52 protein-coding genes (2 of these 52 cut by a window edge) are annotated in these 57,277 nt (G+C 63.2%); 36 read left to right on the top strand and 16 right to left on the bottom strand.

Going from position 1 to position 57,277, the window contains the following annotated elements:
- From ABEA23_RS04035 to ABEA23_RS04025, 3 genes are all read left to right on the top strand, one after another.
- Positions 1-98, top strand: partial view of a DUF2264 domain-containing protein gene (locus tag ABEA23_RS04035; protein WP_345476783.1) — the final stretch only. The gene continues 1,876 nt to the left of window position 1, outside the view; only the last 98 of its 1,974 coding nucleotides appear in the window; the start codon falls outside the window, past its left edge; its stop codon occupies positions 96-98.
- On the top strand, positions 95-919 hold the full coding sequence (locus ABEA23_RS04030; protein ID WP_345476782.1) for a sugar phosphate isomerase/epimerase family protein: 825 nt from the start codon (positions 95-97) through the stop codon (positions 917-919). The genes ABEA23_RS04035 and ABEA23_RS04030 overlap by 4 nt, the downstream gene beginning before the upstream one ends.
- A 208-nt stretch (positions 920-1,127) precedes the next feature.
- Positions 1,128-2,918 carry a GmrSD restriction endonuclease domain-containing protein gene (locus ABEA23_RS04025; protein ID WP_345476781.1) on the top strand — a complete coding sequence of 597 codons (1,791 nt, stop codon included), beginning with the start codon at positions 1,128-1,130 and terminating at the stop codon, positions 2,916-2,918.
- Positions 2,919-2,928: 10 nt separating this feature from the next.
- On the opposite strand, the gene tagD is transcribed toward ABEA23_RS04025, so the two are convergent.
- Together tagD and ABEA23_RS04015 are read right to left on the bottom strand one after the other, a co-directional pair.
- Complete coding sequence (gene tagD, locus ABEA23_RS04020) at positions 2,929-3,453, bottom strand: glycerol-3-phosphate cytidylyltransferase (RefSeq protein ID WP_425577109.1); 525 nt, start codon at positions 3,451-3,453, stop codon at positions 2,929-2,931.
- A complete protein-coding gene (locus ABEA23_RS04015) occupies positions 3,450-3,869 on the bottom strand; it encodes an FAD synthase family protein (protein ID WP_345476780.1) in 420 nt (139 codons plus the stop codon). The genes tagD and ABEA23_RS04015 overlap by 4 nt, the downstream gene beginning before the upstream one ends.
- A 248-nt stretch (positions 3,870-4,117) precedes the next feature.
- On the opposite strand from ABEA23_RS04015, the gene ABEA23_RS04010 reads away from it, so the two are divergent.
- Both ABEA23_RS04010 and ABEA23_RS04005 read left to right on the top strand, forming a co-directional pair.
- Positions 4,118-5,176: an LCP family protein gene (locus tag ABEA23_RS04010; protein ID WP_345476779.1), complete on the top strand. Its 1,059-nt coding sequence runs from the start codon at positions 4,118-4,120 to the stop codon at positions 5,174-5,176.
- A 181-nt stretch (positions 5,177-5,357) separates the two neighbouring features.
- The gene (locus ABEA23_RS04005; protein WP_345476778.1) at positions 5,358-7,127 is read left to right on the top strand and encodes a variant leucine-rich repeat-containing protein; all 1,770 of its coding nucleotides are present in this window, start codon (positions 5,358-5,360) and stop codon (positions 7,125-7,127) included.
- A 299-nt stretch (positions 7,128-7,426) separates the two neighbouring features.
- Here ABEA23_RS04005 and ABEA23_RS04000 read toward each other — a convergent pair whose 3' ends face one another.
- From ABEA23_RS04000 to ABEA23_RS03985, 4 genes are all read right to left on the bottom strand, one after another.
- On the bottom strand, positions 7,427-8,563 hold the full coding sequence (locus ABEA23_RS04000) for a CDP-glycerol glycerophosphotransferase family protein (RefSeq protein ID WP_345476777.1): 1,137 nt from the start codon (positions 8,561-8,563) through the stop codon (positions 7,427-7,429).
- 303 nt (positions 8,564-8,866) lie between these two features.
- Positions 8,867-9,466, bottom strand: a complete 600-nt coding sequence (locus ABEA23_RS03995) for a TetR/AcrR family transcriptional regulator (protein WP_345476776.1) — start codon at positions 9,464-9,466, stop codon at positions 8,867-8,869.
- Complete coding sequence (locus ABEA23_RS03990) at positions 9,463-11,682, bottom strand: YhgE/Pip family protein (RefSeq protein WP_345476775.1); 2,220 nt, start codon at positions 11,680-11,682, stop codon at positions 9,463-9,465. Before ABEA23_RS03990 ends, ABEA23_RS03995 begins: the two co-directional genes overlap by 4 nt.
- Positions 11,679-12,449, bottom strand: a complete 771-nt coding sequence (locus tag ABEA23_RS03985) for a P-loop NTPase family protein (RefSeq protein WP_345476774.1) — start codon at positions 12,447-12,449, stop codon at positions 11,679-11,681. Before ABEA23_RS03985 ends, ABEA23_RS03990 begins: the two co-directional genes overlap by 4 nt.
- A 105-nt stretch (positions 12,450-12,554) precedes the next feature.
- On the opposite strand from ABEA23_RS03985, the gene ABEA23_RS03980 reads away from it, so the two are divergent.
- The 8 genes from ABEA23_RS03980 to ABEA23_RS03945 all read left to right on the top strand — a co-directional run bounded on the left by ABEA23_RS03980 (position 12,555) and on the right by ABEA23_RS03945 (position 21,470).
- Entirely contained in the window at positions 12,555-13,334 is a 780-nt protein-coding gene (locus tag ABEA23_RS03980; protein ID WP_345476773.1) for an isocitrate lyase/PEP mutase family protein, read from the top strand.
- Positions 13,335-13,395: 61 nt separating this feature from the next.
- Positions 13,396-14,694, top strand: a complete 1,299-nt coding sequence (locus ABEA23_RS03975; protein WP_345476772.1) for a M16 family metallopeptidase — start codon at positions 13,396-13,398, stop codon at positions 14,692-14,694.
- A gap of 248 nt (positions 14,695-14,942) precedes the next feature.
- Positions 14,943-15,911, top strand: coding sequence for a TIGR03885 family FMN-dependent LLM class oxidoreductase (locus tag ABEA23_RS03970; RefSeq protein WP_345476771.1), 969 nt, complete (start codon positions 14,943-14,945; stop codon positions 15,909-15,911).
- Positions 15,912-15,990: 79 nt separating this feature from the next.
- A complete protein-coding gene (locus ABEA23_RS03965) occupies positions 15,991-17,682 on the top strand; it encodes an alpha-amylase family protein (protein ID WP_345476797.1) in 1,692 nt (563 codons plus the stop codon).
- A 117-nt stretch (positions 17,683-17,799) separates the two neighbouring features.
- The gene (locus ABEA23_RS03960) at positions 17,800-18,696 is read left to right on the top strand and encodes a hypothetical protein (protein ID WP_345476770.1); all 897 of its coding nucleotides are present in this window, start codon (positions 17,800-17,802) and stop codon (positions 18,694-18,696) included.
- A 33-nt stretch (positions 18,697-18,729) separates the two neighbouring features.
- On the top strand, positions 18,730-19,704 hold the full coding sequence (locus tag ABEA23_RS03955; RefSeq protein ID WP_345476769.1) for a hypothetical protein: 975 nt from the start codon (positions 18,730-18,732) through the stop codon (positions 19,702-19,704).
- Positions 19,705-19,983: 279 nt separating this feature from the next.
- Positions 19,984-20,892 carry a hypothetical protein gene (locus tag ABEA23_RS03950; protein WP_345476768.1) on the top strand — a complete coding sequence of 303 codons (909 nt, stop codon included), beginning with the start codon at positions 19,984-19,986 and terminating at the stop codon, positions 20,890-20,892.
- Between the two features lie 266 nt (positions 20,893-21,158).
- Positions 21,159-21,470: a hypothetical protein gene (locus tag ABEA23_RS03945; RefSeq protein WP_345476767.1), complete on the top strand. Its 312-nt coding sequence runs from the start codon at positions 21,159-21,161 to the stop codon at positions 21,468-21,470.
- Between the two features lie 169 nt (positions 21,471-21,639).
- On the opposite strand, the gene ABEA23_RS03940 is transcribed toward ABEA23_RS03945, so the two are convergent.
- Complete coding sequence (locus tag ABEA23_RS03940; RefSeq protein WP_345476766.1) at positions 21,640-22,128, bottom strand: Fur family transcriptional regulator; 489 nt, start codon at positions 22,126-22,128, stop codon at positions 21,640-21,642.
- Positions 22,129-22,239: 111 nt separating this feature from the next.
- On the opposite strand from ABEA23_RS03940, the gene glyA reads away from it, so the two are divergent.
- Positions 22,240-23,535 carry a serine hydroxymethyltransferase gene (gene glyA / locus ABEA23_RS03935; protein ID WP_044495938.1) on the top strand — a complete coding sequence of 432 codons (1,296 nt, stop codon included), beginning with the start codon at positions 22,240-22,242 and terminating at the stop codon, positions 23,533-23,535.
- Between the two features lie 7 nt (positions 23,536-23,542).
- Positions 23,543-24,430, top strand: a complete 888-nt coding sequence (locus ABEA23_RS03930) for a bifunctional methylenetetrahydrofolate dehydrogenase/methenyltetrahydrofolate cyclohydrolase (protein ID WP_345476765.1) — start codon at positions 23,543-23,545, stop codon at positions 24,428-24,430.
- 63 nt (positions 24,431-24,493) lie between these two features.
- Here the strand turns inward: ABEA23_RS03930 and wecB are convergent, their stop codons facing one another.
- Positions 24,494-25,633, bottom strand: coding sequence for a non-hydrolyzing UDP-N-acetylglucosamine 2-epimerase (wecB, locus tag ABEA23_RS03925; RefSeq protein ID WP_345476764.1), 1,140 nt, complete (start codon positions 25,631-25,633; stop codon positions 24,494-24,496).
- Positions 25,634-25,804: 171 nt separating this feature from the next.
- Between wecB and ABEA23_RS03920 the strand changes: the two genes are divergently transcribed.
- Positions 25,805-26,827 carry an LLM class flavin-dependent oxidoreductase gene (locus tag ABEA23_RS03920; RefSeq protein ID WP_260073194.1) on the top strand — a complete coding sequence of 341 codons (1,023 nt, stop codon included), beginning with the start codon at positions 25,805-25,807 and terminating at the stop codon, positions 26,825-26,827.
- A gap of 111 nt (positions 26,828-26,938) precedes the next feature.
- On the opposite strand, the gene ABEA23_RS03915 is transcribed toward ABEA23_RS03920, so the two are convergent.
- A complete protein-coding gene (locus ABEA23_RS03915; protein ID WP_345476763.1) occupies positions 26,939-28,702 on the bottom strand; it encodes an ABC transporter permease in 1,764 nt (587 codons plus the stop codon).
- A 114-nt stretch (positions 28,703-28,816) separates the two neighbouring features.
- Entirely contained in the window at positions 28,817-29,812 is a 996-nt protein-coding gene (locus tag ABEA23_RS03910; protein ID WP_345476762.1) for an ABC transporter ATP-binding protein, read from the bottom strand.
- 139 nt (positions 29,813-29,951) lie between these two features.
- Between ABEA23_RS03910 and ABEA23_RS03905 the strand changes: the two genes are divergently transcribed.
- The 4 genes from ABEA23_RS03905 (at position 29,952) to ABEA23_RS03890 (ending at position 34,457) form a co-directional block, all read left to right on the top strand.
- On the top strand, positions 29,952-30,683 hold the full coding sequence (locus tag ABEA23_RS03905) for an ABC transporter ATP-binding protein (protein WP_260073196.1): 732 nt from the start codon (positions 29,952-29,954) through the stop codon (positions 30,681-30,683).
- Positions 30,680-31,987, top strand: a complete 1,308-nt coding sequence (locus tag ABEA23_RS03900; RefSeq protein WP_345476761.1) for an ABC transporter permease — start codon at positions 30,680-30,682, stop codon at positions 31,985-31,987. The genes ABEA23_RS03905 and ABEA23_RS03900 overlap by 4 nt, the downstream gene beginning before the upstream one ends.
- A 103-nt stretch (positions 31,988-32,090) precedes the next feature.
- A complete protein-coding gene (locus ABEA23_RS03895) occupies positions 32,091-32,750 on the top strand; it encodes a hypothetical protein (RefSeq protein WP_049897780.1) in 660 nt (219 codons plus the stop codon).
- A 258-nt stretch (positions 32,751-33,008) separates the two neighbouring features.
- The gene (locus ABEA23_RS03890) at positions 33,009-34,457 is read left to right on the top strand and encodes an MFS transporter (RefSeq protein WP_345476760.1); all 1,449 of its coding nucleotides are present in this window, start codon (positions 33,009-33,011) and stop codon (positions 34,455-34,457) included.
- 133 nt (positions 34,458-34,590) lie between these two features.
- On the opposite strand, the gene ABEA23_RS03885 is transcribed toward ABEA23_RS03890, so the two are convergent.
- Positions 34,591-34,929: a hypothetical protein gene (locus ABEA23_RS03885; RefSeq protein WP_345476759.1), complete on the bottom strand. Its 339-nt coding sequence runs from the start codon at positions 34,927-34,929 to the stop codon at positions 34,591-34,593.
- Between the two features lie 271 nt (positions 34,930-35,200).
- Here ABEA23_RS03885 and ABEA23_RS03880 point away from each other — a divergent pair, with 271 nt between their 5' ends.
- The 6 genes from ABEA23_RS03880 (at position 35,201) to ABEA23_RS03855 (ending at position 41,413) form a co-directional block, all read left to right on the top strand.
- The gene (locus ABEA23_RS03880; protein WP_345476758.1) at positions 35,201-35,755 is read left to right on the top strand and encodes a hypothetical protein; all 555 of its coding nucleotides are present in this window, start codon (positions 35,201-35,203) and stop codon (positions 35,753-35,755) included.
- Positions 35,756-35,859: 104 nt separating this feature from the next.
- Complete coding sequence (locus tag ABEA23_RS03875) at positions 35,860-36,741, top strand: exodeoxyribonuclease III (protein WP_425577108.1); 882 nt, start codon at positions 35,860-35,862, stop codon at positions 36,739-36,741.
- Positions 36,742-36,810: 69 nt separating this feature from the next.
- Entirely contained in the window at positions 36,811-37,920 is a 1,110-nt protein-coding gene (gene menC, locus ABEA23_RS03870) for an o-succinylbenzoate synthase (protein ID WP_345476756.1), read from the top strand.
- Positions 37,921-38,046: 126 nt separating this feature from the next.
- The gene (gene trpS / locus ABEA23_RS03865) at positions 38,047-39,054 is read left to right on the top strand and encodes a tryptophan--tRNA ligase (RefSeq protein WP_345476755.1); all 1,008 of its coding nucleotides are present in this window, start codon (positions 38,047-38,049) and stop codon (positions 39,052-39,054) included.
- Between the two features lie 4 nt (positions 39,055-39,058).
- Positions 39,059-40,171 carry a YihY/virulence factor BrkB family protein gene (locus tag ABEA23_RS03860; protein ID WP_345476754.1) on the top strand — a complete coding sequence of 371 codons (1,113 nt, stop codon included), beginning with the start codon at positions 39,059-39,061 and terminating at the stop codon, positions 40,169-40,171.
- Between the two features lie 273 nt (positions 40,172-40,444).
- Positions 40,445-41,413, top strand: a complete 969-nt coding sequence (locus ABEA23_RS03855; RefSeq protein WP_345476753.1) for a hypothetical protein — start codon at positions 40,445-40,447, stop codon at positions 41,411-41,413.
- An 87-nt stretch (positions 41,414-41,500) separates the two neighbouring features.
- Here ABEA23_RS03855 and ABEA23_RS03850 read toward each other — a convergent pair whose 3' ends face one another.
- From ABEA23_RS03850 to sdhC, 4 genes are all read right to left on the bottom strand, one after another.
- Entirely contained in the window at positions 41,501-42,292 is a 792-nt protein-coding gene (locus tag ABEA23_RS03850; protein ID WP_345476752.1) for a succinate dehydrogenase iron-sulfur subunit, read from the bottom strand.
- Positions 42,292-44,079 (bottom strand): succinate dehydrogenase flavoprotein subunit, encoded by a 1,788-nt coding sequence (gene sdhA / locus ABEA23_RS03845; RefSeq protein WP_044495957.1) that lies wholly within the window; start codon positions 44,077-44,079, stop codon positions 42,292-42,294. The genes ABEA23_RS03850 and sdhA overlap by 1 nt, the downstream gene beginning before the upstream one ends.
- A gap of 62 nt (positions 44,080-44,141) precedes the next feature.
- Positions 44,142-44,654: a succinate dehydrogenase hydrophobic membrane anchor subunit gene (locus ABEA23_RS03840; RefSeq protein WP_345476751.1), complete on the bottom strand. Its 513-nt coding sequence runs from the start codon at positions 44,652-44,654 to the stop codon at positions 44,142-44,144.
- 4 nt (positions 44,655-44,658) lie between these two features.
- The gene (sdhC, locus tag ABEA23_RS03835; protein ID WP_260073693.1) at positions 44,659-45,045 is read right to left on the bottom strand and encodes a succinate dehydrogenase, cytochrome b556 subunit; all 387 of its coding nucleotides are present in this window, start codon (positions 45,043-45,045) and stop codon (positions 44,659-44,661) included.
- A 312-nt stretch (positions 45,046-45,357) separates the two neighbouring features.
- Here sdhC and ABEA23_RS03830 point away from each other — a divergent pair, with 312 nt between their 5' ends.
- Genes ABEA23_RS03830 through ABEA23_RS03800 form a run of 7 tightly spaced genes read left to right on the top strand, consistent with a single transcriptional unit; the run spans position 45,358 to position 51,952 of the window.
- Positions 45,358-46,524, top strand: a complete 1,167-nt coding sequence (locus ABEA23_RS03830; RefSeq protein ID WP_345476750.1) for a mannose-1-phosphate guanylyltransferase — start codon at positions 45,358-45,360, stop codon at positions 46,522-46,524.
- On the top strand, positions 46,514-47,785 hold the full coding sequence (locus tag ABEA23_RS03825) for an amidohydrolase (RefSeq protein ID WP_345476749.1): 1,272 nt from the start codon (positions 46,514-46,516) through the stop codon (positions 47,783-47,785). The genes ABEA23_RS03830 and ABEA23_RS03825 overlap by 11 nt, the downstream gene beginning before the upstream one ends.
- 10 nt (positions 47,786-47,795) lie before the next feature.
- Positions 47,796-48,215, top strand: coding sequence for a cytidine deaminase (locus ABEA23_RS03820; RefSeq protein ID WP_345476748.1), 420 nt, complete (start codon positions 47,796-47,798; stop codon positions 48,213-48,215).
- Positions 48,212-49,531: a thymidine phosphorylase gene (locus tag ABEA23_RS03815; RefSeq protein WP_345476747.1), complete on the top strand. Its 1,320-nt coding sequence runs from the start codon at positions 48,212-48,214 to the stop codon at positions 49,529-49,531. The genes ABEA23_RS03820 and ABEA23_RS03815 overlap by 4 nt, the downstream gene beginning before the upstream one ends.
- Before the next feature lie 7 nt (positions 49,532-49,538).
- A complete protein-coding gene (locus ABEA23_RS03810) occupies positions 49,539-50,279 on the top strand; it encodes a DedA family protein (protein WP_345476746.1) in 741 nt (246 codons plus the stop codon).
- Positions 50,280-50,300: 21 nt separating this feature from the next.
- Positions 50,301-51,446, top strand: coding sequence for an adenosine deaminase (locus ABEA23_RS03805; protein WP_345476745.1), 1,146 nt, complete (start codon positions 50,301-50,303; stop codon positions 51,444-51,446).
- A gap of 41 nt (positions 51,447-51,487) precedes the next feature.
- Positions 51,488-51,952 (top strand): MazG nucleotide pyrophosphohydrolase domain-containing protein, encoded by a 465-nt coding sequence (locus ABEA23_RS03800; protein ID WP_345476744.1) that lies wholly within the window; start codon positions 51,488-51,490, stop codon positions 51,950-51,952.
- Here ABEA23_RS03800 and ABEA23_RS03795 read toward each other — a convergent pair.
- A complete protein-coding gene (locus tag ABEA23_RS03795) occupies positions 51,949-53,079 on the bottom strand; it encodes a substrate-binding domain-containing protein (protein WP_345476743.1) in 1,131 nt (376 codons plus the stop codon). The genes ABEA23_RS03800 and ABEA23_RS03795 overlap by 4 nt on opposite strands.
- Before the next feature lie 238 nt (positions 53,080-53,317).
- Between ABEA23_RS03795 and ABEA23_RS03790 the strand changes: the two genes are divergently transcribed.
- The 3 genes from ABEA23_RS03790 to eno all read left to right on the top strand — a co-directional run.
- Entirely contained in the window at positions 53,318-55,249 is a 1,932-nt protein-coding gene (locus tag ABEA23_RS03790) for a DUF2264 domain-containing protein (RefSeq protein WP_345476742.1), read from the top strand.
- 40 nt (positions 55,250-55,289) lie between these two features.
- Positions 55,290-56,561 carry an ABC transporter substrate-binding protein gene (locus tag ABEA23_RS03785; protein ID WP_345476741.1) on the top strand — a complete coding sequence of 424 codons (1,272 nt, stop codon included), beginning with the start codon at positions 55,290-55,292 and terminating at the stop codon, positions 56,559-56,561.
- A 147-nt stretch (positions 56,562-56,708) separates the two neighbouring features.
- A protein-coding gene (gene eno, locus ABEA23_RS03780; protein WP_345476740.1) for a phosphopyruvate hydratase crosses the window boundary here: on the top strand, positions 56,709-57,277 show its 5' portion. It continues 712 nt past the right edge of the window; 569 of the gene's 1,281 nt are visible here — the first part of the coding sequence; the start codon lies at positions 56,709-56,711; its stop codon lies beyond the right edge, outside the window.

The following is a 57,277-nucleotide window of genomic DNA, read 5'->3' as shown; positions in this document are numbered from 1 at the left end:
AATCAGAAGTCAGCTTCACCTGGGCTGGACAGGCGCAACATGTCAGGGTGGATATCGAGACGAAAACTGTAGCGATCAGCGGGCAGGAGAATCTATGAGTTGGCAGTTCGCCTTCAGTACTCTGGGCATTCCGCAGGCACCAGCTGCAGAAGTCATTGAACTCGCGCAGCGGCACTCCTGTGATGGCGTGGAAGTGCGGGTGCACCCGGATGAGTTCCTGCACCTGAATCTGACGCCGCAGCAAACTGCGACGGTGTCGCGGATGTTCGGCGAGGCGAACCTGCACATTTCCGCCCTCGCTGGTTATGCGCGCATCTGCAGTCCTTCACCGGACACCGAAGTCATTGATGAGCTGATGCGGCTGATCGATCTGGCCCACGCGGTGGGCCAGCCCGGGCTGAGCACACCGGGAGTGCGAGTGTTTCCTGGTGGTGACGATGAGTCCTCATCAGAAGGGCACCTGGACAGGGCAGTCCGCCGAATGGAAGCAGTGCTGCCTCATGCCCGCGAAGCCGGTGTGCAGGTGCTGGTAGAAACTCACGATTCTCATCCCACTGCCGCTGCCGCGCAGTCTCTGGTGGCACCATTGCAGGACACCACACACGCGGCAGTTCTGTGGGATGGTTTGCATCCTTGGCGCAGCGGTGAATCCACCGAAGAGTCCATGACACAGCTACGGGGGCAATGCTCCTATTTTCAGGTCAAGGATGCGGTATACGAGGCTGACCGGTGGGTTCCAGCGGCACTCGGCCAGGGGGAAGTTCCGCTGACCGAACAAGGTCAGAGCCTCCAGCAGTTCTCCGGCTGGATATCTCTGGAGTGGGAACGAGCCTGGCACCCCCAGATTCCCCCGCTGGAGCGTGTCCTGCCAGCCGCCGTTGAATGGTTCCGCACTTGGCAGCCGAACCCTGCCATCTAAATACCGCCAGCTGAACAGTGCGGGCACATCAGATGAATCTCGTCGCTATATTCAGTATTTCCCGTGTTCAGTCACGCTGAATAACTGAAACTGCTGAATGGAGTGACGTCGATGATCGCACCATGTTGCGTGCGTCATAAGCAGTTGCTCTGCACGCTCCTAGACTGGGGGGCGGAGTTGATCGGTCACACCGGAACAGGAGGGCGCTGTGCGGCATCTACTGCGTGGATTTTCGTCAGCACTGCTCGCCGGTGTCCTGGCAGCGGGACTGCTGCTGGGCGGGGCCGAGCCGGCGTCGGCGTACTCACGCCCATCAGAAGTGCCGAACCCCTTCCAGGACTACTCGGCCCAGGACTATGCCGATGCACTGTGGAATCTGGAGACCGAAGTCGGGGTGCGGACTCGTGACCAGCGCACCAGCGGTGACTGCGAGGTCATCACCTTCGAAGTCTCCGACCCCTTAGGAGACCAGCCCACACGCACCTACACCCACATAGCCGACGACGACGGCTGGTGGTGTTCAGGAGACGACGCTGACACCCTGCGCGCTGAACTCGACGAGAAGGACGACTCCAGCAAGAACTTCTTCCACGGCAGACCGTATGAGAACACCGCGCAGCGGGTTCCCTACTACGGGAGCTGGGCAGATGTGAACGGCAACGGAGTCACCTCTCGCACGGAGATTCACGCCCGCGACCTCGGCAACAGCAGCTTCACCCTCGGCGGCAGCTACTGGGACCACTACACCGGGAAGCGGGTGAACATCGGCACTACCGAGACTCACGGTGAACACATGATCCCGGTGGGACACACCTGGCCCGAGATGCAGCACCGCAGCCGCGAAGACCGAGTGGCCTACTACAACGACCCGATGAATCTCACCAGCACCATCGGGTCCGTCAACCGGGAGAAGTCCGGCCACACGCCCGCGGAGTGGATGCCCAGCAACGAGGACGCGTGGTGTGGCTACGCCATGACGTGGGTGCATATCGCTGCCAAGCACGGGATATCCCACTATGGATCCGACATCGATCAGCTTCGCGGTGTCCTGTGGGAATGCTTGGAGGAAGAACTTGCCGTCCAGGATGGTGTCTGGGGAGAGGCCAGTCCCGACCTCAGCTGGCGAAGCCGTTCACCCCTGCCAGGTTCGCCGGATGCTCAGGAGTCATCCGGCAGCGGATGGCCCGGCACCTCCAGCACTCGAGACGTCAGCGACGCTCTGTGGAATCTGGAAAACCACGTGCGGATCAGAAGTGTGGAGCGCGAACACCACGACACCTGTGATGTGCAGACCTTCACCAGCGAACATCCACGCAGCGACCACGTCATGACGTATCTCAGGGTCATTGCCGAGGATAACTCCTACTGCTCCAGCGAAGAAGGGATCTCACTGCGGCGGGAGCTCGACGAACAAGCCGAGGGCAACCCGGACGTGTTTCATATCCAACCCATGGATGGCAACCGCCGCGAGTACTTCGGCTACTGGACGGTCCTCGGCGATGGACTAAATACCAGGCAGCACGTCCTGTCTCGTGACCTTGCAGACATCACATGGAACTCGACGGAAACCGGTGTGCGTACCGGGAGATTCACTGACCCCTACAGCGGCGAGGACGCTCTCTACTCGCCGTCGACTTCAGCTGTGGACCATATTCTGCCGCCCACTCATGCGTGGATCGAGATGCAGACCCGAGACAGGGAAAGACGGACCAGCTATTACAACGATCCGCTCAACCTGCTGACGACTACTAGACACATGCAGGGAGAGAAGAATGGGGACGCCCCGCGCAATTGGATGCCCCCGAATGAGAACTTCCAATGTGACTACGCCTTGTTTTGGGTCCACAGCGCCGTAAGACACCAGATTTCGCTGTACAACTCGGACATCCGTCAGCTACGTGCAGCACTCTACGGATGCCTGGCAGAGCAGTCAGACGGCGGCCCTCTGAGCGAACATCGCCGCGATGACCTTCAATGGCAGAGTCTGCCGCCATTCTGATGTGCTCGCCTCAGCGCCGCGGCGGCGGGGGCAACTTAGGGCGCCGGCTGGGAGTCGGCAGCACCGGAATCTTCGCTGTTCCAGGTGCTGCATCAGAATCGGCTTTCCGCTCCGCTTCCTTCTTATACTCGATCGCTTCAAACAGCAGATCCCGGCGGATCTGGGAGGTAGAGGTGCCCTCGGTGCGGGGGAGGTAGACGACGTCGCAGTAGTCCCGCAGATACTCGAACCGTGGCGAGCCCTCCCAATCGGAGCCCATCACCACCACATCGATCTCATGCCGGCGAATGTCATCCACCTTCTGATCCCAGGTGACCTCAGGAATCACCAGATCCACGTAGCGGATGGACTCCAGCATCAGCTGGCGCACCTCAAAAGGATGGTAGCTCGGCTGCTTGCCCGGCTTGGCCTCGTTGAACTCATCGGTGCTCAACCCCACCACAAGGTAATCGCCCATGGCTTTGGCGCGGCGCAGCAGCCGGATATGCCCCCAATGGAGCAGATCAAAGGTGCCGTACGTCAGGACCCGCTTCATGCCGCCCTGAATGTCACGGCTTCAGTCAACAGATCCTTGCGAATCTGGCTGGTGGAGACGCCTTCAGTACGCGGCAGATACTCCACATCACAGACACTGCGCAGGCTCTCAAACCGCGGGGAACCCTCCCAGTCCGAGCCCATGACCACGACGTCGGCACGATACCGTCGCACGTCCTCGGCTTTCTGCTCCCAGGAGGCTTCAGGGATCACCAGGTCCACATAGCGCACTGCCTCGAGCATGGCCTTGCGCACCTCAAAGGAGTGGTAGCTGGCGCGGGCGCCTTTATGCTGGACGAACTCGTCGGTGCTGGCAGCCACAATCAGGTAGTCGCCCATCGCTTTGGCGCGCTTGAGCAGCCGGATATGCCCCCAATGGAGCAGATCGAACGTGCCGTAGGTGAGAATCCTCTTCATCGTGCGTGCCCTCAGCCAATGCCTTACGTCAACGAGTTGCAGGGCAGGCGTCGTCGTACCGGGTGTACTGTCTGCCCCAGGTCAGGTGCGGAATTTCTTTCAGTGCAAGTGTGCGCATAATAACAACTTCCTGAAAACAGCGGGTTTCAAGAAACTCTTGAGAGTTTCCGTCAGCGCCCTCGTAGAGCGTATTGCGCTCCAGGAGCCGTTCAGGAAGCTGTTCAGGGCCCGTGTGTACTCTGACCCTGATGTCTGAAGAGCTCCTCACCGAAGAAGCCCCTCGTAAATCCAGCCGACGCCGGCGCATCACGTTGATCGTGCTTAGTTCAGCCCTGGTGCTTCTGATCGCTGGTGTCACCGCTGCTGCCCTCTATCTGAACTCTCTGCGCGGCGCCTACGAGACCTCCGTCAATGTGCTCCCGGAAGAAGAGACCTTCCCCGAGGAGAGCGAACGTCCGGAGCGTCCTGCCCGGGTGGAGGATGACGGCAAGCTGGTCGATGATGAACAGATCAACATTCTCCTGCTGGGCTCTGACGCTGGCGGCGGCTCCGGGGAGACGGAGAACGTTCCCTGGCTGCCCAACGCCGGACGCGCCGACACCATCATGTGGGTCCACATCCCGCATGAGCGTGACTCCATCCAGGTCATGTCCATCATGCGCGATACCTGGGTGCCGATCCCGGGCCACGGTGAGGCCAAGATCAACTCCTCCTTCTCCTTTGGCGGTCCCGGCACCGCCATCGCGACCGTGGAGAACCTCTTCGATGTCCGGATCGACCACGTGGCTGCGGTGGACATGCAGGGCTTCCAGGGGCTGGTCAGTGCCATGGGAGGAGTCACCGTGGACTCTCCGGTGGCCTTCACCTCCCGGGACGGCTACCAGTTCAACCAGGGTCCGCAATCGATGGACTCCACCGCGGCGATGAGCTTTGTCCGCGAGCGCCGTGCCTTCGACGGCGGGGACTACCAGCGTGTAGCCAATCAACAGGCCTTTGTGCGCGGAGTCCTCAACGAGGTGCTCACCCCCTCCACCCTGACCAACCCAGTGACCCTGCACAATATGGTCTCCAACTTCGCGCCCTATATGACGGTAGATGCCGGCATGCAGGACGCTGATCTCATCGCTGATCTGGGATGGTCGCTGCGGAACGTGCGTGGCGGCGATATCCAGATGTTCACCCTGCCCAACCACGGCGTGGGTCAGGCCGGCAGCGAATCCATCATTGTTCCTGACTATGACGCCATGGCCGCTGCTGGACAGGCCATGCGCGAGGGCCGTTTCAGCGACTACGCCGCCAGTCACTGAGTCGGCGCACGCCCAGGGACCCCGCGAAGAACTACGCGCAGGGACCGGACTGCGGCCAGGGGGCGGGACGGAGTTGCGCGAGGCGGGGCGTTCACTCGGGGTTCGGTAGACATTCGGGCGTCGCCAGGGAGACTGGTGTATTTTGCGCGACCCCTTAACCCTGCACGTATGCTGGACAATCATGAGTGACAATCTGGACGCAGCCGAACTGGAGGCCCTGGCCTCAGACCCGCACACCGACTGGGACGTTCTCCACTGGATCGCGGAGAACTATCCCCAGCTGCGTCCCGCCGTCGCCGCCAACCCCGGTACCTACCAGGAACTCGTAGATGCCCTAGCTGCCCTCGGTGATCCTGATATTGACGCTGCCATTGCTCTGCGTCCCTTCGGCAAGGAGGTCTCCTCCGCCCAGGCTGCCACCAACCCGATGGCCGGCATGTGGGACACCATGACCCACCATATTCCTGCCTACCGTGAGGATGAGGATGCCGCGGCGGCGCCCTACACCGATCCTTACGAGGTTCGCACCTACGAGGCTGAGGATGTTCAGCCGCAGGAACCGCAGGCACACGAACCCCATGCGAACGAACCCTATGCTGACGAACCGTGGGCGCAGGCACCCGTTGACGAGGACGGTCACGCCCACCCGCTGGGCGCTGATGACCATGGCCAGCAGCACGACGACGCTCACTTGATTCCCGCTGCGGATATCGCCTCTGATGACGTCACCACAGGAGAGATTGCAGCCGAGCCCCACGCCTACGAGCACCTGCGTGCAGCGGACGAGATTCCCGATTCGGCGCTAGCTCAGGCTGAAGCAGAGTCTGAACCAGAAGCGCTTGAGTCAGCAGGGCCTGTGTCAGCAGGGCCTGAATCAGCAGGGCCTGAATCAGCAGAATCTGAGCCAGGTGAGCGAGATGCTGGTGAGTCTGATGAGGACGGCACCTACCCCGAGGACCGGGACGCGCTCTCATACCTGCCCGCCGCGCAGGAGACTGCGGCAGTGGTTCCCCCGCCGGCAGCTCTGTCCACCGCATACCGTGAGCCCAGCGCTGTCGAGGAGCAGCCGCGCCGTCGTTCTCCCCTTGTGCTGATCGCCGCAGCTGTTGTGGGCGTGGTGGCCATAGGCGCGATCATCGCCCTGGTGGCCAACCTGCTCGGCGGCTCCGACGAGGCCCCCATGGCTGAACCCACCCCCAGCCCTACGCAGCAGCAGACTCAGCCGCCTGAGGGCGAAGAAACAGAGGACGAAGAGACTGAGGAGCCCACGGAGGAAGAAAGCCCGGGCGTCGACCAGGAGGCCCTGGTCCAAGCGCGTGCTGCCGTGGCATCACTTCCTGACGAGACCAGCTGCCAGAGCGGTGATGATGCAGGCGTGGTCACCGCTTTCCTCACTGCCGCCGGTACCCAGGAGGCGGCGGCTGCGGAAGATGCTGATGCGTTGGAGCAGACTTTCACCGGACTGCAGAGCGCATGCTCCTCCACCCATGCTGCCGGAGTCTTCGAAGCTGCCCGCAGCGGCTCCGAAGCCCCGGAGAACGGCGCTACAGAGAACGGCGCTGCAGAGCTGCTCACTGAGGTGGGCACCGACTGGGTCAACCGCAGCATCGGCCTGGGCGGCGCTCAGGAGATGGACGGCTTCGTCACTCCCAACGGCAATATCCAGTGCGAATTCAGCGACGGCGTACGCTGCACCGCCTACCAGCACAGCTACGCGGCCCCTGCAGGATGCAGCGGTGGCACCACCTACCGGATGCAGGTGGACGGCGGCACTGCTGGGCCGCACTGTGAGGATCCCGTGGAGCGCACCGACCGGCAGACGCTCTCCGTCAACAGCTCCGCCACTGATGGTTTCCTGGTCTGCATCTCAATGAGCGACCGGGTCTCCTGCTACAACTCAGTCACCGGTGGCGGCTTCGAGATCTCCGAGCGCGGCCACTACCCCTACTGATCTCCAGATCGGCTGATCCCCAGGTCGGGCCCTGGGTCCCCAGATCAGAATTCCGCCTAGGTTTATGAAATCTGCCTAAGGCTATAAGCCTCTGCGGGGTTCACAAGCTTATGCCGGATCAGGGGTACGCGGAATGACAGTGGCCCCCGGTGCCGAGGATTCCCCACGCTGGGTCCGCTGCGGGACACCGCAGGGGCGCTTCATGCACAGAGTTTGTTTCACCTAGGATGCGGATCGGGTTCGACATGACACAAAGCGCGGGTCCGGCGTGAGGGGAGGCCGACGACGGCGCGGAGGCGTCAGCTCTGCAGCTGCAGGGCGTCCACAATCTGATCCGCACAGCGCGGCGGAGTTGCCGGCAGGGCGCCGCCGTCGTCGGTGACGAAGTCCAGGTGACGGGAACGGAAGCGCAAGATATTGGCCTCCATCTCCTCACGGGCTGCAGAACTCAGCTCCTCAGCGTTGAGACCGCCCAGGCGCATCGCCTGTTCCACCGCCTCGGTGGCTGAGCTGACAATCGGCCCGGGCACTTCGGCCTGGTAGTCCACGGCCAGTCCGCGGGCATCCTGGTAATCATCCATGTCATAGGGCCAGAAGACCATGGGGATGTTGCGCAGGCTGGCCTCGTAGGTCACCGCTGAATAGTCGGTGATGACCACGTCTGCCACCGCCAGCCAGTCCAGCACGCCCACACCGGTTCCGGTGCCGATGAGCGTATTGCCGCCCTCAGGCAGGGGGGACTTGTCCTGCGGGTGTGGCAGCAGCACCAGGGTGCCGGGCTCATCGGCGAAGGCCGCGGCCAGCTGGGTATAGGGAATCTGTTTACCGCGCCGGAAGGTGGGCACGTAGAGGATGATCTGGCCGCCGCGCTCCTGAGCCTTCTGAAGCTGAGGGAAGCGGTGGAGGATCTTCTTTCGGCGGTCCTGCTGGCCGGCGTCATCGAGCAGATAGTCGATCCGCGGCATGCCATAGGGTTTGATGCGCTCGGCCGGGATGCCGAAGGCTGCGGTGTAGATACTGGCCGGCACTGAGCCGGAGGCGCACACGAAGGTGTAGTTCTGGTGCATCCGCATGGCCTCAGCCACCCGCGGATGAGGCCCCTCACGGGTGCCGGAAGCCAGATGGCCGAACTTCTTAATGGCGCCCAGGGCGTGCCAGATCTGGCCGATTCGCAGCTCTTCGCGGTGGTTGAGGATGCTGACTGGGATGATGTAGCCATCCACCAGGCAGCCAGCACAGGTGGCCAGGTGATACATCTCCCGGAAGGCCTTGCCCAAGTAGGAGACCGAGAGCTTCTTATGCTTGATCACCACAATCCGGTGATCAGGGTGCTTTCGGCGGATCGCTTCCTGAAGGAGAGAGAAATCCACGGAGATCTGCCGCGGCTCCCGGGTGATCAGTACAACTTTGCGCTGAACCGGCAGCAGCTTGAACACGGCATAGATGACACGTGCCCCGGCGGTCAGAAATCCCAGAGCGTGCGGGAGGATGCGTCGCTTCAGGTCCGTATCCTTCCGCTTCTCGAAAGCGCCGGAGCAGGAGCTGATCGAGTCCGGGCGCGGGTGTGCAGTACCACAGACACCCTAACGCACTCTTAGGGCTCCGCCCCGGCGCGGCACAGAGATCCCATGGTGTGGCGGTTCATGCTCTGGTGGTCCATGGTGTGCCAGTTCATGGCGTGCCGGTTCATGGAGTGGCGATCTCTGCCCGAACATTGCCCGATACGCCGGCAGCCGTGGTCACACCATGCCCATAAGGACCCGGGCGCATTCGGCCGTGGTCCATTCGGGGTGGGCGGTGTGCCGCTCAATGCTCAGTGTCACTGCTGCTGCCAGCAGCGCAGTGGCAGTGATCTCAGCGTTGTCACCGTGGCCCAGGCGCTGCAGTCCACGGGCAAGGAGTGCGACGATCGACTGTTTCTCCTCGCGCAGCTGACCGGACTCATCGGCTCCGCGGCGGGCCAGCGCGTAGGCCACCAGGCCGGTAAATGATGAATACTCATCCAGGAACTCCAGTGCCTTGGTCAGCTGCGCAGCGAATGCGGCCCTGGCCGATGAGACCGACGCCCCAGCATCTGCTGCGCCGTCCTCCATGATCTCCTGCAGCCGTTCGGCACCGTAGACCAGCATCTCCCGCACCAGTTCCTCTTTGGACCCGAACTGGTAGTACACCGAGCCCTTGGCCACTCCTGCCACCGCAGCCAGCTCCTCCACCGTGTACTCCTGGATGCTGCGGTGTTCATCCAGAGACATCATGGCCTCAAGCAGGCGAATACGTGCGGGACGTCGTCTGCCAGTGGCAGAGTCAGAATCGGATACGGGTGCGGGAACGGGGGTCATGCTGCCTCCTGAATGGGCGGTTGGAGCCTCCGCAGACTCCACATTTTCTTCTTATGCACCGCCAGGACTTGAACGGAGAGTCCAATAATGGCGGTGACCAGCAGTGCGAGCAAAGCCGTCTGCAGTGCATCGAGCCGGCCGCCGTAGATGACATGCCGTAACCCGTCCACCACATAGCTCATCGGCAGCAGCGGATGCAGCCCCTGCAGCACCGGCGGCAGTGCCTGATACGGGAACGTGCCTCCTGAGGCGACTAGCTGCAGTACCAGCAGTACCAGCATCAGCATCTTGCCGGGATTGCCCAACAGCGCCACCGCCCCTTGGATGAGCGCCGTGAACGCCACCGAGGAAGCAATCAGCAGTGCTAACGCCAACCATGGATGCGCCGGAGTGAGTCCCAGACCCAGAACGACGGCGGCGTACAGCAGCAGTGCCTGGACCAGGGCGAGCCCGGCGAATGACAGCCACGATCCTGCCGCGATGGACACAGAGGGCGCATTCGATGCTAGTGCTCGCGCTGAGAACGGGCGCAGCACCTGAAGCAGCACCAATGCGCCAATCCACAGCGACAGGGCGAGGAAGAAGGGCGCCATGCCAGCACCGTAGCTGCCAGCTTCGGTCTGCGCGCTCTGGTGGACAGCCACCGGGTTTCCCATGACCCTGGCGATCTGCTCCTGGGCCTTGCCGTCAGGGTTGGGGACCTCCTGGGCACCGGCGCCCAGGCCCTCAGCCAACTCCCGGGCACCGTCCTTCAGTTCTCCGGCGCCGGACCGGGCTTCACCGAGTCCATCCCGTAAGGTGGCCGCGCCGCTGGACAGCTCAGCGCTGCCCGCGGTGAGCTCCTCGGCACCGGAGGCCAGTGCCCCAGTGCCGGTATGCAGTTGGTCTGCGCCGTCCTTCAGCTGGTCTGCGCCGTCGTTGAGTTGGGCCGCTGCGGACTCAGCGTCCTGAAGCCCCTGCACCAGATCCGGTGCTGAGGCGGTCAGCTGAGCAGTGCCATCGGCCAGAGTGCTGCTGCCAGCAGAGAGTTCAGCGGCGCCGTCGGCCACCTGCTGTGCACCGGAGGCCAGCTCGTTGATGGACTCATGCGCTGCCGCCAGCTCCTGGCGCGCCGCGGCAGCGCGCTGCAGATGCGTTGAGTCATCTGCGATAGCCCCAAGTGCCGCTGACGCGTCCTGAACCTGGGACTGGTCGATGAGCCCGGCATCGATCAGCGCGTCAACGGCTGCGGGAACCCGATCCGCCGCGTTGCTTTCGAAGCGAGAAATCACCTCAGCGGCTTCATCGGTGGCCGCTGCCAACTGGTGGCTGCCTTCTGCTACCGCGTCAGCTCCCGCCGAGAGGGATTCCATGCCGGTGCTGAGTTCTTGGGCGCCGCTGTTCAGGGCGTCAGCGGCCTCTTGAGTGGACTCACTACCCCGGACCAGCTCGCCAAGCCCCGAATGCAGCGCACCGGTTCCGTCGCTGAGCTCAGCTGCACCTTCAGTGAGTTCACCGGAACCTGCATCGAGCTCCGCAATGCCTGAGCGCAGCTGGTGGGCACCTTCATCGAGTGCGACGACGCCGTCGGTCAGCTCAGCGGAGCCCTGATGCAGTTCAGTCATGCCGTCCTGCAGGGCAACAGCACCATCGCGCAGCTGCCCTGCGCCGTCGGCCGCCTCGGTCAGCTGCTGATGGATCTGCCCATAGCCGGTGAGCATGGCATCAGCGGTTTCCTGCCCCACCTGGACTGCGACGGTGTCGTGGACGCGTGTGGTCAGCGAGTTCACGATGTTGGTGAGCAGGTAGTTATTGGCCTCGTTCACCGTGACCTCAAGGATGGCCTGCTCAGCGAAGGAGAACGAGCTGGGGGAGGCCAGCGCCGCGGAGAAATCAGTCGGGATGATCAGCGCGAACTGGTATTCCCCGGATTCCACGCCCGCTTCTGCTTCGGTCCTGCTGGAGACCGAATGCCAGCCGAAGGTGCCGTCCTCCAGCAGCTCGTCGGTGACATCCTCGCCGATGGTGCGCTGGGCGCCGTCGAAATCCGCGCCCTCATCCAGGTTCACCAGGGCGGCGTCGACGGAGACGAGATTGTCATAGGGGTCCCAGTTGGCGTAGAGGTACACCCCGGCGTAGAGCAGGGGAATCAGGGCCAGCCCGATGATAGTGATTAACGGCGTCAGGCTGGAGGTCAGGCGGGTGAACTCAGCGCGGAGAAGCCGGATAAACGTCACTGCTGCACCTGCTGCTCTCCGGGGTGTACGCCGGTTTCTGCCTCGGTGGTGGTTCTCGGCGCGGCTCCGGCCCAGCCGGTGTGCAGGCCCCCGGTGTGCAGGTCCCCCGGGTGCGTGTAGGGAGGAAGATCCTCAGCAGCCGGCAGCTGCGCCACCACCGCCAGTACGCTGCGGCTGCGACGCCGGCTCTGGTTGCTAGTTTTCCTTCCGGCACTGGTGTGGCGGGTGAGCACTCGCAGCATGTCCTGGTAGCTGATGTCATGGCGGTCGGGGGAGTCCACCGCCGCCACGCGCACCTGCGGATCCGCGAAGGCAAGGCTCAGCAGTAGATGCAGGCGCAATGCTGGATCCAGCGCCGCGACGTGTTCCTCGGCGATGTCGGTGAAGCCGTTGTCACGAATCCAGGTTGCCGGGCTGGCGGTGCGCGTCATATGGCGAATGAACGAGGTGCCAGGCGGGCGGCTGTGCAGGGCCAGCGCCTCTGCAACCACATGCTTGACCTTCATATGGTGCTCAGGCTCAGTGATGGTGGGGGAATCCACCGGAGCCGCGGCGGAGCGGAGCCGTTTCAGGTTGGCTTCACCGTCAAGGAGAACCTCGCCGGTGTGCGGTGCTAGGCGGCCGGAGGCGATGAGTGTGCAGGCGGTACGTCCCATGCGGGTGGGCACCTGCAGAAGTGAGAGATGACCTTCTGGTACGGCGAAGGTGGTGGCTGGGATGAGCTGGTGATGGTGCTCATCGAAGCCCACGGAGTGGAGTTCCAGCATGCTTTCCAGTCTATTGAACTGACCGGTCAGTTCAAAAACGTGAGAAGTGGTACCTTTCCAGATACGTCACTTCGGTGATCCCACTGTTGAGAGGTAGCTGTCCTCATGAGCATCGACACCGCTGTACTGAGCGCCAAGGCCAAAACGCTGCTGGAACTGCACCACAGTCACACACCGGTCGTGCTGCCCACCGCCTGGGATGCATGGTCTGCCAAGTTGATCGAATCCGCCGGGTACTCTGCCCTGACCGTGGGCAGCCACCCCCTCGCCGATTCTCTGGGGGCCGCCGACGGCGAGGTCATGACACTGAGTCAGGCGCTGAAGGCCATTGCCCGGATCACCGCCGCGGTGGATATCCCGGTGAGCGCGGACCTGGAATCCGGATATGACACCGAGGCCGCCGAACTGGTGGAACGCACCCTGGAAGCCGGGGTGGTGGGCATCAACATCGAAGACACCGTGCATTCCCGCGGCAGCATGCGCAGCCCGCAGGAACATGCCGACTACATCGCCGCCATCCGTGCTGCAGCAGAGGATGCCGGGGTCCACCTAGTCATCAATGCGCGCACCGATGTGTATAAGCACGTCGAGGATTTCGCGGACCCGCTGGCCGAAACCATCCACCGTCTCAACCTCCTAGAGGCAGCCGGTGCCGACTCGCTCTACCCGGTGGGACTGCCCAGCACCGAGGTGCTCACCAGCATCCTGGAGGCGGTCTCCACACCGGTGAACGTCACCGCCCATCCGCAGCACGGGGCCATCCCGGATCAGCTGTCCCTAGATGAGCTCACCGGGCTCGGGGTCTCACGGGTCAGCTTCGGGCCTCTGCTGCAGGCCGCCCTGAGCGAGCAGGCCAACACTCTGCTCAACGCCTGGAAACGCTGAGGTCCAGCCGGCGTCCCCCACTGCGCCGGTGGCGCTGCAGGCCTGGTAGTTTTAGGGCTCTATGCGCGTCACAATTGCTCCTGAAACTGAAGGTGTCCTCAACGCCGACGCCGGCTCTACCGTCCGCCGAACTGTGCTGCCCTGCGGGGTGCGGGTGCTGACTGAACAAATGCCGGGGATCCGCTCAGTGAGCATCGGCTTCTGGATTGCCGTGGGTTCCCGGGACGAGGCTGACCATCAGTACGGCTCTACCCACTTCCTCGAGCATCTGCTGTTCAAGGGCACGGCCAAGCGCTCGGCTCTGGACATCGCCGCAGCCTTTGACGCCGTCGGCGGAGAGTCCAATGCGATGACCGGCAAAGAGTCCACGTGCTACTACGCCCGGGTGCTGGATACCGATCTGCCCATGGCGGTGGAGGTCCTCACCGATATGGTGACCTCCGCAGTGATCGATCCGGCAGAGATGGAGACTGAGCGCGGGGTGATCCTGGAAGAGCTGGCCATGGCCGAGGATGACCCGGGCGACGTCGTCCACGAACGTTTTACCGAACAGGTGCTCGACGGGCACCCGCTGGGCCGGCCCATCGGCGGCACCCCGGAGGCCATCGAACAAGCCAGCCGCGACGATGTCTGGGACCATTTCGCCCGCTGGTACCGCCCGGAGGAACTGGTCATCACCGCTGCCGGCGGGCTGGACCATGAGCAGCTGTGCCAGTTGGTCACCGCAGCGCTGGAAGGATCCCGCTGGGACATCAGCCAGAACTCCCAACCGGCACCGCGCCGGGTAGGAGCAGAGATCCACATCCCGGTCCGCACCGGCACCGAACATCACCGCAAACCGGTGGAGCAGACCCAGGTGATCCTGGGTGGCCGCGGAATGGCTGCCCACGATGAAGACCGCTTCGCACTGTCCCTGATGCACGCCGTCCTCGGCGGAGGGATGTCCTCCCGGCTCTTCCAGGAGATTCGCGAACGCAGAGGGCTGGCCTACAGCACCTATTCCTTCTCCGCCGCATTCACCGACGCAGGCCTCTACGGTCTCTACGCTGGCTGCCTGCCGGAGAAGGTGGACGCAGTCATCGATGTCATGAGCACCGAACTGGAGCGCATCGCCACCGAAGAAGTCACCGCCGAGGAGCTTGAGCGGGCCAAGGGGCAGCTGCGTGGCTCCACCGTGCTGGGCATGGAAGAGACCAGCTCACGGATGTCCCGCCTGGGCAAAGCCGAGCTGGTCCGCGGTGAGTTCGTGGACATCTCCGACACACTGGCCCAGGTCGAAGCGGTCACCAGCGCCGATATCCAGCGAGTAGCGGCGCGGCTGGCCGACTCTCCGCGGGCTACCACCATCGTCGGCCCTTAGCGGACTGGCACTAGCGGACTGGACCCTAGAGCGCCGGCTGGCAGGGGCTAGGCAGGTAGGCCTGCGCTAGTACGGCCGCGCTGGCCCGGCCATCTGACCCGGTACGGCCGCGCGTGGTTGATGGCCCGCGCCGCGCCCTCCTGACCGCATCCAGGGGGTGTCCAGCTGGCACACACGGCGCGCACGGCGAGCTCTCATAAAGTCGCTCCCTAACAAACACATGGCCGCCAACGTTGGGTGAGTAGAACATGACGACCATCGGATTCCACGCCTCCCAGGAGCAGATCGCCCCTTCCCAACTGCTGCGCGATGTGCAGCGCGCCGAGGAAGCCGGATTTGATGCCGCAATGAGCTCGGATCATTTCTTTCCCTGGTCAGAGCGGCAAGGCCACTCCGGCTTCACCTTCTCCTGGCTCGGGGCGGCCCTGGCCACCACCTCCTTCCCGATCGGCTCGGTGTGCGCCCCCGGCCAGCGCTACCACCCCGCCGTCGTCGCTCAGGCCACCGCCACTCTGGGGGAGATGTTCCCCGGTCGCTACTGGGTGGCGCTAGGGGCCGGACAAGCGATGAACGAACACATCACCGGTGAGAAGTGGCTCGGTCAGAACGACCGGCGGCGGCGCCTGGAAGAGTCCGCCAAGATCATCAGCCAGCTTCATGCAGGGCAGTGGATCTCCGGGCATAAGGGCTTCGTCGAGGTCGACGATGCTTACCTCTATGACCGGCCGGAGAATCCCATTCCGCTCTACGCCGCCTGCGTCACCGAAGAATCGGCCCGGCGTGCAGCTCGATGGGCCGGAGGGCTGATCACCCTAAACCAGGCCGGTGACGTGCAGAACGACGTACTCAGCGCCTATCGGGACGCCGGCGGAGAAGGGCCGGCCATGCTGCAGATCCACCTCAGCTGGGCGCCCTCGCAGGCCGCGGCTGAGGAGATCGCCTACGACCAGTGGCGCAGTAACGTCTTTGGCCCCCCGCTGGATCAGGACCTGCCCACACCGGCACATTTTGATGCCGCCGCTGATACTGTGCCCCGCGAAAACGTCCTAGAAGCGGTCTGGACCTCACATTCCGCCGCCCAGCACACCGAGTGGATTCAGCACGCTGTTCAGAGCGGTTTCGACGCCGTCTATCTGCACCATGTGGGCCAACACCAGCAGCCTTTCATCGAGACCTTCGGTGAGCATGTGCTGCCGGAACTTCGTCAAAGCAGCTGAACAGCACCAGCAGCTGAACGACACCGCCGCGCAGCATCACGAGGAAGACCAGGACAGCCGAAGGAAGGCCGAAGACCCGATGCGCATCACTGAGACCGCAGACCTCTGGTACAAGAACGCGATTGTCTACTGCATCGACCCGGAGACTTTCCTGGACTCCGACGGCGACGGTATCGGCGATCTCAACGGCCTGGCCCAACGGGTGGACTACCTGGCAGAAATCGGGGTCACCTGCCTGTGGCTGATGCCCTTCTATCCCTCGCCGCGGCGAGACAACGGATATGACATCGCCGACATGTACGGAGTGGACCCCCGGTACGGCAACCACGGCGACTTCGTTGAACTGGTGCGCATTGCCCACGATCGTGGTCTGCGCGTGATCATCGACCTGGTCATCAACCACACCTCTGACCAGCATCCGTGGTTCCGCAAAGCCCGGGCGTCCAAGGACAACCCCTACCGGGACTTCTACGTCTGGCGCTCCGACACCCCGCCGGATACCTCCGAGGAGAGCATGTTCCCCGACTCGGAGAACGGTATCTGGACCCATGATGAGAAAACTGGGGAGTGGTACCTGCACCACTTCCTGCACACCCAGCCGGACCTGAACACCGCCAATCCGCAGGTCCGTGACGCGATCGCCAAAACCATGGGCTTCTGGCTGCAACTGGGCGTGGACGGCTTCCGCGTGGACGCGGTGCCTTTCGCCATCAACCAGACCACCTTCGAAGGTCATGACAAGAACGAACTCGAAGAGCCCCACGACTATCTGCGCAGCCTGCGCGCCTTCCTCGCCCGCCGCTCCTCCGGAAACGGAGCTGCGATCATGCTGGGGGAGGTCAACCTGCCACATGAGGAACAGCTGACATTCTTCGGCGGTTCCGATGGCGATCAGCTGACCATGCAGTTCGACTTCTACACCAACCAGAAAACCTTCCTGGCGCTGGCACGCCAAGACGCTGCCCCGCTGATCGAGGCGCTGAACTCCCGTCCCAAGGACATCGGTGTGGAGCCGCAGTATGCGAACTTCCTGCGCAACCATGACGAGCTGACCCTTGACCTGCTGCCTGAAGACGAGCAGAAGGAGGTGCTGGATACCTTCGGACCAGAAGAGGAACACCGGTTCGCCGGACGCGGGCTGCGGCGTCGTCTTCCTCCCATGTTCGACGGCGACCCGCGCCGACTGAAGATGGCCTACTCGCTGCTCTTCGCCCTACCCGGCACCCCGGTGCTCTTCTACGGCGAAGAGATCGGCATGGGCGAGAACCTGGAGGTTGATGGGCGCGAAGCCGTGCGCACCCCGATGCAGTGGACCGATGAGAAGAACGGCGGATTCTCCAGCGCTGCCCCCTCCAAGCTGGCCCGCCAAGTCACCGAGGGCCCCTACGGGCCTGCCCATGTCAACGCGGCGGACTGCAGGCGCAATAAGGACTCGCTGCTGCATCACATCACCCGGTTGGCGAAGCGATACCGTGAATCCCCGGAACTGGGCTGGGGTGACTACGCCGTGCTGGATCAGCCGAATACCTCGGTGCTGGCTCACCATGTCACCTGGAAGGACCGCTCTATGGTGTTGCTGCATAATCTGGGACCGGAGCCCGTCGTCGTCCCGCTTACCCTCGAAGAGGAAGAGCCCGGCACACAGCTGGTGGACCTGATGTCCGAGGAGTCCTGCGAGCTGGATCAGGACAGTTCCACAGAATCTCAGCTGGAGGGTTACGGCTACCGGTGGCTGCGGATCAAGCGCGCGGATGACCCGCGTCTGGTCTGAGTCGGCGCTATCCTGAAGGGTCATACTCATTACCGACCGTCCGGCTGCTGCTAAGGCGCCATTCAGTCTCCGTGACTAGCATCACGGGGATCCACTGATTCAGGAGGCATCACTTCAGTGACCACACGCCCATCCCGAACCTCCGCCGCACACCGCGCCCCGTTGGCAGGTGTGGCCCTGGTGGCCGTCACCGCGCTCAGTGCCTGCGGAAACCCCTTCGACGCCTCCGAGCTGGACGGGGCATCACCGGCGGGGACACCGCAGTTCGGGGAGATTCGCGAAGAGGTCTTCTCAGCAATGCTGGCCGCTGACTCGGTGACCATCAGCGGCGAAGTCCAGGCAGGCGACGCTGATCTGGATGCACTCTTCGACGGGGTGGACGACGACGCCGTAGGCGACCTGCAGATCACCGGTGCCGTTGATGGCACCAACTCGGAGATGAGCTTCACCGCAGGCGGCAATAGCTTCACCCAGCGCGCCGTCGAAGGCGAGGAGTACTTCCGCGGGGAAGACTTCGCAGCCCTGCTGATCAGTGAACTCGATGAAGACATCGCTGAAGCAGTGGATGAGTCCTTCATCGAAGAAACTGTGGCCGATGCCTGGGTGCAGTTCACCGACGGCGGGGATGGCAGCGTGTTCTCCGCCGCGGACGTCATCACCACCTGGCAGCAGGAACTCGACGGCGAGGAGCTGGGTTCTATGAGCGCCGTCACCGAGGACCGCGAGGGCAGCCCAGTCTGGGTCTACCGCGCCGATGAGGGCGATACCGAATTTGTGGTGGCTGCCGAGGGCGAGCCGTACCTGCTGGAAGTTCGCGAAGGGGAGTCCTTCTACCAGTTCAGTGACTGGAACGAATCATCCACCCCGGAGGCGCCGGAGAGCATCATCACCCTGGATGAGATTTTTGCGGCCATCGCCGAAGACCAGGGCTGGCCCACCGAGGAGATCACCGAGAATAACGATGACTCCGAGGACGCCGAATCCGCCGGGGACGACTCGACCACCACTACCTAATCAGAGCAGACCCCCTACGTGAGGAGCACCGTAATGGACAGGTTCTATAGAGCCACAGGCGTCTTCGGCGTCGCGCTTCTCGCCCTGACAGCCTGCGGTGATTCAGGCGAGGGCGGAGATGACTACCCCGAGGACAACGCACAGGAAGGCGTAGACCCCTCAGGTGCGGAGCAGCAGGGCAACTACTCCGATGAGATTGCCGGGGAAGAGGGCGAGAACGAAGCCAGCCCGGTGCCCGATGACGAGACCATGGACCCCCCTCCGCTGAATGAGATCATCGACCAGATCTGGGAGACCAGCGCGGAGCAGGACTCGGTGACCATCAACGTGGCCGTGACTGCCGAAGCTCTGGAGCAGGCCCAGGAGAACCTCGGCGGCACCCAGGAGGAGGGCGATCTGCCCCACGTTGAGGACGCTGAAGACGAAGCCGAGGACGTGCAGATGACCATCGCCGGGGACCTCAACGGCGGTGGTTCCACCTACACCCAGGAGGGCGGCGGCGAGTACCTGGTCTTCGACGAGGGAGAGCAGTACCTGCAGACCGTGGACACATTCGTGAGTGACTACCAGGCCGATGCTGAAGCCCAGGGCGTCACCGCCGAGATTGCCCCGGAGGACTTACGCGACGCGCTCACCGCTGAGGGCGACTGGATCGAGGTGACGCCCACCCACGCCGAGCGTGTGGAGACCCCGGCGCAGTTCTTGGAGAACTTCCGCAATGGATACGGCTTTATCTCAGGCGGCTCTGAAATTGGTGACCTCAGCGCTGAGGGTGAGGTGGAGACCCGCGACGGCGAGAACGTGTGGGTCTACGCCGAGGGCGGCTATGAGCTGGTGGTGCTTGCCGATGAGAGCGAGCCGTTGCTGATGGCCATCGCAGTGGAGGACGGTGGGGTCCAGGTGGACTTCTCCGACTGGAACGAAACCGATGCGCCCGAACGCCCCGAGGATGACACCATCATCTTCGCCGATGAGCTGGAGGCCATCATCCAGCCGCTGGTGCAGTGACCGGTTACAGTTCCATATCAGTTGGCCCAAGAGCCGCTCCCGCAGCCGCGGGGGCGGCTCTTTTGGCATAGCCTCACCCTTTGGAGAGAACACTGGACTCTTGCCCTGACCTACCCCGCTAGCTGATCCTGGCAAGAACTACGAGCGACACTACGGAACGGACTGTGACCACTGATGACCCCCAGCCCTTCAGCTTCCAGACCTTTAGCCCCCAGACCCCCAGCCCCCAGAACCCCAGTACCCAGACCGTCCGCGTCCAGGCGCTTTGCTCGCGCCGGCATGATGAGTACTGCTGTGCTGGTCTTGACTTCCTGCGGTGGCGACCTCGCCGGTGATGCGGATCAGGCCGCCGGGTCTGCCCCGTCGTCGGCACCTGCCTCCAGCAGTGCCTCGGAAGAACCCGCTGCCGAAGAAACAGCGGAGCCAACAGGGCAGTCAACGGAGACTGCCGCCGAGCCCAGCGGTGAACTGCAGACTGAGGGCGACCTCGCCGATGTCCCCGAGCTCGCCGAACTGGAAGAAGCGATCTGGGAGACCTCGGCGGCGCAGCAGAGCGTGACAGTCACCATGGAAATGCCCGCCGGAGCCGCCGGGCTTACCCCGCTGCATCGTGACCTAGAGGATGACTCCACGGTGGAGATCCTGGTCAGCGGAGAGCTCGACGGGGCGGATATGCGGTACAGCACCTTCGGCTATGAGGTGCTGATCTACGGGGATCTTGTGTACCAGAGCGTCGATGACTTGGTGGACAGTACCTTCGTGACCGGACCCAATGCTGAGGACTTCGACGTGGACGCAGAGGAGGTCCGGCGTGCCCTGTCGGATCAGGGCAGCTGGATCAGCCTTCCAGCAGCACAATATGCCGACGCGGTAGAGACCCCGGAAACGGTGATTGACCGGCTTCGCCAGGAATACGAATCGCGAGGTGGGGCCGCGGACTTCGATGCCGGACAGGCCCAGACCCGTGATGACGTGGAGGTATGGGTCTACACCTCAGAGCAGAGCGAGATAGTGATCACTGCCGATCATGACGAACCGCTGCTGCGCGAGGTCAACACGGTTGAGGACGACCATGAAATTCACGGAACCTTCACCGAGTGGAACAGCGTGGAGTTGCCCGCGGAGCCCGAAGGCGACCAGATCATCAGCTCAGACCAGCTGCAGTCCATCGTCGCTGAATTCCTCTAGGCGCAGCCGCTGAAACCGGGGAGTACCCCCGGCGTCAGCTGGTCCCGGGCTGAATGAATCACCCATGACAGCCTTGGTGGCTGAACAGCGGCTCATAGTCCTCTCAGAGTTGCCGCAGAATGCCCATTCTGGCTTTTCTCACCCCCATCCGGTTGTCCATGATGGATGCAGAACACCTCGCTCGCGTGATGCGCGTCACTGAGGTGGAGGCGGAAAGGCCGCCCGGCATCAGACCCTGGTGCAGTCAAACGGAGGTAAGAATCTTCATGGCTATTACCGAAGACAACAAGCTTCGCTCCCTCGCAGGTATCGTCGGCATCGGCTCGCTGGCCCTTCTGGGTGTGACCGCATGCGATAACGACGGCGGTGGCACTGAAGACACCGGCACTGAAGACACCGGCACAGTCGACGACGGCGGTGAGGGCACCGTAGATGACGGCACCGTTGATGATGGCACCACCGACGACGGAAGTGTTGACGACGGCGGCATGGAGGATCCGGCAGATCCGGGCACCACTGAGGACACGGCCGATCCTGCCCAGCCCGGAGTCGGCGAGGACGAAGACGACGATCTGTAACACCTAGCGTCCGCCGTCGAGCGGATGAGTGCTGAAGAACCCCCTGAGCGGCCAGAGCCATTCAGGGGGTTCTTCGTGTCAGTAGTCATTCCTTCAGGTCAGTGGACAACCCGGGTGCTCGCGTGGATCCATAAGAGTTCCACGTGTCTGTGTCGGCAGGGGAGAGGTCCTAGGCGGCGTTGCGAGCGGCTTCGCAGTCCTTGCAGACGCCGCGGAACACCACATCGGCTACTTCCACCGTCATCCCCAGCGAGGGCGGAGCCTCCAGGCAGGGAGCCTCACCGTGGACACAGTCGACATCCTCGATGCGTCCGCACACCGTGCAGATGGCGTGATGGTGGTTGTCATGGGTGCGAGTCTCATAGCAGGCCGCCGAACCCGGAGGATCGAAGCGGCGCAGCAGGTCATGAGCGGTGAGATCATGCAGCACGGTGTAGACCGACTGCACGGTGATCTCCGGCAGCTTCTGAGCCACCGCCGCATGGACTGCTTCTGCAGGCTGGTGCGGATTCTCGGCGACGGCGTCCAGTACGGCCAAGCGCTGCTTGGTCACGCGTAACCCTCGTTCGCGCAGCAGCGCAGGCCAGCGCTCAAAATCACCGGAGCCTTCGTAAGAAGCCTCCGGATCCCCTGGGACGCTGTGGATCGCGGTTGTCATAACAGATATCTTAGCGAGCAAATATGAGTAACTCACAATAACTCGTCTGCGCGGTGAGCCGGATAGACTGGCGACGGCTTCCGACCCGTCCTCCTGAGGAGAACTCATCACATGAGCACACCGGCGAATATCAACAGCGCGCACCTGAACAACGCCCCCCTGGCCGACGTCGACCCGGAGATCGCCCAGGCGATTGCCGATGAACTGGGCCGCCAGCGCGGCACCCTGGAGATGATCGCCTCCGAGAACTTCGTGCCCCGGGCAGTGCTGGAAGCACAGGGTTCGGTGCTGACCAATAAGTACGCCGAAGGCTACCCGGGCCGGCGCTATTACGGCGGCTGCGAGTTCGTTGATGTCGCGGAGAACCTCGCCATCGAACGCGCCAAGAAGCTCTTCGGCGCAGACCACGCCAATGTGCAGCCCCACGCCGGTGCGCAGGCCAACGTTGCGGTGATGACCGCGTTCCTGAAGCCCGGCGATAAGCTCATGGGCCTCTCACTGGCCCACGGTGGGCACCTGACCCACGGCATGAAGCTCAATCACTCCGGCAAGTTCTATGAGGTCGCCGCCTATGAGGTGGACCCCGAGACCGGTGTGATCGATATGGAGAAGGTCCGCGAGCAGGCGCTTGCAGAGAAACCAGACATGATCGTGGCCGGCTGGTCCGCCTACCCGCGCCAGCTGGACTTCGCTGCGTTCCGGGAGATCGCAGACGAGGTTGGCGCGATTCTGTGGGTGGATATGGCGCATTTTGCCGGGCTGGTGGCTGCTGGCCTGCACCCGAACCCGGTGCCCTTTGCAGACGTGGTGACCACCACCGTGCACAAGACCCTGGCAGGTCCACGATCGGGCATGATCCTCACCAAGGAGGAGCATGCCAAGAAGATCAACTCCGCCGTGTTCCCCGGTCAGCAGGGTGGTCCGCTGATGCACGCCATCGCCGCGAAGGCTGTGGCGTTCAAGATCGCCGGCACTGAGGAGTTCGCCGAGCGTCAGCGCCGCACCGTGCAGGGTGCTCAGCTTCTGGCCGAGCGGCTGGTGGCTGCGGATGTCGCAGAAGCTGGAGTGTCTGTGCTCACCGGTGGCACCGATGTGCACCTGGTGCTGGTGGACCTGCGCAATTCTGAGCTGGATGGCAAGCAGGCCGAGGACCTGCTGCACGAGATCGGCATCACCGTCAACCGCAACGCGGTGCCCAATGACCCTCGTCCGCCGATGACCACCTCGGGTCTGCGCATCGGCACCCCGGCGCTGGCTTCGCGTGGATTCGGCGACACCGAGTTCCGTGAGGTCGCAGAGATCATTGCCGAGGCGCTGAAGGGTGGCGCAGATCTTGAGGCGCTGAAGGCGCGCGTGGCCAAGCTGGCCGGCGACTTCCCGCTCTACGAGGGCCTCGAGGAGTGGTGATCAACTGATGACTGCACAGATTCTTGACGGCCGCGCCACTGCGAAGGCGATCAAAGCAGACCTCGCCCAGCGGGTGGCCGCACTGAAGGAGCAGGGCGTGGTGCCCGGGCTCGGGACCGTTCTGGTCGGGTCGGATCCGGCCAGCCAGTCCTATGTGGGCGGTAAGCACCGTGACTGCGCCGAAGTAGGCATCAACTCCATCCAGGTGGAGCTGCCCGAGGATATCTCCGAAGCGGACCTGCTCACCGAGCTGGAGAAGCTCAACAACGACGACGCCTGCACCGGCTACATCGTGCAGCTGCCGCTGCCGAAGCACCTGGACACCAATAAGATCCTCGAGGCCATCGCTCCGGAGAAGGACGCCGACGGGCTGCACCCGATGAACCTCGGCCGACTGGTGGCCAATGTCAACGACGAGATCACCTCTCCGCTGCCATGCACCCCCAAGGGTTGCGTGGACTTACTGGAGCACTTCGGCATCGATCTGAACGGCAAGCATGTGGTGGTTCTCGGCCGTGGCGTGACCATCGGTCGTCCCATCGGACTGCTGCTGACCCGGCGCGCCGTCAACGCCACCGTGACGCTGTGCCACACCGGCACGAAGGACACCGCTGAGCACCTCAAGCGCGCCGACGTGGTGGTCGCTGCTGCAGGTGTGAAGCACATGATCGACCCTGCGGATCTCAAGCCCGGCGTCGTCGTCCTGGATGTGGGTGTGACCCGAGAGGTCAGCCCCGAAACGGGCAAGGCGAAGATTTACGGCGACGTCGCCCCCGGTATTGAAGACGTTGCCTCCTGGTATTCGCCGAATCCCGGCGGCGTGGGGCCCATGACTCGGGTGGAGCTGCTGCAGAACGTGGTGCTCTCGGCTGAGCAGGCCGTCGCCGCGCGCTGAGGCAAGACTCAACACGACAGTGACGGGAGGGCAACCGCAGGTAGTGGCTGCCCTCCCGACCTTTTAGGATCCGGCGTTGGAGAAGTCCGAGACGCGCTGACCGGTACCCAGGAGCTCACGAATCGCTGCAAGAGTTCGCTCGGCTGCGTGTCCGTCACCGTAGGGGTTCACCGCCCGGGACATCGCTTGGTAGGCGTCAGGATCGTCAAAGAGCGCTGAGACCTCAGCAATAACACGCTCCTCCTCGGTGCCGATCAGCCGCACAGTTCCGGCTTCGACTGCCTCGGGGCGTTCGGTGTTCTCGCGCATCACTAGCACTGGCTTCCCCAGCGACGGCGCCTCCTCCTGGACTCCGCCGGAATCAGTCAGCACTACATGCGCCAGACTCATCAGCCGTGCGAACTCGGCGTAGGGGAGAGGCTCTGTCACCACTACATTGGAACGTCCGCTGAGCGCTGGCAGGATAGCCTCCCGCACCACAGGATTGCGGTGCGCCGGAAGAACGATGAGCATGTCGGGATACCGTTGGGCCAGACGTGCCAGCGCGCGTCCTACACCTTCCATGGCGCTACCTTGGTTTTCGCGGCGGTGGGTGGTGACCACTAGCAGACGCTGACCGCTGCCGGCAGCGTCTGCCAACGCTTGTTCCGCAAAGGGGACGTCTCGCTGCGCGACTGTCAACAGGGCATCGATCACCGTATTGCCGGTCACCGCGATGTCCTTCTCCGCCACGGCCTCCCGCAACAGGTTCTGCTTGGACCCGGAGGTGGGCGTTAGATGCAGCGACGCGACCTGAGAGATCATCTTGCGGTTGGCTTCTTCGGGAAAGGGCGAGAACAGGTTGAAAGAACGCAGTCCGGCTTCTACATGGATCACTGGGACGCCCAGGTAGAAGGCGGCCACAGCACCGCCCAGTGCCGCAGTGGTATCACCCTGGACGACGACGGCGTCTGGCCTGGTTTCTGCGAGGAGATCCTGAAGCCCTGACACTGTCTTACTGAGGATTCCGTTGAGAGTCTGTCGGGGCTGGATGATGTTGAGGTCGTGGTCGGGAGTGATGCCGAAGAGATCGTTGACTTGGTCCAGCATCTCGCGGTGTTGACCGGTGACCGTGACTACCGGGTCAAAGTCGGAGCTGGCCCTAAGTGCCTGAATGATCGGGGCCATCTTGATAGCTTCGGGCCGGGTTCCGTAGACCGGCATGATCTTCTTTGGTGACCATCCAATAACACTTTCCTGCACTGTGGACCTTTCCTTTGGGCGGTAGCATCGCGCAGCTGTTCTTTCCAGTCGCGTGGGTGAGTTCAGCCTAGGACAACTGCTGCGCATTAGCGGCACGGGAATGTCCAGCACGGCTAGGAGGTTACTTCAAATATGAAAAACATCGGGTTCCTTTCCTTCGGGCACTGGACGCCGTCGCCGCATTCGAAGACTCAGACGGCGTCGGACACGCTCCTGCAGTCAATTGACCTCGCAGTTGCTGCCGAGGAAGTAGGGGTCGACGGCGCCTACTTCCGTGTGCACCACTTCGCCCGCCAACTGGCTAGCCCCTTCCCGTTGCTGGCAGCAGTGGGCGCACGCACCTCACGCATCGAGATAGGCACCGGTGTCATCGACATGCGGTACGAGAACCCGATGTACTTCGCCGAGGACGCCGGGGCCGCTGACCTGATCTCCGGTGGGCGACTGCAGCTGGGCATCTCTCGCGGTTCACCAGAACAGGTCATCGAGGGTTGGCGGTACTTCGGCTACTCACCTGCTGAGGGTGAGACGGAAGCGGATATGGCGCGCCGGCACACTGAAGTGATGCTTCAGGTGCTTCAGGGCCAGGGCTTCGCCGAGCCGAACCCGCGGCCGATGTTCCCCAACCCGCCGGGCCTGCTGCGCCTGGAACCGCACTCTGAGGGTCTGCGCCAGCGGATCTGGTGGGGTGCAGGGTCCAATGCCACCGCTGAGTGGGCTGCCCAACGGGGCATGAATCTGATGAGCTCCACGCTGAAGGACGATGAGACCGGCGAGGCCTTCCATATTCAGCAGGCCAAGCAGATCCGCGCCTTCCGCGAGGAGTGGGCCCGCCATGACCACGGCTTCGAGCCCCGGGTTTCGGTCTCCCGCTCCATCATTCCGATCGTCACTGATGAGGACCGCGCCTACTTCTTGGGTCAGCGGGATGCGCAGGATCAGATCGGCATGATCGATGAAAAGACGCGGGCGATCTTCGGGCGCAGCTACACCGCTGAGCCCGATGCCCTGGTGGAGGAGCTGGCCAAGGACGAGGCCATTGCCGAAGCCGACACCCTGCTGATCACCGTGCCGAATCAACTGGGTGTGGACTACAACGCGCAGCTGATGAGCAACTTTGTGGAGCATGTGGCCAAGCCACTGGGCTGGAAGTAAGCTCCCGCGTCATCCTCGAAGCTACCTCCGGCGCAAATACGGTAAAGAAACTGCCGGAACTCACCCAATAAGGGGAGGAGTTCCGGCAGTTTCTTTACCTAAGTTCGGGGCTCAGCGCAGGAACAGCTTCTTCATCCGGTAAGCCGCCACGGTCATGCCCACCGCCACCATCACCAAGTAGTAGCCGATGTGCACCAGAGTCATGGTGCCGAAGTCCCAGAAGGCGATGTCGCGCATCAGCTCCACCCCGTGCCACAGCGGGAACGCCTGAATGACCCACTGCACGCCCTGGGGATAGACCTCAATGGGAAACAGCGTGGCCGAGAACAGGAACATCGGCATCAGGATCATCATCATCCAGTCCATCTGCTGGAACCGCTTCATGAACGATGTGACAGCCATACCCACCGACGCGAATCCCAGGGCGATGAACAGCGCAGTGAACCACATCAGCAGCGCTGAGAGCGGGTCAACCAGCCCGGTGGCCAGCAGCACACCCAGGAAGCCCAATCCATAGATTCCACCGCGGAACAGCGCCAAGAAGATCTCGCCCACGGCCACATCCAAGGGACCCAGCGAGGTGGACATCATGGTCTGGTAGAGCTTGGTGATCTTCAGTTTGAAGAACACGTTCCAGGTGGAGTCAAAGATCGCACCGTTCATGGCGGAGACCGCCAATAGCGCGGGTGCAATGAACGCGGCATAGCTGACGGTGCCGCCGTCGGCAGCCTCGACTCCTGAGATCATCGGGGAGATGCCCAGCCCGAAGCTGGTGAGGAACAGCACTGGCTCCAAGAAGCCGGAGATGAAAATGACGCCGCGGTTATTGCGGATGGCCGATAGGCCACGTTGGAAGACTGCGCGGATATTGCCGGAGTACATGCTTGTCAGCAGGCCACTGCGCACCCGCACCGGGGGCACTCCTTCAGAGCGGCGATAGGCACCGGCGGCAGTCTCCTTGGCATCCACACGGGCTTGCCGTTTGGCGTCTGCTTTGGCGCCGGGAGTACGCCCGCGCCACTCCTCATATCCGAGCCGGCGGATGAAAATCCGCTGGACCAGACGCCAGGAGATCACGACGACGGCGAGCAGGTATCCGGCATGCAGGGCTGTCAGCCACAGCGGCGTCGGCTGTCCGAAGGCCAGCACCCGGCCCAACTCATTGGCATGCCAGATTGGGGAGATCCAGCCGATCACTTGCAGCGCAGCAGGCAGATTGGTCAGCGGGTAGAAGGTGCCGGAAAACAGGAACAGCGGCATCATGATGAAGCGCTGGATGATGGCGGCATGTCCCTTCTCCTCCCGTAGCGTGGAGATATAGGCCATGATCGGAAGTCCCATGGCGAGACCACCTAGGGTGGCGGAGAAGATCTGCAGCACTGCCAGCGGCGAGGTGATCGCACCGAAGGCATACAGCACAGCGATGAACACCACTGAATGCACCAGGAACCGGACGCAGACCGCCAGGATGTGCCCGGAAGCGATCTGCGCCGGAGTCAGCGCGGTCGCCTGGGCGCCGTAGTACTTGCGCCGCCACTTGAAGCCCTCCATCACGGGGAAGGTGAATTCAATGCCGGCGGACATCGCCACAGTAGAGGCCAGCACGGCCGGGGCGATATACATCAGGTAGCTCTGGGCACCATAGGCAGAGAAGTCTGCGCCATCGCCGATGAGCACGCCGAGGCCCAGCCCCATGGCCAGGATGTACATGATCGGCTGGAAGATGGAGCTGGCAAGGATCACGCCACCGTAGGCGCGCATGGACCGCAGCGTGGCCTCAGCCTGATAAAGCGCCCCGCGCAGGCCGGTGCGGGCAGACAGCGCGTCCTTCTGCTGGGCAGGGGAAGTAGTAAGGGACGCTTGGGTCGAGGTCATGAGGTGAAACTCCGCTTCAGGCCGTGGCCACAACCGGGGGTCTTTAGGTGTGAAGGCCCGCGCCACTGCAGCGGGCCGAGAGCGTGGCGGGGTTCCCCCGCCCGCGGGACTAACTCAGTCAATGAGGGACCGTCCCGTCAGGCGCAGGAAGACATCCTCTAGGGAGGAACGGCGGACCAACGAGGTCATGGGCTTCAGTCCAGCCGCGTGGATTCTCTCCAACGCGGTCTCAGCCTGGCCTGCGTAGACCAGCAGGCGGTCCGGCAGCACCTCGATATGGCTGAAGCCCGCGGCGTCGTCGTCGCCCAGGATCTTTTCCAGGTGCTCAGCCAGTTCGGCATTGCGGTCCATGCCGAAGCGCAGTTCCAGCACCTCGCGGGTGGAATGCTCGCGGATCAGCCCGGCCGGTGAACCCTCGGCCATGATGGTGCCGTGGTCCACCACCACCAGGCGGTCGCACAGCTGCTCGGCCTCATCCATATGATGGGTGGTCAGCACCAGCGTAGTGCCGGATTCTTTGAGCCGGAACAGCCGGTCCCACAGCACATGGCGGGCCTGCGGGTCCAGTCCGGTGGTGGGTTCATCCAGCAGCAGGATCTCAGGTTCATTGACCAGGGCCCGGGCAATGGTGAGCCGGCGCTTCATGCCGCCTGAGAGGTCCTCCACCCGAGCTGAGGCCTTGTGGCTGAGCTGAGCGAAGTCCAGCAGCTCATCGGCCTTGGCCAGCAGGTATCGGCGCGGCAGCCCGAAGTACCGGCCGTACATGATGATGTTCTCGCGGACCGTGAGCTCTTCATCCAGGTTGTCCTGCTGCGGAATCACGCCCAGCCGAGCCCGCACCCGCGGGCCCTCCACCTCAGGATCGAGGCCAGCGACGTTCATCTGCCCAGAGGTGCGGGCGGCCACAGCGGCGATCATGCGCATAGTGGTGGACTTTCCGGCGCCGTTGGGGCCGAGCAGGCCGAAGGCCTCGCCGCGGGTGACGCTGAAGGTGATGCCGTCAACGGCGGTGAAATCGCCGTAGCGCTTGGTCAGGTCCACGGCTTCAATGGCGGGTGAAGGCGATGAGTCAGCGGACGCACGTGTGGCGGGGGCAGCAGCGGTGGGCATGAGACTTAGCTTACACATGGCCATGGACACGTCATCGGTCAATTTCTCTGACCGAATTCACCCCTAAGGAGGACGACGGCGAGGGAGTAGTCCTGAAGAATGACTTCAGTACACACTCCCACCTTTCAGAGAGGGAAACATGTCTGCACCTGTTCTCGAAACAGAGAACCTGGTCAAGGTCTATGGGCGGGGCGAATCACGCTTCGACGCCCTCAAAGGCCTGACCTTTGAGATCCACCAGGGCGAATCGGTGGCGATCGTGGGCAAGTCCGGCTCGGGCAAGTCCACGTTGATGCACCTCCTTGCCCTGCTTGATGCACCTACCGCGGGCGTCGTCGCCCTTGAGGGCCAGCCGGTGAACAAGCTGAAGCCCAAGCAGGTCTCCAAGCTGCGCAACGAGACCTTCGGCTTTGTCTTCCAGCAGTTCTTCCTCAACCCGAACCAGACGGTGCTGGAGAATGTGACCCTCCCGCTGAAGATTGCTGGTGTGGGCACTGCTGAGCGCAACCGCCGCGGTATGGCTGCCCTGGAGCAGCTGGAGATGGCGGATAAGGCCAAGAACAAGGCCACTAATCTCTCCGGCGGCCAGAAGCAGCGCGTGTGCATCGCCCGGGCCCTGATCAACAACCCCTCGGTGCTGTTTGCCGATGAGCCCACCGGCAACCTGGACACCAATACCGGTGAGATCGTGGAGGACATCCTCTTCGGGCTGCATCGTGACCACGGCATCACCCTGGTGGTAGTGACCCATGACGAAGACCTGGCCGCTAAGTGCCAGCGACGCCTGATCATGCAGGACGGCCTGATCGTGCGCGAAGAGACCGGCTCGAGCCTGCCCGCTGAGGCTAGCCACCAGGAGGACGCCCAGTGAAGTCATTTGATGTAGCACGCACAGCATTCGGCAACACCATGCGCTCGAAGATGCGCACGGCGCTGACGGTGATCGCTATTGTCATCGGTGCCTTCACCCTGACGGTGACCTCCGGTCTGGCGGCCGGTGTGAACCAGACCGTTGATGACATGGTGGCCGGCTATGGCGATGAGGACCAGCTGTTCATCATGCCGGCAGCTGCCATGGGCATGGGCGAGGACACCGGACCGGGGCCGCAGGAATATGATCCCGACGCCGCCCACCAGGAGTCCGAATTCGGTCAGGCGATGCTCTCCGATGAAGACATCGAGACCATCGAGGGCATTGAAGGAGTCACCAATGTTGACCCCATCTTCTTCGTCAGCCCGGACTACCTTGAAGCCGAAGGCACTCAGTACACCCTGAGCAGCCTCGGATTCCCGGCCGATTCTATGGCCATGGAGCTGGTGGCCGGTGATGCCCCCTCTCGCGATGCCATGGAGATCACGATCCCGGATACCTGGCTGACGATGTTTGATGAGGACGCCGCCGACTACGAGGACATCGATCCGGAGATCGCCCTGGGCGAGACCGTAGAGATCGGCGTATCCAACATGGTCCTGGAGCAGGACACTGTCGAAGCGGAGATCGTGGGTGTGTCCACCCAGAACCTCGCCGGCATCGGTGGGGCACCTATGCCCTCCCACGCGCTGAACGACGAGCTCTACGAAATCCAGAACTCCGGTCTGGACATCGAGCGTCCCGATGCCTATGTCCAGGCAGTGGCGGATGTGGATGGCCTCGCCGACAACGAGCAGCGACTCAAGGAAGCTCTGCAGGATGAGGGCATGGTCGGTATGACCCTGGAGGACATGCTGGGCATTATCCAAAGCGTCATCGACGCCATCGCCTGGGTGCTCTACGGCTTCGCACTGATCGCCCTCCTGGCAGCCAGCTTCGGCATTGTGAATACCCTGCTGATGAGCGTGCAGGAACGCACCCGAGAGATCGGCCTGATGAAGGCCCTGGGTATGTCGTCTGGAAAGGTCTTCGGACTCTTCTCGATGGAAGCAGTGGTGATCGGCATCCTCGGCTCGGTCATCGGTGTGGCACTGGGGCTCGGCGGAGGATTCCTGGCCAATGGATGGCTCACTGGATCAGGCGGACCGTTGAGCACCGTTGGTGGGTTGACCCTCTTCGCGTTGAACGTCCCTGCACTGCTGGCCATCCTCGGCGTGATTATCGTCATCGCCTTCTTGGCGGGAACCCTTCCAGCAGCCCGCGCTGCAAAGAAGGACCCGATCGAGGCCCTGCGGTACGAGTAGCCAAGCGATATCAGTGACTATTCAGGATACGTCCAGCTTCGGTTGGAAGCGTTGAGCTGAAGGTCAGAAACACACCGGATCACAAGCAAGCTAAGGAGTAGCGATGAGCACCCCTCCCAATGACAATTCGCCCCAGTGGGGCAATCCTGGTAATCCCGGATACCCAGCTGGACCGCAGACCCCAGGCAACCCCTATTCGGGTCAGCCTGCTGGTCAGCCCGGGGGACAGCCGAGCAAATTCGGCACCGAGGCCTACAACCCCGGTGCCGGCTACGGGGCTCCGATGGAGGAACCGAATAAGTTCCGCACCCTGAAGACCCTGACTCTTGCGTCGCTGGGCGTCTACGTGCTGTCCCAGATCTTCGGTCTGATGAGCATCTTCACCCCAGAGAGCGAGCAGGTCATCCGTGACCAGTTCGCAGCGATGAACATGCCGGTGACCGACGACGACATCAACGCCGCGATGGCATTCAGCGTCGGCCTGGCTGTGGTGTTGACGGTCATTGCCGTGGGCCTCTACCTGCTGGTGTACTTCGGCCTGCGTGCTAAGAAGAACTGGGCCCGCATCACCGGCGTAGTCTTGGCCATCCTGGGCACCGTGTTCACCGTGGGCGGGCTGCTGATGGACTCCGGCGCCATGACCAGCGGGATGGGCCTGGTCAGCCTGGCGCTGACCGTCGCCTGGGTCGCCCTGAACATCTACTGGCTGGTCCTGGCATTCAACGGCCAGGTCAAGGCCTACTTGGAGCAGTTCAACCGCTGATCCTCACCCGTTGAGAGAGCCCCGGTCCTCCTCGCCATGCGCGGAGGGCTCGGGGCTCTTCTCGTCGTCATCCGTTATAACGCCCGCCCATAGCCACCGGCCGCAGCGGGTGCCGAGTGGTCAGTTTGTCCGCTAAGAACCGGCCCAGCGGCCCATCGTCACGGACAAAGTGACCACTCAACACAAACCGAGACCGACGCCGAGTACGACGCCGTCGTACTTCGTTGCGGTCTGCAACTAGAGGGATAGAGTGAAGCAGTGAGTCCCAACCCGCAGACAGGCCCGGCACCTTCGCAGCGTCGAGTCATGACGGCGCTGCTGCTGCCGCTTTTTGCCTCCCTGATGAGTATCTCTTCGGTCATGGTGGCTCTGCCTGCCATTGAGGAAGGTCTCCGCGCAAGCTCTTCAGACCTGCAATGGGTGCTTTCCGGATACGCGCTGGCTTTTGGCATCGGTCTGGTACCAGCCGGCCGCGCGGGAGATCTCTGGGGCAGGCGCCGAATGTTCCTAGCCGGCGTTGCGGTCTTCGGGCTGACCTCGTTGATCGCTGCATTCTCCCTCAGCCCTCAGATGCTCAATGTCATGCGCATTCTCATGGGCCTTGGCTCATCCATGCTCGTGCCGCAGATCATCGGCATGATTCAGCGGCTCTTCACCGGTAGCGCCCGCGGCCGCGCCTACGGTTTGATGAGCACAGTGATCGGGCTGGCCGTGGCGCTGGGGCCACTGATCGCGGGAGTCCTCATCGACTTCGCGCCGGCGGATTTCGGCTGGCGGATGGTGTTCCTGGTGAATGTGCCGGTGGTGGGGATCGGGCTGCTGGCGGCCTTCCTCTGGCTGCCTGCCCCGCACGACGACGATGCGCCGGCAGCACTGCCGCCCGGTTCCCCGCGCGGACTGCGCCGGCTGGACCCAGTCGGGGTGGTCCTTCTGGCGGCCGCGATCGTGATGGTGATGCTGCCCTTCATTCAGTTCCAGAACCTGCTGGGTCTGGTGCTCGGACTGGCCGGCGTCGGGCTGCTGATGCTGTGGCTGGTCTGGGAGAAACGCCTGGGGGAGCGCGACGTGGAAGCCCCTATGGTGAACCTGCGGCTCTTCGCACTGCCCAGCTACACCTGGAACTCTGCAGTGCTGATCCTCTACTTCGCCGGGATGCCGGCGATCTGGGCCATCGTGGCCATCTATGTCCAGCAGGGACTGGGCGAGGGGGCCTTCATTGCCGGTCTGGTCACGTTGCCCAGTGCTGTGATGGTCACGCTTCTGGCCTCGCAGGTGGGTAAGCGCGTGGAGCACAGCGGCCCGGCGATGCTGGTGGTGGGAACCGTCGCAGCGGTGGCTTCTATGCTGGCGCTGGCTGCTGCGACCGCGCTGATGGACACCGACTACGGGTCACTATGGTGGATCGCCCTGGCACTTGGTCTCAACGGGTTCTCCCAGGCACTGATCATCCCCAGCGCGCAGACCCTATCCATGCAGGATGTGCCGGAGAATATGGCCGGGGCAGCTGGCGGGGTGGCACAGACCGCCCAGCGCGTGGTGACGGCCATCGGCATCGCCATGGTCACCGCCATCTACTTCCTGGTAGCGGGTGAGGGCGGCCATCAGGCCGGTATGCAGATCGGTTCACTGGTGCTGGCCGGCATTATGGTCTTCTCGGTGCTGGCCGCCATAGGCGCGGCCCGTAGGGCAAAATCTACGAGCCTATAGGCCGAGGCCGTCAACGAGCTGCGCAGGCGGCACTGTTGTGGTCAGACGACCCTGCTCAGTCCAGACCGGCCCTGCTCAGCACAGACCGTCTCGGCTCAGCGTAAACAGCACAGCACAGCATAAACAGCACAGCTCAGCGCAGGCGGGTGACCTCGCGCAGATCCTTCGCGGTCACGTACTTCGGACGGCCTGCGAAGATGCCAGCGCGAAGTTCTGAGTCCTCCCACTCCTTCTCTGCCGCGGCGAACTCTTCGGATCCACCTGCGCGGGAGACGAACCAGGTCAACTGGGACTTATCGGCATCCAGCCACATCGACTCGATGGTGAAGCCCAGGGATTCCCGGGCGGGAAAGACCTCAGTGGTGAGGAACTCGATGAACTCATCAGCCAGTGCAGGATCCAGCGTGTAACGGCGCATCCAGGTGGTGCGTTCGGCGCCGTCGGCGGTGGGAGTTTCGGGAAGCACGGTCATAGTCCGCTCCTTGGGATGCCTAGCTGGAATGGTCCGAGTTCATCCTATGCTCTGGCTCGTGTGGACAATGTGCTCTGCCCCACGTTTTAGCTCAGCGAATCGTCCACACCGGGGGCACCTCCGCACCGGTTCCTTTCGCCCTTGGCAAACGCAGATCGCCAACCAACCACTCAGGCTTCGGGCTGACTGCCCTACGGAACTACTCGTGCCGCCTGAGAGGTCCCAATAGCGGGATTCGCATCGATCCCGTCAACACGCGATAATTGCGCCCATGAGTTCTGCCCCCTCCCTGCCCTCCGGAGCTGCTGCTCTGCGCAACGCCGGCCGCCGCGGCACCGGCATCGTCTTCGCCGTGATGATCACCGTGCTGCTGGTCGCGCTGGTCTTCGCCGCCAACCAGAACGACATCATCGGTTGGATCCTGGTGGTCATCGCCGGTGGTTGGCTGCTGCTGGCCACCATCATGGTGATCGCCTTTCAGCGCGGTGCTCGCAAATTCGGCGACGCCGTTGACTCAGCTCGCGCAGACGCAGCTGCCCGTCGTACCGGAGGCGACCCGGGCGCCGTCGTCGTTGATGAGGACACCCACGCCCGCAACCTGAAGCTGGACCACTCCTTCAAGATCGTCCAGGTCCAGGCCCGGGTGATCAAGCAGGAGCTGGCCAAGAGTGAGCACGCGGATAGGGAGATGGTGGACCGTGCCCTGGAGACCATGGAGATCACTTCCCACAACGGCCGGGACATGCTCGCTGATCTGGTGGGCCGACGGAAGAAGAACCGTGACGACGACGCCGGGGGCACCGTCTCTGGCGAAATCGTCGACTGAGCGCTACCTCTGGCACGCCACCTACGGCACCACATCCGATCGCACGCCGCCCACACACCCTGCTGACAAGCCCTGCTGACACACGCTGCTGACCTTTTGAGGAAATGATGACTGAGACCCCCGCAGAGACCAGCCCGCACATCATCCGCGATCCCAAGGGTGAGGACTTAAGCCGGATCGCAAGCGTGAACGTCAACGGCATCCGTGCGGCCCATCGCAAGGGCATGGGCGAGTGGCTGGCCGAACGCGACATCGACATCCTGGCCCTCCAGGAGGTCCGCGCCGACGGTGCCACCCTGACCAAGCTGGTCCAGCAGATGACCGAATCCACCGGGGAGACCTGGCACATCCACGAGCACGAGGCTTCGCAGAAGGGCCGTGCCGGGGTGGCTATCGTCTCCAAGCAGGCACCGTTGGCTACCCGCACCGGTATCGGTGAGGGCCACCCAGAAGATGACGGTCGCTGGATCGAAGCCGACTATCAGCTCGGCGACGGCAGCACGCTGACGGTGGCCAGCGTGTACGTGCACTCCGGCGAGGTCGGCACCGAAAGGCAGGAGCACAAGATGCGCTTCCTGCAGTACATGCTGGAGTACCTTCCGCAGCTGGCCCGGCGCACCGACCATGTGCTGGTCATGGGTGACCTCAACGTGGGCCACCGCGAGTTCGACATCAAGAACTGGAAGGGCAATGTGAAGAACTCCGGCTTCCTGCCCGAGGAGCGTGCCTATTTCGATCAGTACTTCGGCGAAGCCGGGTATGTGGACGTGGCCCGCACGCTGGCCGGGGAAGTGGACGGCCCCTACACCTGGTGGTCCTACCGTGGGAAGGCCTTCGACAACGACACCGGCTGGCGCATCGACTACCACATGGCCACCCCGGCTCTCGCGGAGCTGGCCACCAACCCCAAGGTGGACCGCGCCGCAGACTATTCGCTGCGCTGGTCTGACCACGCACCGCTGGTCATCGACTACCGTCTTCCTTAAGGGAGGTCGCCCGGCGTCGTCGTGCGGTCTCTGACAGATGAGAGATCGCACCAGAAGAGACGAGGCCCTATGCAGCTGGAATCCGTTACCGTCCGGCGAATGACTCTGCCGATGCTCACGCCTTTCACCACGAGCTTCGGCACTCAGACCCACCGGGACCTGCTCATTGTGGAGGCCCACAGCGGCAGAGTCACCGGTTACGGAGAGTGCGTGGCGCTCGCGGAGCCGCTGTACTCCGAGGAGACCACCAGCACCTGCGCCCTGGTCATCCAGGACTACATCCTGCCGCGACTCCAGGGGCTGGAGATCAGCCACCCGCGGGAGGTCTCCGCGGCGCTGAGCCCGCTCAAGCGCAACAATATGGCCAAAGCCGCAGTAGAGGGCGCGATCTGGGACCTCTGGGCCAAGCGTGAGAATCAGTCCTTGGCACAGAGCTTCGGTGGCACCAAAGACGCGGTGGAGGTGGGCTTGAGCATTGGTATCAAACCCACTGATGCTGACCTGATCGACACTGTCGGTGCAGCAGTGGATGCCGGGTATAAGCGGATTAAGATCAAAATCGCCCCCGGTCGTGATCTGCAGATGATGCGCGCAGTCCGTGCCGAGTTCCCCGATGCGGTGCTCATGGCCGATGCTAACTCCGCCTACACCATGGCGGACCTGGAGTTATTCCAGGCTCTGGACGAGCTGGATCTGCTGATGGTGGAACAGCCTCTGGCTCATGATGACATCGTCGACCACCGCCACCTGCAGGCCGCCATCCGCACCCCGGTCTGCCTGGATGAGTCCATTCACAGCGCCGAGGATGCCAGGCAGGCGATCGAGCTCGGCTCCTGCCGGATTATCAATATCAAGATCGGCAGGGTCGGGGGCATCGCCGAGTCGCTGAAGATTGAACAGCTGTGCCGTCAGCACGGTATCGATGTCTGGTGCGGCGGCATGCTGGAGACCGGCATCGGTCGAGCCCACAATGTGGCCATCGCGTCGCTGGAGGGCTTCACACTGCCCGGTGATACTGCGCCGTCTGCCCGCTACTGGGCAGAGGACATCATTGAGCCCGAAGTCACCATGGACGACGGCGTGGTGGCGGTTCCCACGGCACCGGGACTGGGTTTTTCGGTCAAGCAGCAGCTTCTTGACGAGCTCACCGTCTCCTCCTTCAGCACCGACTGGCGCTGAAGGAAGAGGCTCATCATTCCGCAGCGAATTGCCGCTGCCTTTAGACTGGCTGTGCGCCCGCTCGATCCATGCGATCCGGGCGCACAGATCTGTCGTGGACGTACCAATTGACTAGTGAGGACCATCGTGACGCAGCGCATACTCTCCGGAATGCAGCCCTCTGCTGATTCCCTTCACCTGGGGAACTACCTTGGTGCGCTGGTCAACTGGGTGCGCATGCAGGAGGAGTACGACGCCTTCTTCTTCATCCCCGATATGCACGCGATCACCGTGCCCCAGCCGCCGCAGGAGCTGCGCGAGCGGGTGCGTCGCACGGCCGCACAGTACATTGCCGGCGGCATCGACCCCGAGCGCTCCACGCTTTTCGTGCAGTCCCATGTGCCCGAGCACGCTCAGCTGGGCTGGGTCATGACCTGCCTGACCGGCATGGGCGAAGCCGGGCGAATGACCCAGTTCAAGGACAAATCGGCTAAGCAGGGCGCAGACTCTGCCGGCGTCGGACTCTTCACCTATCCCATGCTCCAGGCTGCGGATATTCTGCTGTACCAGCCGCACGGGGTGCCGGTGGGGGAGGATCAGAAGCAGCACGTGGAGCTCACCCGTAACTTGGCTCAGCGCTTCAACCACCGGTACGGCGAGACCTTCCGGGTGCCTGAGCCGGTGATTCCGGAAGCCGGCGCCCGCATCTATGATCTGCAGAATCCCACCGCCAAGATGTCCAAATCCGCCGAGTCGCCCAACGGGCTGCTGAACCTGCTGGACACCGATAAGCAGATCGCTAAGAAGCTGAAGTCAGCAGTGACCGACGACGGCGCTGAGATCCGCTTTGACCGTGAGTCCAAGCCGGGCATCTCCAACCTCTTGACGATCTACTCCACCCTCACCGGCAAAGCGATCGAGGACATCGTTGCTGAGTATGAAGGCAAAATGTACGGTCACCTGAAGGTGGACCTCGCAGATATCGCCGTGGCCCAGCTGGGGCCCATCCGGGACCGTGCGCTCCAGTTGCTGGATGATCCCGCTGAGCTTGACGCGCTGCTGGCCAAAGGGGCGGCCAAGGCCCGCGCCGTCGCTGCTGAAACTCTGGCCACCGCCTATGAGAGGATCGGCTTCCTGCCGGCCTCCGCTGCCTAGCACTATGGCCTACCCCTCCCGACTCCGACCGCGTCCCGTGGGCGGACGTGCGGGAAATCAGCAGCAGAACACCGGCGGCATTCTGGACAGCGCCCGTGCTCGGATAGCCCGGCACGATGAAAACCGCGAGGTCAGCGCGAAGATTGACCCGTTGGATGTCGAACGACTCAAGCAGGAGGAACTCCAAGCCCGGATGGCCTATGGCCGGGCGCGCCGGGAAGGTAAGGGCGGATTCGGCCTGGTCCTGCCCGCCCTGGGCTGGGGTCTCGCTCGTGCCAACCGCACCCGTCTGCTGCGCGCGGTCAATCTCTTCTTCTTCCACTACGGCACAGTAATGGCCGCCGGCGCAGCGTACATGATGTTCTTTTCCGTCGCTGCGATGCTCTTTGCGGGGTTCGCCATTGCCGGACTGGTCATCGGCGGCAACCAGGAGTACCAAGAGCTGATCGTCCGTGCGGTCAACACCGCCATCCCGGGAATCATCGGCGAAGACGGACTGGCCACCCCTAAACAACTCTTTCAGACCCGTGGTCTGAATCTTGCCCTTCTGGTCTCGCTGGTGGTGGCAGTAGTGACCTCGCTGAGCTGGGTGCATGGACTGCGCTCGGGGATGCGCAGCATCTGGGAGCGCCCGCTGATGGCTGAGAATGTGCTGGTGGTCAAAGCCCGGGATCTGGGCATCATGCTGGTGCTGGTGATCATCGTGCTGAGCACTGCGGTCATCGGAGTCGTCACCACACTTTTCATCGAGGAGATTCTGCATCTTCTGGGCTGGGAGCTTGATGGCGTAGCTTCGCGGCTGACCAGGGTCACTTCGCTGGTGATCGCCTTCGGGCTGGATATGTTCATGGCGGTGGTCCTGATGCGCGGTGCCTCTCGGCTGAGTATCCCGGTGAGCGTCCTCTGGCAGTCGGCGCTGATTGCCGGTATCGGTGCCTCAATGCTGCGCCTGGGCTCAACTCAGCTGCTGCAGAACTATGCCGATGCCCCTCTGCTGGCAGGTTTTGCCACCGTGCTGGGACTCTTCTTCTACTTCTACCTCTTCAGCCTGGTCTACCTGGTGGCCTCCGCCTGGGGTGCGATTGCCGCCGCTGATCACAGCGCCAAGGTGGGATGAACCGCCGACATCGACCACGTGTCCGGCACTGCCACGGGAAACTAGCTGGATAAAGCGGAAAAGTATCCTGGGAAATCCCTGGAATGTGCTTTCTCGATCCCGGCCGGGCGAATTCTTGTGCATAGGCTGGCATAGAGACCACGCCTTCCACCCAGGCGCCGGCACTTAAGGAGAGCATCGCCGAATCTGAACTCCAGACGGTCATGTTCGAGCAGCTGAACTTCTACAACCACACAGATCGCCATCGTCATCGATGGAGAAGAGGAGACCGCAGTGAGCAGCATCAGCAGAAACGGACTGATCAATTCGGACAAGGTGCGACTGGCGCTTGGCCTGGGGCTGGTCGGGGCACTGGCCCTGACTGCCTGCGGCGGGGACGACACCCAGGGAACCGAAGAGCCCGGCGAGGTTCAGGGAGAGACCGGTGAGGCCGCTGATCCGGGGACGCAGGGCACAAGTGAGGAAACCCAGGAGGCGGTCTCCCAGGAAGCTCCCTTGCTGTCTGAGATCCAGGATCAGGTGACTCAGACACTGCATGAGGCAGAATCGGTAACTATCACCGCCAGCGGCAGCGTCCCTGGTCTCGCAGATGAGGGCTCCGATAGCGACACTGAGGATCCTGACCTGGAGGAAGCCGAGGATGCCGAGGACCTCGATGACGAGGCGGAGGAACAGCTGGAGAATGCCGAGGACCTGCAGATGGTCTATCGGGGCGCTGGAGACGGATCATTGGCAATGGCTGAGGTGTCTGCCGAGGGCGTGCAGATGTCGGTGATGACCGTGGACAACGCGGCCTACTTCTCCGGAGACTCGCTGTTGAGCATCTTCGAATCGCAGTTACCGCAGGATCAGCTTGAGCAGTTCGATCTTGAGGCGCTGCGCGAGGATCTTGACGGGCGCTGGATCGATACCGGTCAGGAGGATGACCTGGGAAGTCTGGCTGATGTCCTGGATGAGATCGATGAGGATGAGTGGACGGATGAATTCTCAGAGGAAGGCACCGTCGAAGAGCGAGATGGTCAGACCGTGTGGGTCTACAGCGGAGATGACAGCTCTGAGCTGGTGATCGTGGCTGATGAGGAGAGGCCGTACCTGCATTCCATGACACAGGGCACTGACGGCGATGACCTCAGCATCATCTTCAGCGACTGGGACAGCACCGAGCTTCCTGAGGAGCCCGCTGAGGAAGACATCATCAGTGAGGAGGAGTTCCAGCAGCTGATGATGCAGCGCCTGCAGTAGACAGCGGCACCGCATAGTGATGGCCCCGGTCCAAACGGAGCGGGGCCATCACTATGCCTATGAGTCAGGGACTTAAGAGAACCTGACTTACAGGCTGCGAGTCAGGATTGCGGTCTTGACTTCCTGAATAGCCTTGGTGACCTCAATGCCGCGCGGGCAGGCGTCCGAGCAGTTGAAGGTGGTGCGGCAGCGCCACACACCTTCCTTATCGTTGAGGACCTCCAGGCGCATATCGCCGGCGTCGTCGCGGGAGTCGAAGATGAAGCGGTGAGCATTCACAATCGCTGCGGGACCGAAGTACTGGCCATCGGTCCAGAACACCGGGCAGGAGCTGGTGCAGGCTGCACACAGGATGCACTTGGTGGTGTCATCGAAACGTGCGCGGTCCTCAGGGGACTGCAGCCGCTCGGCGGTGGGGGCGGGGGAGTTGTTGACCAGGAAAGGCATGATCTCGCGGTAGGACTGGAAGAATGGCTCCATGTCCACGATCAGGTCCTTCTCGATCGGCAGACCCTTAATGGCCTCCACCAGGATTGGCTTGGAAGTGTCCAGATCCTTCAGCAGCGTCTTGCAGGCCAGGCGGTTGCGTCCGTTGATGCGCATCGCATCGGAGCCGCAGATGCCGTGGGCGCAGGAGCGCCGGAAGGTCAGCGAACCGTCGATCTCCCATTTGACCTTGTGCAGGGCATCCAGCACACGGTCGGTGCCGTACATGGTCAGCTGCCACTCATCCCACCACGCGTCCTCAGCGCGCTCGGGGTCATAGCGGCGAACCTTCAGCGTGATCTCGAAGCTCTCGACGGCGCCGGCGCCCTCGCCCGACTCGTTGAGGTCAATCTTGGATGCCGGCTCAGCGGCGTCAACAGTGGGGGTGCTCATCAGTACTTACGCTCCATCGGCTCGTAGCGGGTGAAGACCACCGGCTTAGTGTCAAACCGGATGCCCTTGATGCCTTCGGTTTCAGCTTCCTCGTCCTTGTACAGCATCGAGTGAAGCATGAAGTTGTCGTCGTCGCGCTCGGGGTAGTCCTCGCGGTAGTGGCCACCGCGGGATTCCTTGCGGTGCAGAGCGGAGACAGTCATGACCTCCGCCATGTCCAGCAGGAAGCCCAGCTCCACGGCCTCGAGCAGGTCCAGGTTGAAGCGACGGCCCTTGTCCTGGATCTGGACGTTCTTGTAGCGGGTCTTGAGTTCACCGATCTTGGTCAGTGCCTCCTGGATGGTCTCCTCGGAGCGGAACACCTGCATATTGGCGTCCATGGTCTCCTGGAGCTCGCTGCGCAGCGTGGCCACGCGCTCGCCGCCATTGCCATCACGCATCATGGACAGCTGGGATTCCACGAAGGTATGCGGGTTCTCCGGCAGCTCCACGAAGTCAGCGGTCTGCGCGTACTCAGCAGCGTAGATACCCGCGCGCTTACCAAAGACGTTGATGTCCAGCAGCGAGTTTGTGCCCAGTCGGTTCGACCCATGCACGGATACACAAGCGACCTCACCGGCGGCGTAGAGGCCGGGGACAACAGTGTCGTTGTCCTGCAGCACCTCCGCCTTGATGTTGGTGGGGATACCGCCCATGGCGTAGTGGCAGGTGGGGAAGACCGGCACCGGTTCGGTGTAGGGCTCCACACCCAGATAGGTCCGGGCGAACTCGGTGATATCCGGGAGCTTGGCATCGATATGAGCCGGCTCCAGGTGGGTCAGGTCCAGTAGCACGTAGTCCTTGTTCGGACCGCAGCCGCGTCCCTCGCGCACCTCATTCGCCATGGAGCGGGCCACGATGTCACGCGGGGCCAGGTCCTTAATGGTGGGTGCGTAGCGCTCCATGAAGCGCTCACCCTCGGAGTTGCGCAGGATGCCGCCCTCACCGCGGGCAGCCTCGGAGAGCAGAATGCCCAGGCCGGCCAGACCGGTGGGGTGGAACTGGACGAACTCCATATCCTCAAGCGGGATGCCTGCGCGGTAGGCGATGGCCATGCCGTCACCGGTGAGGGTGTGGGCATTGGAGGTGGTCTTGAAGATCTTGCCCAGGCCGCCGGAGGCGAAGACCACGGACTTTGCCTGGAAGATATGCAGCTCGCCGTTGGCCAGGTCATAGGAGACCACGCCTGCCACGCGCTTCTGCTTGAAGGGGGTGCCGTCCTCGCGGACTGCGTCCTCTTCCACGGTGAGCAGATCCAGCACGTAGTACTCGTTGTAGAACTCGACGTTGTGCTTGACGCAGTTTTGGTACAGCGTCTGCAGGATCATGTGACCGGTGCGGTCTGCGGCGTAGCATGCCCGGCGCACGGCGGCTTTGCCGTGGTCACGGGTGTGTCCGCCGAACCGACGCTGGTCGATCTTGCCCTCGGGGGTGCGGTTGAAGGGCAGTCCCATCTTCTCCAGGTCCAGCACGGCGTCGATGGCTTCCTTGGCCATGACCTCCGCTGCATCCTGGTCCACCAGGTAGTCACCGCCCTTGACGGTGTCAAAGGTGTGCCATTCCCAGTTGTCTTCCTCGACGTTGGCAAGCGCCGCACACATGCCGCCCTGGGCGGCACCGGTGTGGGAGCGGGTCGGGTAGAGCTTAGTCAGCACGGCGGTGCGCGCGCGCTGGCCGGATTCGATGGCGGCGCGCATACCCGCACCGCCGGCGCCGACGATCACGACGTCGTACTTGTGAACCTGCATCTGCTTTCGGCTCTCTTTTCTTAGGTGCTAGTGCGTATTCTCGGGTGACTTCGGCTTACGCGTTACTGAACTGCGCTCTGGCAGAACGAGGGCGCGCGCTCCATCAGCTCACCGGCTTCGTTCATCAGGCAGGGCTCGAAGGTGAAGATCACCATGGTGCCCAGGACGATGATGACGGTGGCGGAGAGGAAGAGAATCGACTTCAGCCACATGCGGGTGGAGTCCTTCTCCGCGTAATCATTGATGATGGTGCGCATGCCGTTGGTGCCGTGCAGCATGGCCAGCCAGAGCATGGTCAGATCCCAGAACTGCCACACCGGGTTCGCCCATTTGCCGGCGACGAACGCGAAGTCGATCTGGTGGATGCCGTCGCCCACCATGAGGTTGACCCAGAGGTGAACGAAGATCAGAACCACCAGAGCGGCACCGGAGACACGCATGAACACCCATGCGGCCATCTCGAAGCTGCCGGAGGTGGATGAAGACCTGCGCAGGTACTTAGGGTCGATGCGTCCCGAGCGCGGGGCCTCGATGCCCTGCGCGGGGAGCACTGCTTCAGAGTTTGCGGTGGTCATAGTTCTAGAATCCTCCCCAGCCGTCGAGGAACAGCATCAGGTGTCGGACGGTGAAGGCGGCCATTGTCACGAACCAAAGTGCCAGCACGATCCACAACATCTGCTTGTGGTAGCGGGTGCCCTGCTTCCAGAAGTCCACCAGGATGACCCGGATGCCGTTGAATGCGTGGAAGACGATGGCGCCCACCAAGCCAATTTCACCGAGAATCATGATCGGGTTCTTATACGCGCCGATCACGGCGTCGTATGCCTCTGGTGAGACGCGCACGAGCGATGTGTCGAGCACGTGGACCAGAAGAAAGAAAAAGATGCCGACACCGGTAATCCGGTGCCCCACCCAGGACCACATGCCTTCGCGGCCCTTATAGAGGGTGCCTTTTGTCTGCGTCACCTGTTGTAAACCTCCCTGCGTCGTCGCATGGCGTTGAAGCTTCACCTTTTCTTGGGTGCGGTCATCAGATCGCGGCGAAGCCTCCTGATGTGACGCCTGTGCGAGCTGCGATCTTAGACACAAGCCTAAGGCACCGGCGCCCGCGACGTAGGCCGCGGCGCTGCTGATATGTCAATGTTGCGCAGATCATCCTAGCCCTGTGCGCACAGGGATCGGAAAAACCGCCGCAGCACCAGTTTTTCTACAACACGTAGAAAAGATGCAACGTTCTGTCGCAATGCCGGCATCCTCCAGACCGTTACCCTTGGTCACGTGACTTCCCGTACTGAACCGCTGACCGAATCCCTGCTGCGACGCTTCCACGCCGTGATCCCCGCAGGAGGAGTAGGCACCCGACTGTGGCCGCTCTCTCGAGCCGATGCACCGAAGTTCCTGCATGACCTGACCGGCAGCGGCACCACCCTGATCCGCTCCACCTACGAACGGCTCAGCCCGCTGGCAGGCGAGCGAATGATGGTGGTCACCGGAATCAAGCACCGCGAGGCGGTCTGCCGACAGATCCCGGAGCTGCAGCCAGCGGATCTGGTGCTTGAACCCGAGCCGAAGGACTCCGCGGCCGCCATCGGACTGGCAGCGGCCATCCTCCACCAGCGCGATCTCTCATCAGGACGCGGCGAAAGCACCATCATGGGCTCCTTCGCAGCTGACCAGGTCATCGCCCCCGTTGATGTCTTCCAGGAGGCAGTGCGCGAAGCGGTAGCCGCCGCTGCCCCCAGCGCAGATTCCGCCGGCAAGATCGTCACCATCGGCATTACTCCCACCCACCCCTCCACCGGCTTCGGCTACATCCGGGCCGGTGAGCATTTTGAGGCCGACGGCGCCCCGCACGCTCAGCAAGTGGTGGAGTTCGTGGAGAAGCCCGGCGAAGAAATCGCCCAGCAATACGTGAACAGCGGCGACTACCTTTGGAACGCAGGAATGTTCGTTGCGCCGGTGGATCTGCTGCTGCAGCACCTGCAGCAGACTGAGCCTGAGCTGCACGCCGGGCTGACCGAGATCGCCCGCAGCTGGGGGACCGAGGAGCAGGACGAGGTCGTGGCCCGGATCTGGCCGCAGCTGCCCAAGACCGCCATCGACTATGCCGTGGCAGAACCGGCCGCCGCCGCCGGCGACGTCGTGGTCATCCCTGGTGACTTCACCTGGGACGATGTGGGGGACTTCGCCGCCATCGCGCGTCTGAACCCGGCGGCGGATCAGGAGTCCATGACGGTCCTGGGAGAAAAGGCGCGCGTGTACTCCGAGGAGGCCTCCGGCGTCGTAGTGTCCGAAACCAAGCGCGTGGTGGCTCTTATCGGGGTGGAGAACATTGTGGTGGTCGACACCGAGGATGCTCTTCTGGTCACCACCACAGATCACGCCCAGAGCGTGAAGAAAGCAGTGGAGGCGCTGAAGGAGAAGGGAGACAGCGATGTCCTCTGAGGGCGACGTTGACACCACCGCGAAGGTGGACGCAGAAGTTGAGCGGGCCACTGCCGGAGCCGCAGGCCTCCAGGAGATCATCGCTGAACTGCAGCAGCGGCTGGTGGAATTCCGCAGGGACATCCATGCTCACCCGGAGCTTAGCTTCCAGGAGACCCGCACGACCGAACGGATCCTGACCACCCTGCGCGAGGCCGGATTGGACCCCCAGCCGCTTCCGGAGACCACCGGTGCCTATGTGGACATCGGACCCGAGGGAGCCGAGTTCGCGGCAGGATTCCGCGGCGACATCGACGCTCTGCCTGTCACCGAAACCACCGGTCTGCCCTATGCCTCCACCGTTGAGGGCACCGCCCATGCCTGCGGCCATGACATTCACACCACCGTGATGCTCGGGCTGGCTCTGACCCTGGAGCGCCTGCACACCCAGCGGATCTCCGCAGGTCACCGGCAGGGCCTGGGCAAACGTATCCGGGTGATCTTCCAGCCCGCAGAGGAGACCATGCCCGGCGGAGCCAAAGAGGTAGTCCGGCTCGGACTGCTTCAGCCGCTGCCGCAGATCTTCGCCCTGCACTGTGACCCGAAGCTGACCGTGGGCTCCATCGGCACTCGAATCGGTCCCATCACCTCCGCCGGGGACATTGTGCGCATTGAAGTCACCGGACGCGGAGGGCACACCTCGCGTCCGCATCTGACCGAAGACGTGGTGGGAGCGCTGGGGCATATCGCCACCAGCGTGCCTGCGGTGCTGGCCCGGCGGATCGATGTCCGCTCCGGAGTCTCCCTGGTCTGGGGGCATATCCAGGCCGGCAACGCAGCCAATGCCATCCCCTCCACCGGAATCCTGCATGGCACTATGCGCATCCTGGACGCCGGCGCGTGGAAAGAGGCCGGGGGAGTGCTGGCCCCGGTTGTGCAGCAGGCAGCCTCCTCCTACGGGGTGGATGTGACCCTGGATCATGTGCGCGGGGTCCCGCCGGTGAACAACACCGAGGCCGAAACATCGCTGATCGAAGAGGCCGCCCGACGCGTGCTGGCGCCGAAGAGCGTGGTCCTGGCCGAACAGTCCATGGGGGGCGAGGATTTCGGGTGGATGACCCACGAAATCCCCGGATCGATGTTCCGTCTGGGCACTAAGACTCCTGGCGGAGAAGAATACGATCTGCACCGCGGCGACTACACCCCGGATGAGGGCGCCATCACGGTGGGCGTCAAAGTCATGGCCGCCGTGGCCGAGGCTGCCGTTCACTCCACCTCTTAGGATTGATCTCATGTCTGAGACTTCTGCCATCGCGCCCGGAGTGGATTTCGCTGCGCTGACCTCGGCTGCGCGCGAGGCCATGACCCGCGCCTACGCGCCCTACTCCGGCTATCCGGTGGGGGCCGCCGCGCTCACCGAGGACGGCCGCATTATCACCGGCTGCAATGTGGAGAACGCCTCCTACGGCGTGGGACTTTGTGCTGAATGCGCCCTGGTGGGCCAGCTGCAGCTGACCGGCGGCGGCACGCTGCGCGCCTTCACCTGCGTCAACGCCGACGGCGACTACATCACCCCCTGCGGGCGCTGCCGTCAGCTGCTCTACGAGTTCGCCGGCGAAACGCTATGGATCAAGACAGCTGCTGGCATCACCACCATTGAAGGACTCCTGCCGGAAGCCTTCGGCCCCCGAGACCTGGAGAACATCGCATGAGCCGCACCTTCGACGTCGTCGACCTCATCCGCACCAAACGCGACGGCGGACGACTGAGCCAGGACCAGATCCAGTGGCTGATCGGTGCCTATACCGATGAACGTGTGGCTGAGGAGCAGATGAGCGCCATGGCCATGGCGATCCTGCTGCGCGGCATGGACCGCGAGGAAATCGCGCAGTGGACTGCGGCGATGATCGCCTCCGGGGAGCGCATGGACTTCAGCGGGCTCACAGCAGCCGATGGCAGCCGTCGGCTCACCGCAGATAAGCACTCCACCGGCGGTGTGGGGGATAAGATCACCCTCCCGCTGGCACCGCTGGTGGCATCATTCGGTGTTCCTGTCCCGCAGCTCTCCGGACGCGGGCTGGGCCACACCGGCGGAACCCTGGACAAGATGGAGGCCATCGCCGGCTGGCGTGCGCACCTGAGCAATGAAGAGATGTTCGCTCAGCTGGACAGTGTCGGTGCGGTGATCTGCGCCGCCGGCTCCGGGCTGGCCCCAGCGGATAAGAAACTCTATGCACTGCGCGATGTCACCGGCACCGTGGAGTCCATTCCGCTGATCGCCAGCTCCATCATGTCGAAGAAGATCGCCGAGGGCGCCGATGCCCTGGTGCTCGATGTCAAGACCGGCACCGGTGCCTTCATGAAGTCCTACGACGACGCCGCCGAACTGGCCCGCACCATGGTGGCCCTGGGCACCGACGCCGGGGTCAACACCACTGCGCTGATCACCGAGATGAACACCCCGCTGGGCTTGACCGCCGGTAACGGTGTGGAGGTCGAGGAATCAGTGGAGGTCCTGGCCGGCGGCGGACCCGCCGACGTCGTGGAGCTCACCGCGGCGCTGGCCGAAGAGATGCTGGCCGGTGTGGGTATCACCGGAATTGATGTGCGGGAGCATCTGCGCAACGGCAAGGCCATGGACTCCTGGCGAGCGATGGTGGCGGCACAGGGCGGCAACCCCGACGCTCCGCTGCCGCAGCCCAAGCACACCCACACCATCACAGCAGCAGTTTCTGGAACAGTGACCCGTATGGACGCCTATGCGGTGGGGGTGGCTGCCTGGCGGTTGGGCGCTGGCCGCGGTCGCAAGGAAGATCCGGTGCAGGCAGCTGCTGGCATCCGGATCCACGCCAAGCCGGGGGATACCATCACCGCCGGTCAGCCGCTGCTGAGCCTCTACACCGACGAGGAACCTCGCATCAGCCGTGCCGAAGAGGCACTGGAGGGGGCCATCGACGTGGACGCCTCCGGCGGACCTGTGGAGCTGCCGGACCTGATCCACGCCCGCATCACCTCCGCGGACCTCTGAGCAGCCTATGGGCATCGGGGACTACCTGGATCTGCTCAATGAGCTGATCCTCGAGGCAGCCTCTGGCTGGTGGACCCTCATTGGGCTCTTTGCCTTCTGCGTGGGTGACGGGTTCTTTCCGATCCTGCCCTCGGACACTCTGGTGGTGGGGCTGGGCTCCGTGCAGGGCCAGCCCGGCACACCGCATTGGATCTGGGTCATCCTGGTCGCCGCCGCCGGGGCAGTGCTCGGTGATGCAGTGGCCTATCAGCTGGGTCGGCTGATCGGCGGCGGCATGCTGGAAGGGCGGGGCCGCTTCCGCTGGATGCGCAAACCTGCCATGGTCAAGACCCTGCTGTGGGCCCGGCATGAGCTGGATAAACGCGGGGTGTTAGTGATCTTCGTGGGCCGGTTCATTCCGGGTGGCCGGGTGGCCATCAACTTCGTCGCCGGGGCCACCGGGTTCTCACTCTGGCGGTTCCTGATCATCGATGCAGTAGCTTCGCTGGTCTGGGCAAGCTGGCTGACCGGCCTGGGCATTGCCGGCACTGCAATCTTCGGCAATATGCTCATCGCCCTGCCGGTGGCGATTGCAGTGGCTGTGCTGCTGGGCTGGGTCTTCGAGCGGGTCTTCCGGCTCTTCACCGCCTGGCTGGACCGTAAGGGCGTGCACCTGGATCCGGAGGGCTATCAGGACACCGCCGATGCCGATATCGAGCCGCCGATCCATCTGCGCCGTCGTCGTGAAGAGGACGGCGACACTAAGTAGTCCGCGCGTTAGGCTTGAGCCATGACTACTTCGACCGGCTCCGCCGATCTTCACGAGCAGCTGCGACAGCTTCCCAAAGTGTCCCTCCACGATCACCTCGACGGCGGACTGCGCCCCTCCACCCTGGTGGAGCTGGCCGCTGAGATCGGCCACGAGCTCCCAGAAACCGACCCTGATGCGCTGGCCGTACGTTTCCGTGAGAACGCCAACTCCGGGTCCCTGGAGAAGTACCTTGAAGCGTTTGCGCACACCACTGCGGTGATGCAGACCGCCGCGAACCTGCGTCGTGTGGCGCGGGAGTTCGTGGAGGATCTGGCCGCTGACGGTGTCATCTATGCCGAGGTGCGCTGGGCTCCGGAGCAGCACTTGCAGCAGGGGCTGACCCTGGATGAGGTCGTAGAAGCCGTGCAGGCAGGGCTGAACGAAGGCGCAGAATCCGTGGCGCAGAAGGACGGCATCATCGTGGTGGGCCAGCTGCTCTCGGCCATGCGCCAGTCTGACCACTCCGAGGAGCTCGTGGAGCTGGCCCTGCGACACCGGGACAAGGGCGTAGTCGGCTTTGACATCGCCGGACCCGAGGCCGGCTTCCCGCCGTCGAAGTTCGCAGCCGCCTTCACCACCCTGGCCACCCGCATGCTGCCCGCCACCGTGCACGCCGGCGAAGGCGACGGTGTGGAGTCGGTGCGTGACGCCCTGGTCTCCGGACGCGCCCAGCGACTGGGCCACGGCACCCGCGTCGCCGAGGACATCACGGTGGTGGAGTCCGCAGATGAAACCTCCGAAGATGATGAAGAGGTCTTCCAGGTGGAGCTCGGCGAGGTGGCCCGCTGGGTCCGCGACCGTCAGGTACACCTGGAAGTGTCCCCGACCTCCAATGTGCAGACCGGCACCATCGCCGCGTTCGTTCCCGAAGGCGAAGAAGCCACACTGGCTGATCACCCCTTCGACATGCTCTACCAGCTGGGCTTCAACGTTGGCGTGAACACTGACAACCGCTTGGTTTCTGGCGTCACCCTCACCGGGGAACTGGTGGCTCTTGCCGAGACCTTCGGCTACGGACTGGCTGAGCTGGCCGACTTCCAGATCAACGCACTGGAAGCATCCTTCCTGGGCTACGAGGAGCGCGAGGCACTCTCCGGCATCATCCTCGAAGCCTGGAACGCCTGAGCAGAGCCTCCACAGCCGACCGGAAGGACGTCGTCGAGCATATGAGCGCACAACCCTCCGAACCCTCCAGCCAGGATCAGCAGGCGCCGCAGGATCAGTTTCAACGGCTGAAGTGGGTGATCGCCGCTCTCCGGGAGCACTGCCCCTGGACCCAGCAGCTGACCCACGAATCGCTGACTGAATACCTGGTGGAAGAGTCTCAGGAGGTGCTGGAGGAGATCGCCGCGGGCAACACCGGCGACTCACTGCGCAAAGAGCTCGGCGACGTCCTGATGCAGGTGGCACTGCACGCCGCCATCGCTTCGGAGCGCGGGGATTTTGATCTCGACGACGTCGCCGAAGCCATCGGCTCAAAACTCATCCGGCGAAGCCCTCATGTCTTCACACCCGAGGGATCGCTGAATCCCACAGATGCCACAGTGGAGGAGATCGACGCCGCCTGGGACCGCATCAAGGCCGAAGAGAAGGCGGAAGCTGAGGCGGCTTCTCAGCAACGGGACGCTTAGCTCGAGGAGCGCACCCGCAGGCTCGGAAGCAGCTGTATCCGCTGGGGCGTCCAGGACTGCCCCGCTGAGGTTGCCTGGAGCCTGCTGCTCATGAGTCCCGCAGCGGCCTGGCCGACTTCGATCTTCGGCGGGGCGACCGCCGTGAGAGGCACCAGTCCATGACTGGCCACTACATCGTCGTAGGCGATCACGGCGCAGTCGCCGGGAATATCGACCCCGTAAGTGACCAGCTGCTGCACCAGGACAAGAGCGTTGACGTCGCTGTGGATCAGGACGGCGCTGAATTCTTCGCGGCGCAGAATGGTGACAAGCCAATGGGCATCGCCGAAGTCCGGATAGCGCACCGGGTGCGCTGCTTCCCCGGTGGTTGATTCGCCGACATCCGTGGTTCTCAGCTCGCGGGGGAGCGCCTCTGGAGCGCTGAGGACGCGGTCCCAATGTTCGACCAGCGGATGCTCCTGAGCGATGGCGGCGAAGGCAGTGCTGATCGAACGTGCCGTAGGACTGTCCAGGCGGGTGGCGAGGAGAATGCGTCGATGCCCGTGCCGCACCAAGTCCTCTACTGCCAGCCGGACTCCGAAGCGATGATCTGTGGCAGCAGAGTCGATCGCGGCGAGTTCGGGACTGTCTCCGGGTGGCCGCTCGAGCAGGACCGCTGGACAGGGCAGACGCGCCAGCTGCTCCCGATCTTCGGCCTCCTGCGCCTCTGTGTTCCACCGCGGAGCGACGATGAGTCCGTCCATCCGCAGATCCTGCTGTAGCTTCTCCACCATGTTGCGCAAGCCCTGCGGAGTATCCGGGGCAATGCGGATAGGAGCGCGGTACCCCTGACTCTCCAGTCGGTCGCGTGCGCCCTCGGCGACTGTCTGCAGGTACGGATGGTGCGCCGGAACGAGGATAGGGACGCACTGGAGCCGGTCGGTCCAGGAGGTGGCCGTTGACTGGGGCGACTGAACTCTGCCGTGCCGGCGCTGTACGGCGCCCTCCTCCACAAGCATCTCGACGTCGCGACGGATCGTCATGGCCGAGACGTGGAAGAGGCCGGCCAGATCGCTGATCCTGATGTCACCATGCTGCTGGATAAGCGTGGTGATCCTCCGTCGTCGTGACTCAGCTGATTCCCGCATGGCGGCGCTCCTTCAGTTGGTTCTGTGCTGCGTGGCTGACGAGCACGTGCACACTCGGCGCTTTGGTGGACGGTGTCGGTTCAGAGGCTGCTCTACGCCTAAGTGTGCAGTCGGAGCCTCGGGATGTGCGAATGAGCGATATATGTGTGGATTTGCTATTGACGGGTCATGTTCGATTCGGGAGTCTATAGATGTAAATGTAACCTACGTCACACTGTGTTGGAGCCTTTTGCCGGTGATGCTCGATCTCCCAGCTGCCAATTACTCACTGAGCCCCTACACCGGTTTCAGCCGCGAACACTGGGAGGCAGCGGCTGACGGACTGCTGGCCCATGCATGGAAGTGGGCCTCTCCTCAGGGCGGTCGCCTGGATCTCCCCGGACGCAGCTCGGTCAGCGGTGTCCGGTCTGATGGCCTTGAGGGTTACGCTCGCACCTTCCTGGCCGCGGCCTGCCGGGTAGCCGGGGCCAACGGCGATGACCCTCATCAGTGGCTCCCGCGGTATGCGGAGGGCTTGGCAGCCGGTACCAAGAGCCCTGGGGCTGACGACGCAGAGTCCTGGCCGGTGATCCAGGACGTCGACGTGTTCGGCCAGCCGATGGTCGAATCGGCGTGTATTGCGCTGTCGCTTCGACTGACCCGGCCGTGGCTGTGGGACCAGCTGAGCCCACAGGTGCAGGACCAAGCTGAAGCCTGGCTGCGCGGGTCCCTTACGTCAGTGCCGGCCCCAAGCAACTGGTACCTCTTTCCCTACACGGTCGCCGGGTTCCTGGAGTCAGTAGGCCGCGGCGATTCGCTCACCGCCCGGGTCAGGGAGCACGCTCTTACGCTACTGGACAGCTGGTACGCCGGTGAAGGCTGGTACACCGACGGCAACGGCGGCGGCATCGACTACTACAACGGATGGGCTCTTCACCTCTACCCAGTACTTGATGAGCTCCTCGCGTCCCGCGAGCAGGGGGTGCCGCTGAACCGCACCGGCACGTACCCGCAGCGGCTGAGCGCCCACCTGGACAGCTACGGGCGGTTCTTCGCCGCGAACGGCGCTTCAGTTCACTTTGGCCGCTCCATGACGTATCGGTTCGCCGCGGGCGCAGCCATAGGTCTCGGCGGAGTTACCGGTGCGACGCCGCTGAGTCCGGGGGCGTCAAGGCGCATCCTCAGCGGAAACCTGAAGTACTTCCTTGATCGCGGCTCACTCGACGAGAACGGCCTGCTCAGCTTGGGGTGGCATGGCGAGCATGCGGCCTCCTGTCAGCCGTATTCAGGGCCCGGCTCACCGTACTGGGCTTCGAAAGCCTTCGTCTGCCTGCTGGCGCCAGCGGATGACCCGCTCTGGACCGACCAAGAGGATCCGGCACCTGCAGAGCAGAGCGACCACGTCCAGGCGCTGCCCGATGTCGGACTGTTGGTGCAGTCCACACAGGAGGACGGCATCGTTCGTCTGCACAACCACGGCACGGACGGGTTCCATGCCGAGCGGGCGGAGGCCGACATCGCCAGAAACGCCCTCTACAACCGCTGGTCCTACTCCACCCACACCGGGCCCACCGCTGAGCGCAACATCGCCGACAACGAGTTCACGCTGCGCTGGCGGGGCCGCGCCGGCAGCAGGGTCCGCCCTCACCGGCTAGGAGCGTGGGCATCAGGTGGTCGCGGTTGGGCGGCCTCGTGGCACACTCCGGTTTTCGAGACTGGTCTCAGAGTGTTCCCCGGTCTGCGCGTCACCAGTGTCTGCCTTGTCAGCGGCATATACGAGCTGCGAATTCACCGCGTTGAGGGAGCTCCGGCGGAGAGTGCTGCAGAGTCCACCGGTTGGGCCGTGCCGCGGGGCCGCTCAAAGGATCCGGTGACTGGTCTGCTCGTGGCGCTCGCAGGCTGGGAACACACCGACGAGGTCGTGGCCCCAGCAGGGACAGCCTATGCGTCATCTGCCACAGTCACCCGCCTGAGGCGGCTCAGCGGAGCCGATGGTCTGTATGTGTCCATCGCCGCACTGACCGGCGGTGACCATGAAGCGGATGTTTCGCAGGCCATAGAGGATCTGCGGGTCAGCGAAGACGCAGTGACCTTTCGCTGGCGCGGTGACACGGCGGATTCGACCGTACGATTCCGCCCGTTCAGTGTCGACCTGCAGGAAGCCCCACATCCTCCCGAAGTCATCATCTGAAGCTCTGTTCTCTGTCAACTACCCCTAGGAGAAGACCATCATGCGAGGGAAGTCACTCACAGTCATCACAGCGGGATTGGTTTCGGCCCTGACATTGTCCTCGTGCGGAGGTGCATCTGCCGACGATGGCGACGTCGTTCTGCGCTTCACCTGGTGGGGGTCGGACCAGCGGCAGCAGATCACCCAGGAGATCATTGACGAGTTCGAAGCCCAGAATCCCGGTATCACTGTGGAGGGCGAGTACCGTGACGGCGGCGGCTACCATGATCAGCTCAATGTGCAGATGGCCGGTGGCGACGCACCGGATATCTTCCAGGTCGAAGACCCGTATCTGCGTGATTACGCGGACAGGGGTGCTCTGCTTGAGCTGACGGAGTTCGACACTTCGGGCATGGAGGAAGCCACCGCGGACCTCGGCCTCACAGAGGAGGGGCGCTTTGGCGCCACCGTCAGCATCGTCAGCAACGCCCTCGTTGCCAACCCCGCGCTCTTCGAAGAAGCTGGCGTCGATCTGCCTGATGACACCACGTGGACGTGGGATGACTTCGCAGAAATCTCTGCGGAGCTGCGCGCCAATCTTGGCGACGGCCAGTACGGAGCGGCCACGATGGGAGCTAACGAGGCCACGGTGCGTCTCTGGTTGCGTCAGCGTGGAAAAGACCTCTTCGGGGACGACGGTGAGCTGCTCATGACCGTCGAAGATGCCGAAGAGTTCCTGCAATTTGTGATGGATATGGAGGAGAAGGCCGAGTTTCCGTCCGCGAGCTACATCGATGAGCTCAGCTCTCGTGGTCTGGCAGATGGTCCAATGGGCAGCCGAGAAGCTGCCATGGTCGGCGAATGGGCCACTCTGATGCTCCCTTTGACTGAAGCCACCGGCGATGAGCTGCAGCTTCTGAGGTTTCCCAGCGACACCGGACATGTCGACGACAACGGCGAATGGATCAAGGCCGGAATGTTCTTCGCCGTCAGCTCCGGCACGGAACATCCCGAAGAGGCTCAGCAGTTCATCAACTTCTTCATCAATTCGGAGGAAGCCGCGGAGATCAGCCGCATGGACCGCGGAATTCCCGCCAATACCAATGCCAGGGAGATTGCCCTGGTCGATGCAACCGCAGCCGAGACTGAAGCTTTCGAGTACGTGCAATCTGTTGAGAAGGCAGGAAAGGACACTATCCCCCTGCCGCCCCCAGGGGGCAACCAGGTGGCTGAGATCGTCACCCGCTACCTCTCCGAGGTGCGCTTCGGAAACAGCACGATTGAGAACGCAGCCCAGACCATGGTTAACGAGATAGAAGCCGCCCTCGGCTGACCCAGCGGGCAGGAGAAGTCCAGAGCGGATCGACCGATGCGCGGCGCGGGTGACGCGTCGTGCATCGGTCGATTAGGGTATGAGTGAATCACGCTGGCGCAACGGAGCGCTTGGATTTCCCATTCAGAAGAATTTAAAGGAGCACATATGTCTCTGGTCGCAAGCGTCTACGGCCGCGAAATCCTGGACTCCCGCGGAAACCCCACCGTTGAGGTGGATGTTCTGCTCGACGACGGCAGCTTCGGGCAGGCCGGCGTTCCCTCCGGTGCCTCCACCGGCGCCTTCGAAGCTGTAGAGCGCCGCGACGGCGATAAGTCCCGCTACCTGGGCAAGGGCGTCACCGAGGCGGTCAAGGCCGTCAACGAGATCATCGCCCCAGCTCTGGAAGGCCTCGACGCCACCGAGCAGCGCGTCATCGACCAGGTGCTGCTGGACCTCGACGGCACCGAGAACAAGGGCAGCATCGGTGCCAACGCCATCCTGGGTGTCTCCCTGGCCGTGGCCAAGGCTGCAGCCGATGCCTCCGACCTGCCGCTGTACAAATACCTCGGCGGACCCAACGCACACCTGCTGCCAGTGCCGATGATGAACATCCTCAACGGCGGCTCCCACGCAGACTCCAATGTGGACATCCAGGAGTTCATGATCGCCCCCATCGGCGCGGCCACCTTCTCCGAGGCCCTTCGCTCCGGCGTCGAGGTCTACCACGCACTGAA

This window comes from Nesterenkonia rhizosphaerae (assembly GCF_039544555.1).
GTDB lineage: Bacteria > Actinomycetota > Actinomycetes > Actinomycetales > Micrococcaceae > Nesterenkonia > Nesterenkonia rhizosphaerae.
Note: the sequence above shows the minus strand (reverse complement) of the source record. Positions and strands in the feature narration are given on the sequence as shown.

Bases quoted from the DNA above. Each gene is read 5' to 3' on its own strand.
- ABEA23_RS04030 (WP_345476782.1), top strand. From the start codon at position 95: ATGAGTTGGCAGTTCGCCTTCAGTACTCTGGGCATTCCGCAGGCACCA.
- tagD (WP_425577109.1), bottom strand. From the start codon at position 3,453: ATGAAGCGGGTCCTGACGTACGGCACCTTTGATCTGCTCCATTGGGGG.
- ABEA23_RS04015 (WP_345476780.1), bottom strand. From the start codon at position 3,869: ATGAAGAGGATTCTCACCTACGGCACGTTCGATCTGCTCCATTGGGGG.
- ABEA23_RS04010 (WP_345476779.1), top strand. From the start codon at position 4,118: ATGTCTGAAGAGCTCCTCACCGAAGAAGCCCCTCGTAAATCCAGCCGA.
- ABEA23_RS04005 (WP_345476778.1), top strand. From the start codon at position 5,358: ATGAGTGACAATCTGGACGCAGCCGAACTGGAGGCCCTGGCCTCAGAC.
- ABEA23_RS03995 (WP_345476776.1), bottom strand. From the start codon at position 9,466: ATGACCCCCGTTCCCGCACCCGTATCCGATTCTGACTCTGCCACTGGC.
- ABEA23_RS03985 (WP_345476774.1), bottom strand. From the start codon at position 12,449: ATGCTGGAACTCCACTCCGTGGGCTTCGATGAGCACCATCACCAGCTC.
- ABEA23_RS03980 (WP_345476773.1), top strand. From the start codon at position 12,555: ATGAGCATCGACACCGCTGTACTGAGCGCCAAGGCCAAAACGCTGCTG.
- ABEA23_RS03975 (WP_345476772.1), top strand. From the start codon at position 13,396: ATGCGCGTCACAATTGCTCCTGAAACTGAAGGTGTCCTCAACGCCGAC.
- ABEA23_RS03970 (WP_345476771.1), top strand. From the start codon at position 14,943: ATGACGACCATCGGATTCCACGCCTCCCAGGAGCAGATCGCCCCTTCC.
- ABEA23_RS03965 (WP_345476797.1), top strand. From the start codon at position 15,991: ATGCGCATCACTGAGACCGCAGACCTCTGGTACAAGAACGCGATTGTC.
- ABEA23_RS03955 (WP_345476769.1), top strand. From the start codon at position 18,730: ATGGACAGGTTCTATAGAGCCACAGGCGTCTTCGGCGTCGCGCTTCTC.
- ABEA23_RS03950 (WP_345476768.1), top strand. From the start codon at position 19,984: ATGATGAGTACTGCTGTGCTGGTCTTGACTTCCTGCGGTGGCGACCTC.
- ABEA23_RS03945 (WP_345476767.1), top strand. From the start codon at position 21,159: ATGGCTATTACCGAAGACAACAAGCTTCGCTCCCTCGCAGGTATCGTC.
- ABEA23_RS03940 (WP_345476766.1), bottom strand. From the start codon at position 22,128: ATGACAACCGCGATCCACAGCGTCCCAGGGGATCCGGAGGCTTCTTAC.
- glyA (WP_044495938.1), top strand. From the start codon at position 22,240: ATGAGCACACCGGCGAATATCAACAGCGCGCACCTGAACAACGCCCCC.
- ABEA23_RS03930 (WP_345476765.1), top strand. From the start codon at position 23,543: ATGACTGCACAGATTCTTGACGGCCGCGCCACTGCGAAGGCGATCAAA.
- wecB (WP_345476764.1), bottom strand. From the start codon at position 25,633: ATGCCGGTCTACGGAACCCGGCCCGAAGCTATCAAGATGGCCCCGATC.
- ABEA23_RS03920 (WP_260073194.1), top strand. From the start codon at position 25,805: ATGAAAAACATCGGGTTCCTTTCCTTCGGGCACTGGACGCCGTCGCCG.
- ABEA23_RS03915 (WP_345476763.1), bottom strand. From the start codon at position 28,702: ATGACCTCGACCCAAGCGTCCCTTACTACTTCCCCTGCCCAGCAGAAG.
- ABEA23_RS03910 (WP_345476762.1), bottom strand. From the start codon at position 29,812: ATGCCCACCGCTGCTGCCCCCGCCACACGTGCGTCCGCTGACTCATCG.
- ABEA23_RS03905 (WP_260073196.1), top strand. From the start codon at position 29,952: ATGTCTGCACCTGTTCTCGAAACAGAGAACCTGGTCAAGGTCTATGGG.
- ABEA23_RS03895 (WP_049897780.1), top strand. From the start codon at position 32,091: ATGAGCACCCCTCCCAATGACAATTCGCCCCAGTGGGGCAATCCTGGT.
- ABEA23_RS03885 (WP_345476759.1), bottom strand. From the start codon at position 34,929: ATGACCGTGCTTCCCGAAACTCCCACCGCCGACGGCGCCGAACGCACC.
- ABEA23_RS03880 (WP_345476758.1), top strand. From the start codon at position 35,201: ATGAGTTCTGCCCCCTCCCTGCCCTCCGGAGCTGCTGCTCTGCGCAAC.
- ABEA23_RS03875 (WP_425577108.1), top strand. From the start codon at position 35,860: ATGATGACTGAGACCCCCGCAGAGACCAGCCCGCACATCATCCGCGAT.
- menC (WP_345476756.1), top strand. From the start codon at position 36,811: ATGCAGCTGGAATCCGTTACCGTCCGGCGAATGACTCTGCCGATGCTC.
- ABEA23_RS03860 (WP_345476754.1), top strand. From the start codon at position 39,059: ATGGCCTACCCCTCCCGACTCCGACCGCGTCCCGTGGGCGGACGTGCG.
- ABEA23_RS03850 (WP_345476752.1), bottom strand. From the start codon at position 42,292: ATGAGCACCCCCACTGTTGACGCCGCTGAGCCGGCATCCAAGATTGAC.
- sdhA (WP_044495957.1), bottom strand. From the start codon at position 44,079: ATGCAGGTTCACAAGTACGACGTCGTGATCGTCGGCGCCGGCGGTGCG.
- ABEA23_RS03840 (WP_345476751.1), bottom strand. From the start codon at position 44,654: ATGACCACCGCAAACTCTGAAGCAGTGCTCCCCGCGCAGGGCATCGAG.
- ABEA23_RS03825 (WP_345476749.1), top strand. From the start codon at position 46,514: ATGTCCTCTGAGGGCGACGTTGACACCACCGCGAAGGTGGACGCAGAA.
- ABEA23_RS03820 (WP_345476748.1), top strand. From the start codon at position 47,796: ATGTCTGAGACTTCTGCCATCGCGCCCGGAGTGGATTTCGCTGCGCTG.
- ABEA23_RS03815 (WP_345476747.1), top strand. From the start codon at position 48,212: ATGAGCCGCACCTTCGACGTCGTCGACCTCATCCGCACCAAACGCGAC.
- ABEA23_RS03810 (WP_345476746.1), top strand. From the start codon at position 49,539: ATGGGCATCGGGGACTACCTGGATCTGCTCAATGAGCTGATCCTCGAG.
- ABEA23_RS03805 (WP_345476745.1), top strand. From the start codon at position 50,301: ATGACTACTTCGACCGGCTCCGCCGATCTTCACGAGCAGCTGCGACAG.
- ABEA23_RS03800 (WP_345476744.1), top strand. From the start codon at position 51,488: ATGAGCGCACAACCCTCCGAACCCTCCAGCCAGGATCAGCAGGCGCCG.
- ABEA23_RS03795 (WP_345476743.1), bottom strand. From the start codon at position 53,079: ATGCGGGAATCAGCTGAGTCACGACGACGGAGGATCACCACGCTTATC.
- ABEA23_RS03790 (WP_345476742.1), top strand. From the start codon at position 53,318: ATGCTCGATCTCCCAGCTGCCAATTACTCACTGAGCCCCTACACCGGT.
- ABEA23_RS03785 (WP_345476741.1), top strand. From the start codon at position 55,290: ATGCGAGGGAAGTCACTCACAGTCATCACAGCGGGATTGGTTTCGGCC.